Raw genomic sequence first — 57,671 nt, forward strand, 5'->3', positions numbered from 1 at the left:
TCCCCCCTAAAACCAAAGAACCCCAGGCCAGAAAACTTCCTGACCTGGGGTTTTGGAGCCGGAAACGGGACTCGAACCCGTAACCTACTGATTACAAATCAGTTGCGCTACCAATTGCGCCATCCCGGCAACTTTAAAGCGACCCTTTTTGGCGTTAGCCGTCGCTGGCTCGAAAGAATCAGAGTCAACCTGAGAATCGAACTCAGCTGTGCCGCTGACAGGCGATTGTACAGGTTGGCAAGCAGAAGTTAAAAACGACACCACAGGAAAACTGCAACGGCACTTCTTGAACACTTTCCTAAACGCTAAAAGCCCCGCTCAGATAGGCATATTCACCGCCTCAAAAACGAATTGAGATTCTAGGTCGCTGACGGAGTAGTGTGACTATCGCTAAATCACTGGGGCTATGTTTCTGCAACGTCTCCGCATCGCGTCTTTGCAGCATCACTGCAATACACCCCAGGCAGTATCGGGGAAAGGAAGTGTCGACATGTCATTCGCTGGTGACAGCAATTCCAACGCCGGAGAAAACTCCGCTGCGAAGAATGATCTCTACGACGCTGAAACCACTGTCTCTTACGACGACACTCCGCAGACCCAGTTTCCTGCCATCGAAGATCAGTCCACCTTCAAGCAGCGCATGATTGATTTCGTTTCCGGCCCAACGGCAACTGTTGACCTAGTGCACTCGACCACTACCCCACTGCCGCTGGCACCGATTGATTATTCCGACCCCAGCCAGGTCACGGCCGTACTCGATCTCGCTGCCCGCATCGGCGGACTGCTGCTGGCATGTGGCTCGGGCAACCGCGATACCGAGCTGCAAATTAAGGCCGTGACCTCAGCCTATGGCCTCACCCAGATCCAGGTCGACATCACGTTGACCTCCGTGACGGTCTACCACCTCATCGGTGCCCGCCGCACTCCTATTACGGCTATGCGCGTTGTCAGCGCACCGGTTCCTGACTTCGAGCGCCTGCGCCACACCGACCGCGTCATCCGCCGAATTCGTGCAGGCCACCTGAGCTTGGAGGAGGCTATTGAGGCTATCGACAAGGTCGAGCGTGAGCCCGCAAAATATCGTCTCCGCGTCATCTACGCTGGCTGGGCATTGCTGGCTTCATCTGTGACTGTGCTGCTCGGCTCGGGTTTCGAGGTCGCCCTCATCGCGGCTGCGGTCACACTGGCCATCGTCATCGTGATTGGTGAACTCGCCGCCCGCGAGTTGCCCACATTCTTCCAGAACGCAGTCGGCGGTCTCATCGCCACACTCTCCGCTGCTGTGCTCAATGCGGCGCAGGCGTATCTCCCCTTTGAAATGCAGCCATCCAGGCTAATTGCCTCGGGAATTATCGTGATGCTCGCCGGCCTAACCCTCGTGCAAGCACTGCAAGACGGCATCACCGGCGCACCTGTGACTGGCTCCGCGCGCTTCTTCGACACCATGTTGTTGACCGGCGGCATTGTCGCCGGCATCGCAATGGGCATCGAGTTTTCCGGAATGCTGGGCATTCCGCTTCCCGACGTCATCGCGGGCTCCGACCTCAACCTGGCACAGGCAACAGTGAGGGTGATAGCGGGAACTACCGCCTCAATCGCATTTGCGTTGGCCTCGAATGCTGGGTTCACCGCGTTGTCAGTGTCCGGCACGGTCGCCCTGCTGGGGTCGATGACCTACTACTACGTGTTGACTCCGCTGGGAGTTCATCCGGTGACTAGCGCAGGCGCGGCAGCAACGCTGATTGGTCTCATCGGTGGCCTGCTGGCACGACGTTGGTCCATCCCACCGCTGATTACGGCAGTAGCAGGCGTAACCCCACTGCTTCCGGGAATGACGATCTACCGCGGTATGCACGCACTGCTGCACGACCACCCGACCAAGGGGTTTACAGCGCTGGCCTCAGCGCTAGGCATTGCGACGGCACTAGCTGCGGGCATTGTCCTCGGTGAATGGATGGCGCGCAGGCTCCGTCGCCCTCGCGCACTGCGCGAAGACAGTGGCCTGACCCGCCCAATCCGGGCTGGTATGCGTCGCATCCGTCCAGTGAATCCGCGGAACAAGCCTCGACGCCCACGCAACTACCGCTTCAAGGGCGGTATGAACCCGCGCGTGGACTAGTCGCTGCGTGAACTAGTCGCTGCGTGAACTGGTCGCTTCCGGAACCAGGTTGTCCACACCGCGCGACCTATCATCAACGTGGTAGAATAAGGTTTTTGAACTGTAAGTAGCGCTTAAAGCTGAAACTGCGTCATCACAATCCCATTCCTTCTCCGCTGAACTCGGTTGAGCTCAGTGACGGGAGCATGTGGCGAGATGACTGGCAGAAGTAGGTATAACGGGCGCAATTAAAGCCATGCTTGCCAGGAGGATTCGTGCCACCGAAGGTCACAGACACTCGCACTGCTCAGAACGAGGCTCTTCACAAGGTCGAAGAAAAGACCGCTGCTGGCGCACGGCGAATTGTGGCTACCTTCGCCGAGGACTTCTACGATGCCGTCACTCTGATGTGCATGCTCGGAGTGGAGAAGGAAGGCCTGAGCTTCAAGAAGGTTCACGAGGAGTACGAGAAGGAAAACGCTCCGAAGACCGCAAAGCGCACACGCAAGTCCACCAAGAAGACTGCGAAGAAGTCGACCAAGAAGTCCGCAAAGAAGTCCACTCGTAAGACGGCGAAGAAGGCTGCAAAAAAAGCCGCCAAGAAGACGACGAAGAAGGCTGCTAAGAAGACCACCAAGAAGGCAGCTAACTAACGGGGTCACGCAGCATGGGTCTGAGCGGGAAAAAGGCGGTTGCCGCAGTAGCTGTCGTTGCGGCAGTGTCCATGACGGCTACCGCATGCCAGGCAAAGCCGGCAGCGGAGATCGTCGGCAAGCAATGGCAGATTACCGCGATTTTTGATGACCCAAACCTGCCCCACGGTGTGCCGGACGGAACTCAAGCACCGACTATTACGCTGGGGCAAACAACGTATACCTTCGCTGATTCCTGTGGCAACGGCTCTGGTTCGCTGCAGTGGAAGGGCGAGGCGGTCGAATTCGGCACCCCGGAGCAGACTCGCAGTTTGGACTGCTCAGACCAGGCGCAGACCTATTCGGAGCGCTTCCACAAGATTGTTGCGGGCGAATTCGTCTACACGCAGGACAACAATGGTCTGCGCATGCGAGAGATGAAAGACACCAAGCCAGGCGAGGATCGCCGTGGCTGGACTGCGACAACCTCGGGTTACACCGAGGGGCGCTGACGCCACTTCTGATCAACAGGCGCATCGGTGCCGGGGTGAGAAACCCGTGCGTAAGAACCGCGGTGGTAAATGAGCGGATTGATTTCTTCACGCTTGCCGATAGCCGCAATATCCGCCGTCACAATCCAGTGATCGCCGCCTTCGTAAACATCGACGACGGTGCAATCAATCCACACGGAGCAGCCGTGCAGTAATGGATTGCCCAACTCAGAGCGGGTCCACTTCCCCATCTTGAACTTTTCGCCATTACTGCGACCGAAGGCTGCCGAGATATCCTCCTGATCCTCAGCCAACACATTGACGGAAAAACGTCCAGCGTTCCGTATATGTGGCCAGGACCGCGAGGTCTTCATGACCGTAAACAGAACCATCGGTGGAGTGAGACTCAGGGAGGAAAAAGACTGGCAGGCGAAACCGTACGCCTCGCCTTCATCCTCGGTGGCAATAATGGTCACGCCAGTGGTGAACTCACTCATCGCGCCACGGATAGACATTTCATCCAATTCGACGGGGCCACCAAGTTCGACATGGTCGTCGCAGGTAGCTTCCGGACTATTGAGAGCCGCAGCTGATCGGTCGGTGCTCGAATTTGTTGAATCTGTCATGTAATAGACCTTAATCTGAATCCGAACACAGTAAAGACGAGGTGGGGTTTACCACCCCAGGAACCTCCGATAGCGCCACGATGTTGTTACCTCGTCAGCCCGCTACCCGGCTGACGGTGCCGACGGCGCTGCAGTTGTCGTCCCAACGACAAACTCAGTCTCAAGCAAGACACGAGGAGCGCGACCGCTGTCCTCGTGTGTGGCCTCAAGCTCCTCGGCCAGCGCGCGGCCGACGGCAATGCCCTTCTGCCTATTCGGCTGAATCACAGTGGTCAGATTGTGGAAAAGCGCGCGCTCAATTCCGTCAAAGCCGGTGATGGACAGGTCCTCCGGAACACGAATTCCGTTCTCCTTGGCATATTCCAAGACCGCAATTGCCTGAGTATCCGTGGTACAGACCACCGCCGTGAGATCCGGGTTGTCGGTCAGCAGCTGGCGAGCCGCATCGCGGTTGTTCTCGCGGTCATTGAGGTGACGCTCGATGATAGGCACATCCGCCTGCTGAATACCGACCTCGGCAAGTGCTTCCAGCGCACCTTCGACGCGGTTCTTCTGCACCTGGTGATGAGCTTCTGCCAGCCGCTTCTCCGTGACATATCCCGAGTTCGGGGTACGCGACAAGCGCACTGAAAGGATTCCCACCTTGCGATGTCCCAACTCAGTCAGGTGCCGCACCGCGGGCTTGATGGCCTCGCGGTCGTCGATGCCCACAAACGGTAGAGCCGCCGCATCCGCAGGCTGGTCGCACACGACCGTCGGCAAGCCGCGAGCGCGCACCGCAGCGAGGAACGGATCGTTGTCCGCGACGGAGTAGACCACAAAACCGTCGACCACCGCCTGCCGAATCAAATTGAGATCTACGTCCCCGCCCTCCTCGGAGGAAGCTGGAATGACCAACATGGAGTCGCCCATTTCGCCGAGCTCCTCTGCGAGGCCGGCGAGAAAATCCACCGATGCAGGGTCTTCAAAAGCGAACGGGAGGTGCTCGGTGAACAGCACGCCGATGGCGCCAACCCGGCGCATGCGCAGACCGCGAGCCATTGGGTCCGGCCCCGGATAGCCAAGCCGCTCCGCAGTTTCCAAGATGTGCTCCCGCAACTTCTCCGAGAGCTGGTCAGGACGGTTGTAAGCATTAGACACAGTCGTGCGCGAGACCCCAAGTTCTGCTGCGATGGAAGCCAAGGTGCCACGACGACGCCGACTTTGCACGGAATACCGACCCTTCTTGAAAAAACCAACAGCGACTGCCCGCTCAGATATCTTCGTCCAGCTACCTCAGGTAGAAAACCTCAGTTTTATGGAAAAGAACTGCAACGAGCATCACACACATCTAATCGCGGACAACTTTACCCAACGAATGTGCGCGACTGTCATTTCTGCCACTCCGGCAGAGGTCCGCCTTGTGACTGGGTCTCCGCAGCCCCTACTATGTTCTTTGAACTAAAGGACAACTGTTTTCAATAGCGGTTAATGCTCAGGAGCTGAATAAAGGAAATAATTCAGCCCGCAACAGGATTGGATACATATATGAAGGCACGCTTTTCCACGCGCATCGCGGCGCTAGTCGCCAGCGCCGGCCTCGTCGCAGGTCTCGGCGCATGCTCCAGCAATGATGACAGCGCTACATCCGCAGGCAAGTCCGAAGACACCATTAAGGTGGTCACCTCCACCAAGGTCTGGGCAGACGTCGCCGACGCAGTCACCGACGATGAGAAGGTCTCCATCGACCCGATTATCGCGTCCAACGACATCGATCCTCACTCCTACGAACCGGCCGCAGCCGACATGGCAAAGGTAGAGGACGCCGATATTCTCATCGCAGGTGGCGGGCATTACGACGCATGGCTGACCTCCTCCCTACGCGACGCAAAGGACAAGGTCATCATCTCTGCGCTGCCGCAGGAAGAGGGCCACGAGCACGACCACGACCACGAAGGCCACGACGACCACGAGGGCCACGACGACCACGAAGGCCACGAGCACGACCACGACCACGAGGGCCACGACGACCACGAAGGCCACGAAGGCCACGAGCACCACCACCATGACGGCGAAGCCAACGAGCACGTCTGGTACGACACCGATGCGGTTGAAGAAACTGCAGAGCAGCTCGCCGATGCTTTGACCAAGCTGGGCGCCAAGGCAGACGCCAAGGCTGTCGATAAGGAAACCAAGGACATCGAAGAGGCCAAGAGCAGGCTCAAAGCCGCTAAGGTTGCTCAGGTTCACCCGCTGGCCGATGACATCCTGAAGGACACGAAGGTCGAGGACATCACCCCGAAGGGCTACCGTCAGTCCACGCTGAATGAGTCCGAGCCGTCGGCAAGCGACGTCAATGAAATGCTGAAGCTGATTGAGTCCGGTGAACTGGACTACCTCATCGACGCACCGCAGACCCACGACCAGGTCTCGCAGCGCCTCGTCGAGGCAGCCAAGGCAAAGGGCGTTAAAATCGTCGATGTTTTTGAGTCGCCGAGCGCTGACCAGTCGTTCTTTGACCTCTACAAGCAAACCCTTTCCGATATGGAGTCCGCATAACTTTGCCCTCACTGACTTTTACTGACGCAGCCGTTGAGCCGCTGTGGTCCGGTCTCAATTTGAATATCGAGCCCGGCGAGTTCTTGGCCATCCTAGGCCCTAACGGCGTCGGCAAATCCACGCTGCTGACCACTGCCCTTGGCATGCGGCGGCTGACTCACGGTTCAGTAAAAGTCGACGGGAACCTGGGCTACATTCCGCAGCAGCGGATGTTCGAGCCCTCGCTGCCCATTCGGGTTCGCGACCTCGTCGAGTTGGCGGCCGGCAAGAACCGCTCCGCCACCGAAGAAATGCTGGAGTTTGTCGGCGCATCGGGTATTGCGGATCGTCGCGTCGGCACGCTCTCTGGCGGTCAGCAACAGCTTGTCCGTCAGGCGCAGGCGCTCGTTTCGGCGCCGGATTTTTTGCTTTGCGACGAGCCCCTGCTCTCCCTCGACCCTGCGGCACAACGAACCACGGTCGAGCGCCTGGACCGGCATCGCCGGGAAAATGACACGGCAGTCGTCTTTGTCACCCACGACATCAACCCCATCCTGGGTGTCTGTGACCGAGTGCTCTACCTGACACCGCATGGACATGCGGTCGGATCGGTCGAGGAAATTATCACCTCAGAGACGCTCTCGGAGCTATACCAAACCGAAATTGTGGTTGCCCGTGTCGAGGGAAAGTTGGTTATCGCCTAATGGGCCTAATTACTCAATACCTCTCCGACACCGCTGCCCTACTCCAGGTCGGATTCGTCCACAATGCCCTCATTGCAGCGGCACTGCTTGGGCTGATCTCCGGCATCATCTCGCCACTGATTGTCATGCGACAGATGAGCTTCACTGTCCACGGCACCAGCGAACTTGCCCTCATGGGCGCATCCGCGGCTCTACTACTTGGTGTCAGTGTCAGCAGCGGTGCCATTATCGGCTCGGTGCTCATCGCAATAGTCCTGGCGGCGCTGTCGCTTCGAGGGCGCCAAGATGCGGTTGTGGGCGTGGTCTTGAGCTTCGGGATGGGCCTATCGGTGCTGTTTATCCACCTCTACCCCGGCCGAACAAGTACTGCGTTTTCACTTCTCACCGGCCAAATTATCGGCCTGACTGACACTTCTTTATGGACGATGGCCATCGTCGCGGTCATTGTCGTCGGCGGCGTTGCCTGGAAATGGCGGCCGCTGCTATTCGCCTCCGCCGACCCCATCATGGCCGCCGCCAGTGGTGTCAACGTCAAGGCGCTATCGATCTACTTCGCAATTCTCACCGGCCTCGTCGCCGCCCAGGGCGTGCAAATCGTCGGCTCTCTGCTCGTCATCGCCCTGATCATCACCCCTGGTGCCGCGGCCGCATTCGTCACCGCCTCGCCTGTAAAAGCCATCATCCTGTCGACCATCTTCGCCGAGTTCGCGGCTGTCGGAGGCATCGTTCTCTCGCTCGCACCGGGCATCCCGGTCAGCGTTCTAGTGACAACAATCGCGTTTGTCATCTACCTGTTCTGCTATGCCATTGGAGCGGTGCAGTCACGCAAGGCAACGCGTGACGACGTTCAGGCTGCCAAGTGGAGCAAATAGACGCATACGCTTTTCGGAGTTCCATCACTTTTCGGAGCGGCTTTCAAACAAGAAAAACATCGGGCAGCCCCTCGAGTGACGATTACGGAGAAGGTGCGTCCACCTTCCCTCTCGTCACCGAGGGGCTGCCCGTATTTTTGCTGGATTCTCTAAAAGCAGACTCCAATACCCCCAGCTTTTTAAGACTGCGAGACTGCCGAAATGGGGTGACCCGGCAGACAGAAAAACTAACGCTGAGGATGTCATGGTCTGACAGCTCAGTGACCCAAAGCTAGCTGTACAAGCCACCGCTAGGTCCGTGCGTATCCCCAAACTACGGCCAATTACGCCCCTATTTCTAGGAGCATGATTTGCCCGCCCTCCCCTTCGAGAAACGACGGATAATTTTCTGTTGGAAGTGATAATAACGCCGTTATTTCTGCAGCGCACGCCGGAAATAGAATTATCTTTAAAGCGCTGAACTACTGGGGGTAGCCATAAGTACCGGCCGCAATTTAGAACCCAAAATACCCCACGTAAACGCCATTACTATAACGAATTGATAATGACACCTACGGGGGTATCAAATGCGCTACTGACTACTCTTTGCCCGGCGCTGGCGGGCAAACTCACTCAGGGTCACACCCGCAGCAACGGAAGCATTGAGCGACTCCACCCAGCCGGTCATCGGAATGGACATGATGGTGTCACAGGTATCGCGCACCAGGCGCGAAAGGCCCTTACCCTCGGAGCCGACGACCACGACCACCGGGGTGGTGCCGTCGTAAGTATCCAGAGTGTGGTCGCCACCAGCATCCAGTCCAACGATCTGGTAGCCAGCCTTCTGGAACTGCTTGAGCGAGCGGACCATGTTGGTTGCCCGAGCAACTGGCAGACGTGCAGCAGTACCAGCCGAGGTACGCCAGGCCACGCCCGTAATGGCGGCCGAGCGTCGCTCCGGAATCACCACACCGTGACCGCCGAAGGCCGCCACCGAGCGAATGACCGCACCCAGGTTACGAGGGTCGGTGATGTTATCCAGGCAGACGATAAGCCCCGGCTCACCGGTCTTGGCCACCGAATCAATCAGATCTTCGACAGACGAGTACTTGTACGACGGAATCTGCAGACCGATGCCCTGGTGCATGGTGTTGCCGGTCATGGTGTCCAGCTCGTGGCGGGGCACCTCGCGAATCGGAATACCACGGGAGTTAGCAATACGCACTGACTCCTGCAGGCGCTCGTCATTGTCGGTGCCCAGCGCCACGATCAGCGCTGCCGCTGGCACCTTCGCATGCAGGCACTCCACGACCGGGTTACGGCCGACTACCAGCTCAGTACCATCTCCCTTGCGCTCATGACGCCCAGAGTCACGGCGGCGCTTCTCATTCGCCCGCTTATGAGCTGCGTGATAAACGCGGTCCTCAGCCTTCGGGGTCGGCCCCTTGCCACGCAAGCCACGCTTTTGGCCACCGGAGCCGCCGACGTTCTTCTTGCTTGCCTTGCGCACTGCACCACGACGACCGTTGCCTGCCATAGCTACCTGCTTCCTGTTGTTAATAGTTTTCTCTAGCCTAAAGCCAGCTTTTCAGCCCTAGTCAGCGACAGACCATGCCGGGCCATCAGCGGTATCAGTTACCTCGATACCCGCTTCCTTCAGACGGTCGCGCACAGCATCAGCCGTAGCCCAGTCCTTCTCTGCACGAGCCCGAGTGCGCTCCTCCAACTGGTGCTCAACCAGCACACCGAGCGCATGCATTGCCGCGTCAGAACCGGAATCGGAGGTTGCCCACTGCTCATTCAGCGGATCGAATCCAAGGACTGCGGCCATCGCGCGGACAGCACCGGCAATCTCCTTGGCCTTGGTCTCGTCGCCGTCGGCAAGCGCCTGGTTGCCCCCACGAACAGCGTTGTGGATTTCCGCAAGCGCGCGTGGGACGGCGAGGTCGTCATCGAGCGCGGCTTCGAACGCCGGCGTCCACTCACCGATTTCGATATCGCCGAGCTTATCGACGGCACGGTGCATAAACGCCTCGATACGACGGTAGCCCACTGCCGCTTCCTGCAGAGCCTCCTCGGAGTACTCCAGCACGGAGCGGTAGTGCGCACTACCGAGGTAGTAACGCAGCTCAACCGGACGAACCATGGTCAGGATATGCGGCACGGACAACACGTTGCCGAGCGACTTCGACATCTTTTCGCCGGCCATTGTGACCCAGTGATTGTGCATCCAGTAGCGAGCAAAGCCGTCGCCGGCTGCGTGCGACTGCGCAATCTCGTTTTCATGGTGCGGGAACTGCAGGTCGAGACCACCACAGTGGATGTCGAACTCGGAGCCCAAGTAGTAGGTGGCCATGGCGGAGCACTCCAGGTGCCAGCCCGGACGGCCATTGCCCCACGGCGTCGGCCACGAAGGCTCGCCAGGCTTGGCAGCCTTCCACAGCGCGAAATCGTGCGCACCGCGCTTGCCCGGAGTGTTGGTCTCGCCCTGCTCCATCTCGTCGACGCGGTTGCCGGACAGACTGCCGTAGTCACTACCTTCAGCCTTGGACCAGGCATCCACGTCGAAATAGACGCTGCCATCGACAGCGTAGGCGAAGCCGTTATCCATCAGACGCTGCATGTACTCCACCATCTGAGTGACATGACCGGTAGCGCGCGGCTCAACGCTCGGTGGGAGGACACCGAGCTGGTTGTAAGCCCAGGTAAATTCACGCTCAAAGCGGGAGACCCACTCCCACCAAGGGCGGCCGTGCTCGGCGGCCTTGTTCAAGATCTTGTCATCGATATCGGTAACGTTGCGCACAAAGACGACGTCATACCCCTTGGCGATCAGCCAACGGCGCAAGATATCAAAGGCCACGCCGGAGCGAACATGGCCAATGTGCGGCTGAGCCTGCGGGGTCGCACCGCACAGGTAAATGGAGGCATGCCCCTCGCGGAGAGGCTCAAAATCCTTCAGTTGGCGGGTTGCGGTATCGAAGATTTGAAAAGTCACAGCCCCGAGCATAGCGGGGAAATAGATACGGGTGAAAAAGAGAAAACGGCTAGCGCACACGGGCAATGTGTGTGCGCTAGCCGTTAACCGGAAAAGTGCAGAAAATCCCTACTGAAAGGAACCGGGGAGGGGGGAACGACTTATGCGTCAGCGTCCAGGTCCACCGGCTTATCGTCGGCCTCATCCTTCTTCTCACCGGCGGCACCTTCCTGCGCCAGCGCGCGGTGACGCTCGATAGTGGCATCGACGCGGGCAAAAACTTCCTCGACCTTGGCCTCATCAACGCCGTCGGCAAGCGCGAGCTCACCGACGAGAACCTGGCGAGCCTTGCTCAACATACGCTTCTCACCGGCGGACAGACCGCGGTCCTGATCGCGGCGCCACAGGTCACGAACTACCTCAGCGACCTTGTTAATGTCGCCCGAACCCAGGCGCTCCTGGTTGGCCTTGTAGCGACGAGACCAGTTGCCGGCCTCTTCGACGTCGGTCTCACGCAGAACGGAGAAGACCTTCAGCAGCCCCTCTTCACCGACAACATCGCGGACACCGACCAGCTCGGCATTCTTGGCGGGCACCTGGATATTCAAATCACTCTGCAGAATCTGCAGTACGAGGTACTGAACGGTCTCACCGTTAAGCTCTCGTTCAATGATGTTTTCGATTTTCGCAGCTCCGTGGTGCGGATAAACTACGGTATCGCCAATGCTGAATTCCATGTAATGCACACGCCCTTTCCAACGGCCTTCCACCCTATCATGTCCCCCCATGATTTTACGGGTAGTATGAGAACATCTTAGGAAGACACTAAGGTGTTCTTTAAATACTGAAAATCCTATCGCCCATCCTCAAGCTACTGGAGGAAATCTAGTCATGGCCTTCAAGTCCGTACTTCGCCGCAGCGCCCTCATCACCGTCTCCGCAGCATCCGCAGTTGCGCTTGCTGCTTGTGGCGCCGGTCAGATTTCGCAGACCGCAAATCAGCACCCGGCTGTAGACGGTGCGATGAACGGCGGCGAAGATGCTGCCGGTAAGGGTGCTGAGAACACCAACTCGGCTCTTGGCTTCGTCAACATCCGCGACGCTCACATCCTGGTTGACCCGGAGGCTGGTACCGCTGGTCTGAAGTTCTCCGCCAGCAACCAGCAGCGCGCTACCGAGTCGGTCTACACGCTGAAGTCCGTCACCGTTGAAGGTATCGGCGAGGTTGAGCTGAAGAAGGTCGCTGAGACTCCTTCCTTCGCTAAGGCTGCCAAGGGTGACAAGTCCCTGCCGCGTGAGTGCCAGATCGTCGCTGGCCCGAAGTCCGTCATCGATCCGCTGGCCAAGACCGCAAAGGACAACACCGGCTGCATCGGTTACTACACCAATGAGCTGGACCCGAGCACCCTGGTTGGCGACAAGAGCAGCGCTGCTGGCCAGAACCGCGAGGCCACCTTCGAGTTCGCTGACCCGCAGGGCCAGACCAACACCTACGACCTTGACATCACCATCTCCGCTGACATTCTCGAAGCTGGCGCACCGAACCGCGGTGCTGACGGCATGCTTGAATCCAAGTAAGCGCGGCACAGTGGTGTTCCTGCGCTGTTCGCGCGCAGCGCACTTTTAGGTGCTGGTACAGCGCAGTCCTGCCCCGCAAATAACGCGAGGAGCTTCATCGAGCGGGCATGGGCGATTGGTCGCTTGATACGGGTCACGGCAGTACAGTCATCCTTGACACAAGTCATTGACACTGCCCTGGCCCGCTCTCGCGTATCTGGGGTGAATTTTCTCGCGACATTCACCTCATACCGCACAACACGCGTTGTGGCGTCTGTCGTGTCGCCTCTCTTGAAGCAAAGGTGGTTGCACCGTGGCCAAGACCAAAGACGAAGCCTACGAATGCTCAGCATGCGGCTGGCAGGTGTCGAAATGGGTCGGCCAATGTCCCAATTGCAAAGAGTGGGGCACGCTGGAGAAGGTGACTATTCGCTCCAGCAGTGGGAAGTCCATCTCCACGCTGGAGGACAAAATTGCTGCACGGGCAGCCAAGCAACGTCGCCGTAGCGCTGCCGCAACGGAGCCCGGCGCGCGGGGTGGTCGTCGAAAAGCATCTTCCACTTCCGTCGCGGCTGAAAGCCAGCGTCTAGTACAGCGCGCGCTTGACGACGAGGCGGAGGAACGTTTCCTCGCCGAGACATCCGCAACAGATCGAATCCCCACTTCATCTTCCGAGTTGACCGCGATTACGGGGATTTCCGCCAAGGCTGCGCACGCGGTGCGCACGGGCATCGGTGAGCTGGATCGAGTGCTCGGTTCCGGTATTGTGCCGGGTTCGTTGGTGCTCTTGGCGGGCGAGCCGGGGGTTGGTAAGTCGACGCTGCTACTTGAAGTGGCCTACCGCTGCGCGAACGGCGATTTGGGGCCGACTCTTTACGTCACCGGTGAGGAATCGGTCGGCCAGGTGCGGCTGCGTGCCGAGCGCACTGGTGCACTGTCGGACTCGCTGTACCTGTCGGCAGTGTCGAATATCGAGGATGTCATCGATCTGACGCTGGAGCTCTCCCCCGGTCTGCTCATTGTGGACTCCGTGCAGACGATGCGTGCCGACGTCGAAGGTGCTCGCGGTGGCGTTGCCCAGGCTCGCGCCGTAACCTCTGCCCTGGCAGCACTGGCGAAGGAAACCGGGACTGCAATCTTCCTGGTAGGGCACGTGACCAAGGACGGCAATGTGGCCGGCCCGCGTACGATGGAGCACCTGGTTGATGTGGTGCTCAACTTCGAGGGCGATAGGCATTCGGGGCTACGCTTCTTGCGCGGCCTGAAAAACCGCTTCGGCAGCACCGATGAGGTGGGCTGCTTCGAGCAGACCGCGGGCGGTATTGCGGAAGTTGAGGATCCCTCGGGGCTGTTTTTGCATCACCGAACGCCGACCTCGGGAACTGCAATTACCGTGGCCATGGATGGCCGCAGGCCGCTGCTGGCGGAGGTTCAGGGCCTGGTTATCAATACCGAGGCGCACAACCCGCGCCGCAATGTCTCCGGTCTCGACCCTCGGCGCGTGCCGATGGTCGCGGCCGTGCTGACTGAACACGGCAACTTCAAGCAGTTGGCTCGCATGGAGATGTACGTATCCACCGTCGGCGGTATGACGCTGTCGGAGCCTGCCGCGGACCTGGCGATTGCGCTGGCATTGGCCTCATCCATGACTAAGCGGACCTTCCAGGACAAAACCATTGCACTCGGCGAACTGGGGTTGGCCGGAGAAGTGCGCCGAGTGACCGATCTGGAGTGGCGACTTAAGGAAGCTCATCGAATGGGCTTCGACACGGCAATTGTGCCCAGAGGCGCAAAAGGCCCGGCAGGGATGCGACTGCTGGAAGCAGGCACCGTTGCCGAGGCCATTGAACTTGGGTTGGGAACTAAGCGCTAGCGCATGTTGAACGTGTAGGCGTCAGAGTTGTTGTCACCAATCACGCCGTAGAAGATGTACGACCCGGAGGGCGCTGGGACGCGGTCTTCTTCGGAGCACTTGTTCGGCGCCGAGGTCAGACGCGACCAAGTGGCGGCATAGTTGACTTCCTCGCCCGGTGCCAATACCAGTTCACCGTGGCCTTCGGAGTCATTGCAGTCCACATCCGACCAGACACGCTCGTATGTTGCCAGGTCGTAAACCTCGAAGCGCAACTGCTGCTCATCGAGGTTCACGCGGCATTCACCGCCGGTGGGATTGTGGACGGTGATTGCCAGAGTCGGCTGCTCATCGCCATAGTTCGGCTGATCCGAGGTGGCAGTCACCTGCAGATCTGCAAGGCTACAGTCCTTTTTGTTCGCAAGCGCCGCCTGAGCGTCATCCTTCGCGGAATCTTCGCCTTCCTTGTCGCCCTTCTTGGCGCCCTTGTCAGACTTATCGTTCTTCGAGTCCTTGTCAGGCTTAGGCGCGTAAGGTTCCTTGGGCTGTTCCGGAGGGGTCACCTCTTTCCCGTCATCCCTGGTGACATTCACCGGTTCAGAATCCTCGCTGTCCCGGTTTACCAGTGCGGAAATACCCCAGCCCAGGAGAACGAGGATGATAACGAGCAACACCGCCGCGGCGATACGCCGACGCCGGTAGATTTCTGGAGGCAGCTTATTGGTCACACATTTAGGTTAGCGGGTTCTCACTGACTCCATGGGTAACGACGGTCTCAGCGCGTCCGTCCTCCAAGCGGTACCGCATACCGACAACGCCCACCTCGCCGGTCGCCAACCGCGATGAAATCTCTGGCGAGCGATCAATAATGTGATTAACAATCTCGCGCACGTGGCGACGCTCAAATTCGTCGATTTCAGTCTCGCCATCCTTGCGAGCCGCCAACAGCGACGGGGTGACCTTCTCAATCAGCACACGCTGGAAACCACCCGGCAGTTCGCCACCGTCCAGTGCAGTCTTCGCCGCAGCCACTGCGCCGCAGGACTCGTGGCCGAGAACAATCACCAGCGAAACTCCCAGACCATCAACTGCGAATTCCAGCGAAGCCAGCACCGACAGGTCGGTGATCTCACCGGCAGTACGGATCACAAATACATCGCCCAGGCCCTGATCGAAGATAATCTCCACCGGAGCACGGGAATCCGAGCACGCCAGCACAACGGCCTTCGGCTTCTGCCCCTGCGTCAGCTGCTTACGACGAACCAAGTCCTGGCGAGGATGCGCAGTCTTGCTCTCGCAGAAGCGGAGGTTTCCGCGAACCATCGATTGCCATACACTCTCAGGAGTCCTCTCAGAATTGCTCATAGCTATATTGTGCAACGACTCCGCTGTTTATGGGAAAGCGAGAATGTAGATTGACCTCTGCAATTAACCAATCCGACGACTTCGACGTACACGTCGATGCCGCCTTACGTGATTGGTATCGCGCCAATATGCGGCCACTTCCCTGGCGCGAAGAAGGCACTTCACCATGGGCTGTGCTCGTCAGCGAAGTGATGAGTCAACAGACTCCCGTCGCCCGGGTAATCCCCTCGTGGCGCGCCTGGCTGGAAAAATGGCCCACCCCAGCCGATCTGGCAGTCGCTCCCAAAGATGAAGTCCTGCGCATGTGGGGAAAACTCGGCTATCCCCGACGTGCGCTCCGGCTGCGTGAATGCGCAGAAAGAATCGTCGAAAAGCACGACGGCGAAGTGCCGAGTGACGTGGACACACTGTTAGCTCTTCCGGGGGTAGGAGACTACACCGCTCGGGCGGTTGCGGCGTTTGCTTTTTGCGCGCGCACGCCGGTGGTGGACATCAACGTGCGCCGCGTACTTCGGCGACACCGCCAGGGCACGTACCTACCCGGCACCGCCAAACGCGCCGACATGGCGCTCGTCGAAGAGTTCCTACCACTCGACCCCACGACTGCGGCCGAAACCTCTGTCGCGCTCATGGAACTCGGCGCTACCGTCTGCCGAACCACACCCGAGTGCGAGGTCTGCCCCATCGCCACCAGTTGCGCCTGGATCGCCGCCGGTCGCCCCGAACCCGAAGACCACGAAATCGCCGCAGCTAAACGGCGTGTGCAGAAGTTCGAAGGCACCGACCGCCAAGTCCGGGGCTTGCTTCTCGACGTGCTTCGCGCCGCCGACTCCCCCGTCGAACAGGCCGCTCTCGATGCGGTCTGGGATGATGCGCATCAGCGTTCCCGCGCACTGTTCTCTCTGCTTAACGACGGACTTGCGGAGCAAACTCCCGATGGCCGCTTCCAGTTACCCCGTTAAAGCCGAGCCAATGCTCCAGTAAAGACCAGATTCGAACAAGTGCGTTGCCTAGAATTGGGAACATGAATGCCTCGCTCCATCGACCTCAGCGCCAACGCTGTCTCTTTGGGGCTAGTAAACGCAGAATTGCGCTGAGCATGGTGCTCGGAATTTCGCTGTTTGGCACTAGCGCAGGTGTGCTCGCTGGTTGCTCAGCGGTCGATGGACTAGGCGCAATTGACTTCGGCTCCTCGGATTCTGACTCTTCTGCGGTGAAGCGATTGCCTCCGGGGCAGGTAATTACGCAGACACCATTTCCGGTCAATGCGCCCGCACGGGCACAGCGGGTCGTGTTTTCCTCCACAGGTGCACGCGACCACCGCCAAACAGCGGTGTCTGGTACCGTATTGCAGCCCTATGCCCGCTGGTCGGAGAAGTCCCCACGGCCTCTGGCGGTGATTGCGCCGGGGACTCTCGGGATGGCTGATAACTGTGCCAGCTCGGTTGCGCTGCGCTACGAAGCACCTCCGACGCCTCCGGCACCTCAGCTGCTGGCACAGGGATGGAATGTTGCCATCGTGGATTACCAGGGGCTCGGCACGCCTGGAGTACATCCGTATCTCAACCGTGAGATTGCCGGGAATGACACGCTCGATATGGCACGAGCGACTATTGAAACTTTACAACTACCTGCAGATACTCCGATTGCGCTGTTCGGCTACTCGCAAGGCGGAGGTGCCACCGCTGCAGCCGCCGAGCTAGCCGATGAGTACGCCTCGGAGCTGAACATCCGCGCTGTTTACGCCGGGGCTATTCCGGCCGATCTCACCGACACTGCGCTGCATATTCGCGGCTCGGCGCTGGCGGGGCTCGTCGGATACTTCATGAACGGCTTGATTGCAGAGTACCCAGAGACCAAAGAACCACTCGAGCGCATGCTGAGCCCGCTGGGGCAGGACTTCCTGAAGCTCACAGCCGATGAATGCATTGGCGCGACTGTCGAACGTTGGCCTCGCAATGACACCAAAGCTTTTACGGCCAACGACTTGGGGATCGCGGAGAATCTGCGCTCACCGGAGCTATCCGCCGTCGTTCGACGCCACGTGGACGAACAGACTCTGGGCACAAAGACTCCCAGTATGCCCGTGTTCGTTACCCATAACGCATTGGATGATGTGTTACCCGTGACGTCGGCACGCGAACTTGTGCAGAAATGGCAAAAGGCCGGCGCCGACATCACCTACGTGGAGGTCGACACTGACCTCGGTGATGGTACGCACGGCCTTGCCTACGTGCTCACCCACGACGAGATGCTTGCGTGGGTGAATCAGAAAATGGGGTACTAGCGCACTAGCGCCCTAGCTGTACTGACGGTGGAATGCTCACCGCCAACCACCAGCCGCTAATTACTTCTTCTTCCAACGGCCGCGGAAGGTCAGCCCCTTGCCCAGTCGGACGGTGTAACCGCCACGGCTGTTAATGGTCACTGGACCGATACGCTTAGAACCAGAGACTCCCGAACCCGAGTAGTTCAGCCACGTGTCCTTGTCCAGGTTCTGCTTCTTGCGAAATTGAATCCCCATTTAGTTCTCTCCCTCGGAGTTATCAGATTCGGTCTCTGCCTCGGCAGTGTCCTGATCGGCAGTACCTTTGATGTCGCCAGATGCAAACGCTCAGGATACCGTCAGCACTGCCGAGAACGCCCGTCATCTTCCTCAGAACCGGCCAAGGCACTGCCCATCGGCATCAACGTTACCGGCCTTGCCCTTGTTGGTGAAGGTGAACTTCGCCTTGTCGACGTCCTTGGACTCGCCGTCCCTGCACCATAGATGCCTCAATCCGTTATTTGTGACCGCCCCCTAGTGAGCTCATGAAACCGGCCACCGCCACAGCGCGCCGAACAATGACGACAGGTAGTTAGTGCAAACCGCCCAGGGATGCGAATGGCTCCTCGGCCTGGATGTCGTGCAAGGGCACGCGCACCCAAGGCGAATCACTGTGTGCGAGCAGCTCGGTGAGCCGTTGCGATTGATCCTTCATCGCAGCGGTGACGTCGGGCTCACCATCACTCGCCCAAATCATTCGACCCCACCAGAAACTAGCGGCTACGTCAGCCCACGACACGAAGTAGCGCTGCAGCGCCGCCACGGCCTTGTCTGAAATCTGAAGGAACTCTTCTGGAGAAATCCAACCCAGCTCCGTTGCCGGGCCACCAACGTTATGGATTCGGATTATGTCCCATGCGCGCGTAGTGGTGGGCAGTGCCGGGGCCGCTGCTTTGGCAAAGCCCTCCGAGCGCAACATCCTTACGAGGTAGCGGAACTTACGTTCACCACGACGCGGATCCGCGCCTTGGGCAGTAAAGAAGTCTTTGATGAAATCGACCTTTTCCTCCACTTCCGCATCTAGCTCGCGCTCGGGGACGTCCTTCACGGCGTATGCGAGGGGTAAAACCAGGTCATCTTCCACGTGCTGGCCACCTTCGAGCAGAGCATCAATAACCTGATACGCTTCCTGTGCACCAGTGACCCCCCAGTTTTGCTCGAGAGATGTTTTGTAGTACTTGGCTGCCCTTGCGTTGATGGCCTCAACCCCTAGCGGGGTCGCAAACGCCTTATTGCTCTTGTACACCATTCCCCAAGAGTGGCGGCGCACCTCATCTTTGCTCGGCGCCGGTTCCGGCCATGGGAACTTTGTAAGGCGGTAGATCCAAGTATCATCAAACTTTGCTGGCGTGAACGTAGGGCTCATATCCTCACAAAGTACCGAGGTTTCGGGGTTGAGTCAGTGTTACTTCACACACCACCCCAACCCTGGGGTGATTTATGTCATAGCACTGAACCTCAGGCGCGGTTTTTATTGTGTTGCTAGTCTCGTGTGCATGACAGGATCCCAGATTACATTGACCGACCGGCCAGATCTCGGTGCCGCACTTGAACGTGCCGGTAATTCCGGGATTGTGCGCACTGCCGCCGTCGCTGTTGTAGAAGGCCTTGGTGTCGACGAGATTGTGCTCGAGGCCGCCGCTACAAAAACCAGTGGAGTAGATGGCGCAGCGTTCGTCACCAACCGAAGAATTCTCGTGACCGCCAACAAGAAAGATCCGTCTCAATTCGAGTTCCTTGAACTCGACAACCTCGCCAATGTAATTGTTCTGCCTTACAAGGGCGGCTGGGCCGTCGTGGCCCAGCTCTACAACACATATAAAGTGTGGAGCGGTTTCACAGAAAAGGCTGCGAAACGTGTGCAATTTGCCGCCCAGTGGGCTCTGACCGCAGGCCGAGAGGCACGAACTGAGGCCTCTCGTGCAGTGTCGTCGACAGAGCTTTTTGAGCGATGGAAAGAAAATAAGCACCGTCTCAATCGCAATAGTTTGGAAGAGTTTGTAGAGTCGATGCGCTCCCTGTATTCCGACATTGATTCACGGTGGTGGACTGAAAAATGATTCGACTTGCATACCCAGGTTCGCCCGACCGCTTAAATGGGGCAGAAGACACATCACACATCGAACAAAACCTGGCTATTGCGGAAAATGGCTATCGCCATTACATCAAGCATGGCTCGTTACTAGAAACTGGAGCGTCTCCAGCAAATACGACTGCCGCCTCAAGGTCGAACGCCAGCGCGGGCACGACAGGTGCCCAGACCCGCGGCGCATCGAAAGGCCTCAGCGTAAAGAAGCAGCTATTACTCCTCCCCTTAGTGATAGCGGGCATCGTGGTGCTAGCGATTGCCTACGTTGCAGCTAAAGACGCGCTCTTTAGTGACAAGTCAGACGAGTCCGCTGCTCCCGCACAGTCCGCCGCTGAAGCACCTGCCGATCCCGGCGCTTCCAACGGTGGCGCTACCGGTGCTACTGGTGGGGATACCGCTGGCGGCCTCACCCCTGCCGACCACGCACCCGAACCGATTGCTAGTTTCGTGCGGGCCTGCACAGACTATGAAGTGGTGTTTAGCTACTATGGTGCGGATAGCGCCCCTGCCCCACAGGCAATGGGTACCAACTGTTCCGTGGATACTACGAAGGCTCCCGCCGTTGGTTACGTAGTCTTCACCGATGACCCTGCCGCCACCGCCGCCGTTCGTGACGGCAAGCCCGTCTTGGATGCCGTTGAGATTCCGGCAGAATCAACGCGCGGTTCCACATTCAAGGCGCAGAGAGTGGAGTCCCTCATCACAGTTGCGGAAATCCTCCCAGAGGACCAGGGAATCGTTGAGTACATGATTAAGAATGATGACCCCGAAGTGGCAAAGAAAGCATTGGTCGACCTCGGCGTGGCCAAGTAGAACTACAACTCTCCGCGCTTTTAGGAAAGACCGCATATAGACACACTGCCGCCCCAGTTCCTCCCATAATGGAGTCGGAACTGGGGCGGCAGTGTTCGTTGGTACTGCTAGCGGCTAAACCTCTTAGAGCGGCTGGCCAGCACCCGCACCAGCCGGTGGCGGGTTGTGGCCGTCGTCATCGGAGTCCGAACCGGACTCTAGGTCGGTTCCAGCGGCGGTGGAACCGCCGTCACCCAGTACATCCGGGGTGATGATATCGGGCTCGCTGGTACCAGCGCTGCCGAGAACGTCCTTGCCTTCCTCGGAGTCATCCAGAGCACCGCCGTCGGCATCGACGTTACCGGCCTTGCCCTTATTGGTGAAGGTGAACTTCGCCTTGTCGACGTCCTTGGACTCGCCATCCCAGCCTTCGACATCGATGAAGACGGTCTCGCCGAGACCAACCTCACCGTAGAGAATCTTCTCGGAGAGCTGATCCTCAATCTCGCGCTGGATGGTGCGACGCAGCGGACGGGCGCCGAGCACCGGATCAAAGCCACGCTTGGCCAGCAGGTTCTTGGCGCGGTCGGAAATCTCCATGGTGATGCGCTTCTCGCCGAGCTGGTCGCTGACGCGGGTCAGCATCAGGTCGACCATCTGGACAATCTCGGCCTGGCTCAGCTGCTTGAAGACCACAATCTCGTCGATACGGTTCAGGAACTCCGGACGGAAGTGCTTCTTCAGCTCATCGTGAACTTTGTCCTTCATCCGCTCGTACTTACCGTCTTCATCGGCCTCACCGACACCCGAGAAGCCCATGCCGACGGCCTTGGAAATGTCGCTGGTACCGAGGTTCGAGGTGAAGATCAGGACCGTATTCTTGAAGTCCACCACTCGACCCTGCGAGTCGGTCAGACGACCGTCTTCCAGGACCTGCAGCAAGGTGTTGTAAATCTCCTTGTGGGCCTTCTCAATCTCGTCGAAAAGCACGACGGAGAACGGCTTGCGGCGCACCTTCTCGGTGAGCTGGCCACCTTCTTCGTAGCCAACGTATCCGGGAGGGGCACCGAAGAGACGCGAAGCGGTGAAGCGGTCGTGGAACTCACCCATATCAATCTGAATGAGTGCGTCTTCCTCACCAAAGAGGAACTCGGCAAGGGCCTTCGACAGCTCGGTCTTACCAACGCCGGACGGGCCGGCGAAGATGAACGAACCGGACGGACGCTTCGGGTCCTTCAGGCCAGCGCGGGTACGACGAATAGCGCGGGAGACAGCACTAACGGCCTCTTCCTGACCGATGATGCGCTTGTGCAGCTCGTCCTCCATACGCAGCAGACGCGAGGACTCTTCCTCGGTGAGCTTGAACACCGGAATGCCAGTCCAGGAAGCCAGGACCTCCGCAATCTGCTCCTCACCGATCTCAGCGATGGTGTCGGACTCGCCCGCACGCCACTTCTTCTCGCGCTCGCGGCGCTCTTCACCCAGCTTGCGCTCCTTATCGCGCAGACCAGCTGCCTTCTCGAAGTCCTGCTCGTCGATGGCGGCTTCCTTCTGGCGACGCACATCGGCAATCTTGGAGTCAATCTCCTGCAGGTCAGCCGGGGCAGTCATGCGCTTGATGCGCATACGAGCACCGGCCTCGTCAATAAGGTCAACAGCCTTATCCGGCAGGAAGCGGTCGTTGATGTAGCGATCCGAGAGAGTAGCGGCGGCAACCAGCGCCTTGTCCGAGATGGATACGCGGTGGTGAGCCTCGTACTTATCGCGGACACCACGCAGAATCTCGATAGTGAGATCCACGCTCGGCTCCGGCACGTTCACCGGCTGGAAACGACGCTCGAGAGCGGCGTCCTTCTCGATGTGCTTACGGTACTCATCCAAAGTGGTAGCACCGATGGTCTGCAGCTCACCGCGAGCCAGCTTCGGCTTCAGAATCGAGGCCGCGTCAATTGCGCCCTCTGCGGCACCGGCACCGACCAGCGTGTGAATCTCATCAATAAACAGGATGATGTCACCGCGCTGGTTAATCTCCTTGAGCACCTTCTTCAGACGCTCCTCGAAGTCACCTCGGTAACGGGAGCCCGCAACCAGCGAGCCCAGGTCGAGGGAGTAAAGCTGCTTATCCTTCAGCGTCTCCGGCACACGACCGTTGACGATGTCCAGCGCGAGCCCCTCCACAACGGCGGTCTTACCAACGCCCGGCTCACCAATCAGAACAGGGTTGTTCTTGGTACGACGAGAAAGGACCTGCATAATGCGCTCGATTTCCTTCTCGCGGCCAATGACCGGATCCAGCTTGCCCTCGCGCGCAGCCACGGTCAGGTTACGACCAAACTGATCGAGCACCAGCGAACCGGACTGGTGGTTACCCTCCTGCACACGAGCGCCGGAAGTAGCACCGACCGGACGCTGCTCCGGAGAACCATCGGACTCATCGCCCTGGAAACCGCTGAGCAGCTGAATAACCTGCTGACGTACGCGCGGCAGGTCAGCGCCGAGCTTAACCAGGACCTGAGCGGCAACACCTTCGCCCTCACGAATCAGGCCGAGCAGCAGGTGCTCAGTACCGATGTACTTGTGACCCAGCTGCAGAGCCTCGCGCAGAGAGTACTCCAGCACCTTCTTTGCACGCGGGGTAAACGGCACGTGACCGCTCGGCGGCTGGGAGCCACGACCAATAATGTCGACTACCTCCGAGCGCACAGCGTCCAGGGAAATACCCATGGACTCCAGCGCCTTGGCAGCCACACCGTCGCCTTCACTAATCAAGCCGAGCAGGATGTGCTCCGTGCCGATGTAATTGTGATTGAGCTCGCGTGCCTCATCCTGTGCTAGGACGACAACGCGACGTGCTCGGTCCGTAAACCTCTCGAACATCACTGCCCTTTCAAGTGTCTATTTTCGCCGTAATTCAATAAAGGTTGTTTCACCTAGCTTAAACGCGACGCGACGCAGATTAATCCCTATAGCCGTACGCCAGTAGCGAACAGTCTGGTCAGGAGAGGTATCACTGCTCCCACAACAGCAAAAGCTCCCGGTGGCAATGCCACCGGGAGGAAACGAATGTTGGAATGAATTACTCCTGCGCGTTAAGCCCTACGCCAAACAAGAAGGAGTACTCGCACGGGATATCAGTCAGTCTCCATAATCTCCCACTCGTATGGAGTCACTTCACCGCGCACCTCATGGTACGGAGAACTGAAGTACAGGGTGCCATTCTTATTCAGGACCACAATCCCGTGGAAGCTGTACTTCTTCCCTTCCTTCAGGCGGAATGGCGGACGCGAGGCATCCCAATTCCCGCCGCTCATTCCAGCGTCCCAGCTTCCAGATGCATCCTCAAGATCAAAGGTGACCAAATTGTGGGCGTTCTCCTTGCTACCCCACTTAGCTGTGGTCTGGCAGCGGAACATGTCCTGATTTACCGACCCACCACAGACTACGGTTTCTCCTTCTGTGGAATAGCTGACATAGTCACGGTTGATCTTGGGGTAGTTCGTAGCGGCATCGGCGACGGATGGATTGACAACAACAAGCGCAGCGGCGGCAGTGATTGCGGCGGCTACAACGGAAATCTTCTTAGTGAACATGACCTCAGATTAAAAACTCTCGGCCACAAAAGAAACGGGAGTTCTCCCCGGGGAGTTCTCCCCTGGCCAAACCATGCTGGCCTGCCCAAATCTAGATAGTGGTGCCATCAATCGCACCATGATTTACCCACCTTTGTCACAGGAACAATGCGGTCAGCCGGCAACGCAACTAGCGCAATGAGGCCAGAGCGCATGACCGCCTGTGACTCACCGAGAACGGAACTCATATCAATGGCTTTCAAACTATTCAGCTTCCGAAAAACCTTTCGCCCCACCCGCAACTCCCGGGTTACGCTGTCGCGTTCTGGCCTCGGATATTCCTATCGCATGGGGCCCGTTCGGTGGACGAAGAATGCCCGTGGCGGCCGAACCACCACTGTGAACACGCCAATTAAGGGATTGACTTATCGCAAGTACCGTCGTTAAGCGAGCAGTTTCAAGTCGTCTGCCGTGACCAATCGTGCTTCGATTGCAGCGACGACTACCAGCTGCAGGCGGCTCTTTTGATTAACCCGTTGCCACTCCTTGCTTGAGACCAGCCCTTTGCTCAAAGCGGATTCAAAAAGTGCGGTGCGGTAATGCTCGACTGCCTTTGCGGTCTTGCCTCCCAGCTTTCGGCCGGCCTCGGCATCGGTGCACGAAACCATAATGGTGTCGATTCGGCCGCGCAGATAGTCTTCCGCATATGCGGCGATCAGAGCACGCTGGCGCTCCGGCAGCTCCCCAACCGAGATAGTTTCTGTCCCGTCAGTTGGCAGCACGACCTTTGCATCGGCGTGCTCAATATCCTGTTTAATCTGAATTTCGTACTGGTCATCTTTGACGGAAAAGCGGATGAAATACTCCGGGTAGCTCAAATCAAAACGCTGTTGCGGAGCCAGTCGGAATGACCGCGACACCTCCGGAATGTGCACCATTGCAGTCACGTGCTCGCAGTTATTGAGCAAAAACCACATTCCGGATTCCGCGTACACATACATTGCTACGCGGTGCATGTAGCGATTATCTTCGCCCACCTTGAGATCGGCGTCACGCCCGATGGTTAATCCCTCACGCGGATTGGCAACAATCGCATCCCCACACAAATTATCAACCACAAGTGTTGGGAGCGATGTCACGTTGACCAGACCTTTCTCTCGCACCACCAGCCACCAACCGCGAATTAAGCACCTTGCCCAATGCTCCTGAGAAATCGCCCAACGGCGGCTGAAGTGACTGGCATTCAGGATAATTATCCGAAATATAACAAATAATCTCGGCGTTATCGCTTAATTCGTCGTGGTTTGCATTGCCCACGCCGCCACCGTGTCATAGGCAGCAGGACAAGGATCGCCTTCGGTCAAAACGACAAATACCGGACGGAGCACTTCGGGACTGGATGGCGCAGAGCTTTCCGCCGGCTGAACCAAGCAATAATTGATCGGCCGTGTTGCCTCGGAACCTTCGCTGTTCACGGCGTGAAAAGAACCGGACGTCTGTAGGACATCCAACCGGCGACCATCGGGCTCCATTCGCAGTTTCACAACTTCAGAGCCAGCCGGTTCAGCCACTGAACGGTTCTTGCTCACGGCATCCAGAATTTCACCACGCCATTTGTCATTTTCAGCCTCTGCAATCGGCTTCTTCTCATCAATACCGTGGCGAAATGGCAGCAAGAATTCATCCGCTGAAGCAAACTGCGTGGCGTGATATGCAGCACCGTTGAATGTTCCCATGCGCTGGATGCCCTGCCAGCTCTTCTCGCCGATGGGGACGTCGCTTAACGACGTAAGGGTCCACCGGTCGCCCACCGGAATCCGAGGCCCCTTCGCCAAATCGGGAGCGCGAAGTCGCATTGGTTCCGCGGAACCTCCGATAGCTACTGGCTGTGCCAAATGCTTGGCACTAAAGAGACCGCCATCTCCAATGCCACTACGTTCGGCAACAACAATGCCTCCACCAATAAGACCTAGACATGCCACTACGGAAAACGCTGCAAGAGCTTTCTTCCGGTTCTTCGGATTGCGAACCTCGACCGCACCACCATTTAGCGCAGCAATGAGATCGCTAATAAACGCATTACAGGATTCGTAGCGTTCATCGGCATCAATAGCCAACGCCTTGGCGAATACCGAATCGACTACCGCACCGAGGTTGGTAACCGGTCGCTTACCGCAATGCAATTGCCGCGCACTGGCCGCGTCAGTAGCTGGAAAGGCCTTATATCCCTGCAGCAGCTCGAATATCGTGCACGCAAACGCATACTCGTCACTAGCTGCACTAATGTAACCCTTAGTGAAGATTTCTGGCGCCATATAGGGCAATGAGCCGGCAACACGATTTGTCACGCCAACACTGTCGATTTCAGTGGCGGTTGATACACCGAAATCCACAAGCGTCGCACTTAACACAAGCCCCGACGAATCCCGCTCTACGACGATATTTGATGGTTTTACATCACCATGAATCACCGCTGGTTCGTGCTTTGCTAGCCGATCTAGCGCGGTAGCAATCTCCACACCAATCGACATGACTTCGCTCTTATCGAAATTGCGTGGCGGATACTCGGCCAGCTCAGTGCCCAACGAATTACCGCTGATAAGAGTCATGGTGAACCAGAGCAGATTCCCTGCTCGCCCGCCATCGAACACGGTCACTACGTTGGGAACGTGAACAGTAGCTGCGATAGAAACCTCGTTCTGGAACAGTGCCTCCATGCGCTTAGAAGCACTGGCCTCTTCCGGCAGTGGGACGATTTTCAGTGCTTCGTTTCGGCCCAGTTTGGGATTCCGTACTCGAAAAACCGTCCCCATATTGCCGGCACCGATGAGAGCTTCAACCTCGTAGCCCTCAAAAATATCGCCTACCTGGGGAAGATCAGTCATCGGTTCCGTTGCCCAGACCCATCGAGATTACCCACCATAATCTGGATCCCCGACTCAGAGCGGCAATCATAATTAGGCGAAACTTCTTGGCATTCCATCGTCAGTGGCTGACCGTCATACTCAATCTCGATTGTCGTCTGCTCTGGCAGTGTTCCTTGCTCTTGCCGCTGTTTACTGAGCGCCCGCACTACCTCGTAATATGCTTCACAGTCCATATCATCGCCCTGGTTTGACCAGGCACTCTGCAGCGTCGGGCACGCCGGATCAACGGTCGACGCTAAGACCTCTGGGTCTACGAACCGATCGTCGGCAGGCGGTGCGATAGTGGTCGAGGTTGGTTCCTGGTCGTCGCCCGCATAGTAGGACGGCGAGACTTCCACTTCGGTGCTTTCAGTAGTTTCAAACAGCCCGTCGGCGTTGTCCTGCTGGTTAGAGCGGAAATTTAGGATCCAGACCACCATTGCCAGGATGACAACAATCAGAATGGCGAGAACAAGCAGCAGGATTTTCCGATTTCGACCGCCAGAATCGGAATTTGCACCGCTGTCAATGTCATCGACGCCCGGGATTAGAGTGCGATCGTCGGTCATCAGTTATCTCCTTGGCTGACAGAAACCTTCATCATCGTCGTGCGAGCAGCCGAAATCTCTTCCTCATTCATCACACCAATTCGCACGTGTGATTCGATTGAGCGACCCGATGGAACGTGAGTACCTTCCACGGTAATCATGCCGTCTGCTGCTACAAAGAACTTAACCTGAATTGGCTGGCCCTTGGGCAACGGCGGGATTCCTGTCAGCATAGATTCCGAACCACTAATGATGTCATTGAGAGCGACATCTTCGGATGGAACGTCGCTGGCCTGCTGATACAGCGTCAAATCTACTTCCTCTTGGCCATCAACTACGGTCGAATACTCCCGGACCACCGGTTCAGACAGCGGAATCATGTCATTCTGGTTGACCAGATAGTCGATGTACGGGTTATTCAGGTGATCGACAACTCGAATGCCAATCGACTTTGGCAACACATTTGCCACCTTCTTCTCCGACAGCGCGGCTAGCTGCCCAGCATCAATTCCCGTCTCAGCCGCAATCTGCGCAATTGACTGCTGTTGTGCTGCAGGGCTGGACTCAGCATTGACCACGCCACCAAGCTTGCTAATCATCGCGGCAAGGGCAGCGCCCTTAGCAACGGCTAGATCAGGCTCAACCAACAGTGGCTTCTTACCCGTCAGACGCTCCACCAGTTTGGTTACGGCGGTCATTCGCGAAGATCCTCCCACCAGAATGACCTCATCAATTGTCAGTCCCGGCTCCTTTTCCTTTGCTGTCTCCATTACCCGGGTCAAAGGAATCTCCGTCTGCTCGAGCAGCGGCGCAGTGACACGCTCCAAGTCTTCGCGGGTAACGGCAATCTTGGCGCGGGAACCGGAGTCACTGGCAAGTCGCACAGTGGCGCTTTCCGCATTACTCAGCGCCTCTTTACAGTTCACCGTCTGCTCGTGCAGCTTAGCGACGAAGGTCTCATCGTTTTCCGCCTCCTCGTCACCAGTCTGCTCAATGAATTTATCCAGGATAAATTCACCAAGAGCCTTGTCCCAGTCGGCACCGCCCAGTCGAGCATCACCATCGGTGGCAATAACTCGGAAGGTGTTGTCAATCCCCTGCACAATCGTGGCATCGAATGTGCCGCCTCCGAGGTCATACACCAGCAGGGTCTTGTCCTTTAGAGGCTGCTTGGAGTCGTAGTAGAGGGCCGCAGCAACCGGTTCTGCTACCAGCTCCAACACATTGAAATTAGCAATCTGTCCTGCGTTGCGAGTTGCCTCGCGCTCCTTTGCACCAAAGTATGCCGGCACAGTAATAACTGCCGAAATTTCGTCGTCAGCTGCTTCGTCTGGAATCAACGAGCGCAAAATCAATGAGGAAATCTCCTCCGGGGTGTACGCCTTCCCGCTGAAATTCCATTTCTTATCGGTGCCGATGCTCCGCTTCACCAGCTCGATGACGTCATTGGGGCTGAAGAGCTTCTCTTCACGCGCCAGCTTTCCGACAACGGTATTGGCCTTCGACTCAAACCACACCACACTTGGCGTCGACAGATCTCCGTCGAGGTTTTCTTGAATGACAGGAACACCCAGTGAGTCCACGTAGGAAATTGCGCTATTGGATGTACCCAGATCGATGCCGTAAATACGCTCAGCCATGATATTTCTCCTTGTTCTGCAATCTGTTGATTGCTTGAATACTTCTGCCGTGTCAGTGCTCTAGTTGTGCTCTAGTTGCCACTCTGCCGGTACACCGTGACCGGCGCCTTGGCCACCACAATTGGGCTGGTAGAGCTAGTGAAGGTGTAGTAGTGCGAGATTCGCCGTGAGGGCGCTAGCGTGCGGTGCAGCGCGGGATTATCCGAATCCGCGAATTTGGTGCGACGATGAATTGAAGAATCAAAGGCATCGCCCACTTTCGCCTCTGTAATTGCCACTCCCATGGACTGAAGCGCATCTGCAATCGAATCCTGCAGGAAATCCAGTGTCGAATACAGATCACTACCATCAGTCTCGGTGGTTTCTTCGAGCCGCGAAAGATCAGCGCAGATTCCGTCATGGATAGCCGCCAACTTTTCCGCCAGCGGCATTAACTGGGCGTACCAACGACGATCAGTCAGCGTTTCTAACTCTTCACTTTGAGAGCGCAGTACTGCGTTCATTGTGTCCAGCCGAGTTTGAATCAAATCCAACTGCTTTACGACGTTCTCGGCCACAACACCTGCGGTACTTTCGACATCCATTTCTGAGAGCTCTTCCACTGTCACGGGAGGAACGTCTTCCTGGTTTGGTGTTCCTTCCGCGGCATCCTCAACACCACCAAAATCGACACCGCCAGAATCGGCACCGTCAGAATCAGCACTGCCAGAATCGGCGCTCTCAACCTTGGACCACGCAGCTTCGTTGGTGTCTAGTTTTGGGTCTCCGGAATACTCGACCGGCTCCTGACCTGTGGTATCACCGTTGTCGACCGTGCCCCGGGGGCCGAAGGACTCATCAAAATTCGGCAGCGGGGCGAAATTATGCGCTCCACCGAAGTCAACCTCCGGATACTTAGGATCTCGTTCCTGATACTCATCAGCACGACCGTCTGAATGTTTAGCCGACCTTTTATTTTCATCCTTTTTGTTATTAAAGAACCCCATTTTTATACTCCTTACCCTTGGCGAATAGATAGACAAGCGTTATGCCAACCATGATTACTATTAACGACATCTCCCAATCGAAATATGTGAAGAAGATTTCTCCAATTACCGCTGCAAAGAATACATATACAAAGCCGAACACACCTATCCACCTTTTAGCTGTCCGCGCTCTGACCAATTTATGCAAAATCACAAGAAATAGACCTAAGGTCAGTGCCGACCCAGCATTATGCACAAGGGCATAGTCATTGGGATAATATTTCAAGTCGTTAATTAGAGACCAGATAATGGATACAGCGGTCAAAGGTATTAGTAAAACCATCAAACGTCTTGTAATTAAATCTTTTTCATTCTCTTGTGCTTGTTGACCCCATGATCCTTTTTCTAGAGGTGATTTCTCGAGCGCATCCGTTCGATTGACGTTTTGAAGTACATGATTCTCAACTGTCGAATCGGAATTAGAACAGTAGGCTCCCTCAGCAATTTGCAATTCTTTACGAAGTCTCGTTGAGTCCAACGACGATTCGTCGTTAAGCAGACCGAAAGTATGTCGAGTCACTAAATCCGCTGGATTATCGACTGCTTGCAACCTTCGAATAAGACCGGTCCGGGTTTCGGCTTCTGGTGAACCGGTGCGAAAATTTGCGCCGATAGATTTCGTTGCACTCTTCAGCATGTCGCTATCGATGGGGTTGCCGTCGATAGCGCCTTCGGACTGCTCGCGAAAGCCGCTCGCAATGACATCTGCAATCGACCGGATGTCAGTATTTGCACTACTGGCCTCTTCAAAGGCAGCCCAGACTCTTTTCTCTGCGTTGTTCGTCGGACCAGTCTCAATTTCCTGGCTATCTTCAACGTCGACGTATTCACGGAGCTCCATGCGGTTAGACGTTGGAACCAATATCCGATCAAAGAACTCTTCAAGCCCGTGCTCGGTAATCGCTTTTCCGCTGCCCTTTGCATACGGCTTCAAGAACCCCTCTTTAACTGCCTTCATCTGCACATCAGTGAAAAAGTACTGAGGACGCTGTACTCGTTTGAGAACAAGTCGAAAGGAAACACCAAACTTCTTTCGCACCGCGTCAACAAAATCTTCGGTGTGCAGCTCATCGATGATGTCCAGTGCACGCTGGGACTGCCCACCGAAGAACAACAAGTCTCGAATTAGACGTACACGCGCTTCCCAAAACTGGGACGAAGAAGCGTCTCCGCCCAGGGGAATGTCGGCAATCAGCTGAGCTAACTTGGCGCCCGTTGGCACCGCGCCTGGTGAAAATAGATTTTCAGCTAGGTTGTCTCGAACTGCGGGATTCAGACTCACATCTGCTCCTGAATCTCACTGATGCGAACACGTTGTTCTGGGGACAGGCCTGTCATGAATCTTCTGGCAGGATCTACTGCGATAAGCCATCCGGGACCTACATGCTCCGGCAACAGTCGAATCATTGCCCGAGCAGGACGCCCCGAATCAAGCGCGGAGACAGTCGTCAGAGTCTCTCCGTTGACGTTGGCGTCGTCTCGCTCTTCCAGCTCATAGGCAGTGCCGTACGTAGAAAGCGCCTGCTTCATCTCTTCAAACGCCGCGGCAGTGTTGTAGTCGAATGCGGCGCGAGCGTAGATGTATTCCACTAGGACTACGAGAGTGAAGAGGACTAATGCTTCGAGCGAAATCAGGACGCTTTTAGCCATAAGCGATGCCGCAATGACTCCCATCACCGTGATAATGAGGCCAGGAATCCAACTAGTCTGATTTCGCAAGAACCACATCGCAAACCCCATGGCGAATGGAATCAACATAGCAGTATCTGGATATGGGCCACTATTGATAGATTCCAAAACTCCGCCAATTATGAATCCGGCGATAATGAGTACGACTCGCAACATCCAGGGTGCCCACCAGACAAAAAATGGCGGAATGATACGACCTTCTTGATCTACACCAACACGGTTCGGAATAATTCCTTGATCCTCCAAATCACCGCGCCAACCTTTAGTGCGATCTGGAACATCCTTCACAATTTCTGTGGTTTTTGAAAAGTAGCTTTTGGCTATCTCTTTCATCTGTTGAAAGTCCATTAAACAGTACTTTCCCTCGATCTTTTGTCCAACGATTAACTCGCCGAACCTGACAGGATTTAGTTAAACCTGTCTGGATAGGGAAAATCACCGGGAGAACTCCCGTACCTTTCTTGCAGCTTCCGCTATAGCGTCGTCAAGCAGATGAAGAAAAACTTATTCGGTGCTTAACTCGGAGGTTTTCAACGCCCATGTCATCCCATTTTCATTCAAAGCACGTTCTAGCTGTGGCAGCTGCCGCCACTCCCCTGACTCTGCTTGGCTGCTCAGGCATGCCCGCTAACAACGCTGCCCCGGAGTCCCCCTCAGTGGTGACAGTTACAGAAACGTACCCTGCTTCTGATGCACAATCCGAAACCCCTAGCTCGACTGAGAGTTCGACCGAGTCGGAGGAGCCAGAGCAGGAATATGCCAACAGTTCGCAGGATAAGAATTCTCCAAACAGCGAACTTTCGGACTCGGACGATGACTCTGGTGCAGTAACGCTGAACAGCTCGATGGAGCTGACCAAAATTGGCGGCATGGAGCCTGGCAGTGCCAAGCGCCAAAACGTCAAGATTGACGCAACTGCTCACCAGAAAGAATTGGGTGGCTTCGACACTGCTCGGATCACATTTCCCTTCGAGGAGTCCAATAGCCTGTTGACCTATCCCCTGGTTGATGGCGAAGCAAACGTCAGGTTGATGTGGAATTTCAGCCAGACCGGAGGAACTGAAACCTGTGAAAACAAGGTGGATGTCTACGATGCCGAAGGCAAACCGACTGCAAGTGCCAGCGCAGGTGTGACTGGACAACATACTCCTTGCCAAATCGTTCGCCGGTTTGGAGAGAAGGCTTACGCAACTTTTACAGAACCCGGTGAATACATCGTTGCTGTGACAGCTCAGCAACCGGGATTCGAACCAATCACAATCGCACAGAAGGTGAAGGTAGTCGGTTAAAAATGAGCGCTCACGAACCCATCGATCCGTGGAACAACGATCAGCCAACCTCCAAAGTGGACACGCCAAATAGAACTTCTGGTACCAAGCCAGGAAAGAATAAATCGCTGACATTGCCACTCATCGTCGGCGCGGTCGCAGTGGTTGTTGCCGGCGCGGCAGGTTTTGCCATGGGCGGCAAGAATTCTGAGTCCGAACTCGCAAGCGCGAATGAAGAGATTTACTCATTGCAACAACAGCTAGAGGAGCAGGAAAGCGAGCTGCAAACACAGATTGATGAGCTGAAGGACAAAAACTCGGAAACTCATCGCGAGAGCCTCAAGTCTGACCAAGCCGCCGCAGCAGCCTACAACTACAAACGGGCGCTCGACTGGCTGAACGTCTGCGACGCGCGCGACTACATGCCTGCAGAGACGGGGGCCGAACCGACTAGTTGGGGATCCCTAGGCATTGGCTGCTTTTACGATTTCGAAGAGTCAGGCGGAGAAATAGTCATTCTAGTTGGTGGACAAACTAACGAAAACAACAGTGGTGAACGCCGCAATGGCGATAAAACTGGTTATCTAGAATCACTCCAAATTAACCGCGTGCAGCTCAATGTATGGGTATCTGACTCTGGACCATGGGCCGACGCAGAGGAAAAGGCCACAGATATTGCCGAAAAGGTAAGCAATGCCGCTGAGCTCAACAAGAAACAGGACACTGAAGAACAATAAATAGCGTCCCTGCCATAAACGCCCATGAACCCCAGCTCACTACTGAGCTGGGGTTCATGGGTTACGTGGGGCCGATAATTCACAAAATCTACGGCACCGATTCAAAGACTAATTGTTCACACGGTCATCGTCATCAACGTCATCGCGATCATCGTCCAGCTCCTCAGTCGACGTCACCGTAGTGGTCTGGACTGGAGTCGTATCGGAGTCATCTTTATCGCCACACGCTGCGAGACCGAAAGTGGCACCGGTTGCGACTGCACCAACTACGGCTACTCGAGCTGCCGAGTTTCTCAGGAATGCACGGTTCTTGAGATTGGAATTCATCGATTCTCCTATGTCGTATCGGATAGGTTCGCCCTTCGCCACCGAGTCGAGGGCGCAGCTGGATTAGAACACGTTTCAGGAGCCCTCCCCAAAGGAATCAGCTCCAAACCAGAACCTTCCCCGGCTAAGGTCAGCACCCATTGAGCTGCGAAAGAGAACTGATACTTGACCATCTTCACTGGTCACCGCGCATATCTTCACAAATATTCGTTTCTGATAAAAAAATTTTGCAAAAGCTACACAAAAGTGACCTAGGACACTTATTCTTACTGTAAAAGAAACTAAATCGGCGGTCCTACCGATGAGGTTTCGCCTGATTAGGCCTCTCCGAAGACCACAGGACATGAACCACGGAAGATGAGTGACTATGACATCTGATCCACAGACCTCGATTCTCAATAAGGTGCGCAAAGCTTCGCGAGCTACCTCGGACCTCGTTCTCGGACTCGCACCGGTGACGCAGGCTGGTGTCCTCGGCTCGATGGGACCCGGCGCTGCTGGCAAGGCATTAAATTCCATCTACCGCTGGGACTTCCTGCCAGCTGGTCTCCTCGGCATTGCAGCCGGCCGCGATCCGCACCACACCGCAATTATTGATGACGGCGGCTCGCTGACCTACGAGGAGCTGCATGAGCGCTCCACTGCCCTGGCGCGAGCACTCCGCCACGGCGATATTCAGCAGCGCGACCGCATCGGTGTGCTGGCTCGCAACCACCGCGGTTTCATTATGGCTCTGTGCGCCCACGGTCGCCTCGGCACCGACCTGGTGCTGCTCAACACCGGCGCCTCTGCCGAGCAGACTCTGGCCGTGATTCGTGAGCAGAAGATTGACTTCCTGTTTATTGATGAGGAATTCACTCACATGTTGCCGGAGGGCTTCGATGAGTGCCCGGTCGCAGTGTCGTGGTTCGAAAACTACGGTGACACCTCCTGCGTTCGCGAGGGCTGGACCTCCATGCAGGAGATGCTGAAGACGGCACCTCCAGCAAAGTGGCCAACCGCCGAGCTGCCAAGCCGCCCGCGCCGTGGTCGCGTTATTATTCTGACTTCCGGAACCACCGGCACTCCAAAGGGAGCCAAGCGTCCGGAGCCACGCAGCTGGATGCCGGCATCGTCCATCATGAGCCGCATTCCGCTGCGCCAGCGTCGCCCGGCTTACCTTGCGGCTCCGCTGTTCCACACTTGGGGCTTCGCAACTGCACAGCTGTGCATCGCACTGCGTTCCACCATGATCATGCGCCGCAAGTTCGATCCAGCCGACAGCCTCCGCATTATCGAGCAGCACTCTCCGCACACCATCTTCCTGGTGCCGACCATGCTGCAGCGCATGATTGAGATTCTCCCCGACAACTACGACATCGGCGCGACATCGCTGAAAGTCATCGCATCCTGTGGTTCGGCTATCCCCGAGGGAATTGTCACCAAGACCCTCGAGCGCTTCGGACCGGTTCTCTACAACCAGTACGGCTCCACCGAGGTCAGCTGGGCAACCATTGCTACCCCGGATGAGCTCAAGGCAAATCCAACCACGGCAGGTCGCGCACCGCTGGGCACTCGTGTCCAGATTCTCGACGAAGACGGCAACCGCGTTGCCGACGGCGAGACCGGTCGAATCTTCGTGGGCAACAACATGTTGTACGAGGGCTACACCCGCCCCGGCGCGGACAAGCAGGTCATTGACGGCATGGTCTGTACCGGTGACTTGGGTCGAATGGAAAATGGTCTGCTCTACATCTCCGGTCGCGAGGACGACATGATTGTCTCCGGTGGCGAGAACGTCTTCCCACGTCAGACCGAAGATGCACTCAGCCAGCTCGAGGGTATCCGCGAGTGTGCAGTCGCAGGTGTTCCGGATGAGCGCTTCGGTCAGGCTCTGGTCGCCTGGGTTGTCCGCGACGATTCCCCTGAGGGCCGTGCCCTGACCAATGAGCAGATTCGCACATACGTCAAGCAGCACCTCAGCCGCTTCGCTGTTCCGCGCGAGACCGTGTTCCTCGATGAACTGCCACGCAACGCAGTCGGCAAGGTGGTTCCTCGCCACCTGCCGAAGCCGTGGGAGAATGCCGCCGAGGAGAAGGCGGCTTAGGGCGCAGAGACCGTCGTAAAGCAAAAAGCGCCGACCACAGTGCAAAACTGCACTTTCGTGGTCGGCGCTGTTCTGTCAAAAGTTGCAGCTAGCCAGCCTGCAGGACACCGTAGTCGATGACATCGTCCTGGAAGATGTTCTCATCATCGGCGTTGTAGACGTTGATTTCGCTCGGCGTCAGCACATATTCAATGCCGCCGTTCTTGGCGATGATTTCGTTTGTAGAGTAACTAACCACACTGTACGGATCTGGGTTCTCCGAAATATCACCGAAGTGGCCGACATAGTAGCGCTGCTGGCGATTACTGGAGTTCTCGCAGATTACGATCCATCCCTCGGTTGTCTCAGCAAGAATTCGCGCGTAATACCCACTCGAACAGCGCGCACTATTGTCAATCCAACCACGCTCGTCAAAGTCAGTGCCGTACGTATTACGGCTCATGTCAAAGCCCGAACGCTTTGATGAAGACTTCTGTCGTGTCGTAGAGGGCGCCGCCGGCTCCGGCTCGCTCGTCGCGGTCTCAGTGTAAGTTTGAGTCTCCGTATACGTCTCCGTCGGAGCAGGGGCCGCAGTGCTTGACGACGAATCCCCCGCCGCAACCGTATCGGGCGACTGCGGTGACTGATCTGCGTCCTCGGAATCCGAACCCGTGACCATGATGCCAATCACCAGCGCCAACCCCAAAATGAGAACACTAACGACGCCAATTGCGGCATAGAGAACCGTATTTGACTTTGAACCACTCTGCGGTACTGCGGGCTGAGCAGGCTGCTGCTGGGTGGAAGACCCGAGCTGGGTGTCGGAATTAAAAGGATTGAACTCGGTTGTTTCATTGAGGTCGTTCGAAGAACTCGACCACATGTCCTCGAAATCCTTAGGGCTTCCAAAGTAATCATCGAAGCCATTGCCACCATTCGGCCCATGCGAGTCCTGTGGGTTAGCCATTGAATTCGTCCTTATCCGAAAGATTTCTTATCCAGGTCTAAGCATATCGTCGTTTTAGGTGTTTACCGCAATTTTGTAGTGCTGTACATAGTTACGATCGGATATCTGTCCCAACATCAACTCAGGTTCTAGCCCGAACAAAGACCAGCGAGTTTTCACTGACCACGCGAGAGACTCCGGAGTCCTGGTCCTGTGATAAGTGACTTGCGACCCATCAGTATGAATATGGATACGGGTGTAGCCGCCGGGATAACCGAGCGATGATCCGCGCTCACAGAAGTCCGTCGCCCCAACATCCGCAACTCCCCGACGGTTGCGGTGCGTGTGACCTGCAAATACCGCCTTTGCCCCTGGAGTTGCAGCTAGAATTTTCTGAAGTGCTGCCGCTTGAGTTCGTTCGAGCATAAAGGACGGACCTCCGAGGTGCGATTGCACGGCATCATCGGTAATCGGATGGTGTGCAAACAAAATTGTCGGCCGTTCCGGATCTTGAGCGAGCTCTGCACGAACGGCACGCATCTGCCGCTCATTAATACGGCCACCGGCATAGCCGAATTCAGCGGTATCCAGCCCAATGAGACGGACCTCCCCGACTTGAGTCACCCAATGCTGCTGCGTGGGGACAAGCAGACCACTGAAGTAATCGGGAATATAGGTTTTCCCCTTTCGAATGTCCCGTCCACGTCGGCCATTGATATTTGGCAGCCCAGGAGGATGGATATCATGATTGCCTCGAGTGACAAACCACTGTTTGCCCATTTCACCGAACTGATTCATCACTCGGAGGAATTCATCGTATTCCTCCGGACGGTTACTATCCGTGCAGTCACCGTTGACGACAATGGTGTCAATGCCGTCTTCCTTCACTGTCTTGAGCAGGCTCTCCAACTGCATCGAAGGGAATGGTTGCTCGCCAGGCTCCGAAGAGAGACCGAAATTACCGAAACGAATACCGTCGTGATTCGGCTTGCCAATATGTGTGTCATTAGTCAGGGCGATAGTGGCCAGCAATTTACCGCTCAGCGTCGGCAGTGTTTTGAAAACGCCGAGGTGCTCAGGAGCCGTCTTGCTCATTGTTACTGCAAGGGTGGGCTCCGCCTTGGCATCGTCTGACCAGCATTCAAACTGATATTCACGATCGGGCTCCAGTCCTTCAATCACCACATGGTGATACCCGGACTCCGAGAAACCCTCATGCACCGTTTTAAGCTCTCCACCGCCCACTGGTGCCATAAGCACCCGTTGTCCGGCTGCAACCGTTGGCCTAGCCAAGCCGTAGGCCGTCTTCACACCCGGCGCGTAGGTAGCCCACGTGAAAGCCACCGACGTATCAGTTACCGTAACGACCTCGAGATCACTGGCCTGTACCGCCATTGACTTAGTGTCGTCCTCGGATAGCCCCAAACCTGCAGTTACCAGCCCAAGGCCGTAGGCTCCCGAGGTCTTGGCCAAAGCCATTGAACTAGCAGCGAGGGTCGCGACTGAAAGGTATGCGCGGCGCGAAATGCTCATAACCGCTAAGAGTAAGACGAAAAAGTTAAAGACAAATGAACAACCGAATCCTTGGCAATTATGGGGTTAGTGGCGTGTGATTTTCACATATTGGATGCATTTTTGGCCCTCATGCTGCCCAAGCGGTTGATCTCCGGCTAGGCTCATCATATGTCCCTCAATAATATTCTCGAGCGAGTACGGCTCATCGATGCACCAGCCTCGGAAGAAATCCAAGAGATTCACCAAACTGGCACTATCGACGACCAAGAGGGCCAAATACTCGCACAGCTGGAGCAGCTTGACGCCGTCACCCAGGTTCAACCAGACCGCGAAAGCTGGGCACGCCTCATCGCACTCTTTGCCGCCCGGGCTGACGCCCACGCTAAGCGCGGCGAAGTCGAAGAGGCACAGGAAGCTTTCCGACGAGCCGCTATTTATGGCCTTCTCATCGGGGACGCTCAGCTACGAGAGCAGTCGCTTCAAGCTGCTGAGAATGCCGCCTCTATTGTCGACTCGGCCTCTGTCGCCAAGGGAGCCACAGACCTAGAAGCCGACGAAGCGGCCCCAAAACACGCAGTTCCTGACCATAGTGAGCAGCGCACTTGGGCTACTGCTGCTGAGCTCACCGAGCTCGAACCTGAAGAATTCGGCCACTCAATGAATGAGCTTGCAGGCCTTGATGACCCCACTGCCACGCAGCTAATTAAAGACTGCTACGACACCCTGTCAGCGCAGCTCACTCAGGCGACAAAGGAAAACGACGCCGATCGGCAGATTCAAATTGCAGACCGCGTCATTGCCGGTGCGAACTCATCTGTTCACCCCACACCAGAGCTACTCTCAAACTGTGTCTTCACCAAGTCGGTCGCACTGGCTCAGCGTGGCTTTTCGCCACAGCTAGAGTCCGCCGTGGACGAGGCTATTAACGTCTTCAGCACTTCCGATCACGACACCGCCGGAGAGACCCTCATGCTTTGCTACCGGGCACTTATTCCGATCCCCGAGGCGTCTGCGCAACGATTCCGTTTACTTTCGGCAGCATCAGGCCACTATGAGGAAGCGCAAAACACACCACAATCATTGACCTGCCAGATTGAACTGGGCATGGAACATCAGCGCACGAACAACTTCGCTGATGCGTTTACATTTTTCCAAAATGCCGCACAGCAGTCATACAACGCACAGGTTCCTGCGACCTTCACACGAGCTAGTTTTCTCGTCGGAGATTCTTGGGGCAGAGCTATCCAAGAGAGGAAAGTCGAGCCCAACAAAGGCGCATTTAATGCCGCCCGTGCCTACATAAGTGCTATCAGTACTTTCCCGGAAGAACAGTACACCACCAACGCGGACAAACAGATTCTCGCTCTTGCGAACCTGCGGTTAGCCGTGCTCCTGCACTCTAAGCGGGACTTGGCGCAACATCTCCAAACCACTGCCCGCACCTATGCACTGAAGGCACATTCAATCTTCGAGTCTCTCGGAGAAAATGAACGCGCCCAACAGTGCCTCCAATACCAGTAATGGTCGAGTGGTGCTGAGCGAAAACTCAGCACCACTCGAGAACTCAGCACAACTACGGGGTGAAGCCGTAGTTGAACAGAACCCAACTAATTGGGTCCATGCAACGGTACGGGGCAATCCCCGTTTCCTGAATATGTGAGCCCTTTGGTGGTGCACCAAGTGCCGATGTCGCAAAGTACCGACACCGGTGCAGATTCCGCCCAAAGTAGTTATTAAATGAGTTGACCAGAGTTTTTGCGTCCAATTTAATCAACAAACTCTCGACCTCGTAATGCAGGAGCTGAGAGTCGTGATCGTCATAGTTAAAACCGTTGTCCCGTCGGTAAGCGGAGCCATAGTTGCCCATAATCTGCGCCCACTCACTGTTTTCAACTGATTCAAGGCTCTGCAAAGTATCGAATTTGGACAGTGCAATCCCAAAGCGAGAGTGGTTGTCCACGTTGAGAACGCGTGTAAGATTCTGCAACACCTTGCTCGGGTCACCGCCGAGTGCAGATTCCGAAATAAAGCCCTTGAGGTAGTTCTTAATCTGCGGAACCTTTAGCGGGTCAAAGAGGAAAAGGATTTCATCGGCATAATTGAAGAAATCCAGGCGCGAAGTGTCCTCTGGCAGATTTTCCAAATCTTCGCCCGCGACATCACGAATAACAATAAAGAAGTTGCGATTCTCATTCGTGCTGCGGTCGAAATGAACCCCAAGATGATAAATTAGCGGGTCATGCTGATAGGCATCAGAACTGCTATACGACGGGGTCGGTGGCATAAGGCCACGTTCTTCAAATAGCGGAGTTTCGTAATTGGTTTCGTAGCGCTCCTGCGTAGTTTCATCCGCAGGTTCGACTACAAATCCAAATTCTTCGCCCATCTGTTGCAGGAGTTTCACCAGCACGCCGATGTAAAGGGACTTCCCCGATGCTCGAGCACCGGCGAGTGCAATACAGACAGTCGCTGCGTTTTGCCATCCTCGGGGAAGATCGCGGTCAACGTACTCACTGCGCTCGGCGTTTGGGTCTGACAATGGTTTAAAAGTCCAAGGACAGCGCGTGACAGCGCTAGTCAGAAGCGTTGGATTGTTGTTCATCTTTCACTACCTCCAATTCCCTGGAAACTGACTGTCATTGGGGAAGGGAGTTTCCGAATCACCAGGAAACTCATTGCCGGCGAACGGCGCGTCCGGAAAACTTGGACGGCTCTCCCCCTGCTGAGATGGCTGTGGATCGAAGCCACCAAAACTGGGCACATCGATATTAGGACCAGATGAGAATCCCCTACCCGGGACATCAGGAGTGGGATTGTTATCCAATCCTGGAACTGGGAAAGCCGGTGGTTCGATGTCACCGAAGTCAGTTGTGCCGCGCAGCTTTCGCCGACTGTGCGCCGTCGGTAGAGTCCCCTGAACAACAGTTGCGATTGCTTCGCTCACAATCTTCAGCGGATGCTGCATACCAGAAGCGCTGTCAGCAGCAGTCACCGGAGCAGACAGTCGACTTTCAAAAGTGGAACCGATGTTGACGATGGCACTGTTGTTGCCTTCTACTGGAATATCCACAGGGTTATCTCCCAGTACCAGTGCAACGGCATTGGACTCCGCTAATTCGACTACAGCAGGCGCGACGTCGGAGATGACGAAAGTCAGGTGGCTCATACCGTCACCGGAGTACTCGGCCCCGCCGACGTACCGATGGCCTTGCTTCACAATCTCAACGACGCGGGATTCGAGCTTTTCTAAGCTTACGCGCTCAGTTCCATCGTGCCCCCAACACAATTCCACGCTATCTAGAGATGAGCACGCGGCGACGGAGCCGGTGATTACGTTAACTGCCTGCGGAATCAATCCAATAAGAGCCGGCGTGGCCATAGCCGCACCGCAATCGAGGAAGACCCTAACACCCATACCATCAGGCAAATACGAGTTAGAGGCATCAATCATCGGACGAAGATTAGAACGAACGATACCACCCAACCCGGCCACGCTCTGTCCAACCGAAGTATTGGCAGTGGAAACTTCTAACCATCCGTCATTCCGGGTGAGAGTGGCAATACGAAGTGGTGAATTGTCACTCAACGTCGCTGGCGGGAATTCGATAATCTCCTCCGCACTCGAACCACGACGGCCACTGCTAATCTGCACCGTGGCGGAGACTGCATTGGAGAAGTCCGTACCACTACCGGGCTGAATGCTAACGCTAATCTCTCCGTTACATTCTAACAGCTTAAAAGCCGAACCCGACATGCGGTTATAGCGACCTTCGCCCTCTAAATTGAGCTCAGCGGGAACGTTCGAACCGGCGGTGACTACCCGGACCTCGAGCATGCCCTCCATACGGAGCCGAGTGGTCGTGCCTGGGACTAATTGGCGAAAAGACATTAGTACTCCTTCAATTCTAATTTTCAGTACTGACGGGAAACGTCGTTGGCACGACGTGTTAGAGGACTGATTCCCGGGATTTCCAGCTTTGCAATGTACTTGTTCTTTAGTTCAATCCGCGAAACGCTCTTGTCACGCTGTGCAGCAGGTAGAGATAGTGCGAGGTCGTCAAACAAACTTTCTTCCATAAAGTCGATTCGCCACCATGGCAAGTACAACGACTTTGCTAGCTTCCGATTATTGAGCGACTGGTACGCATCCTCGATAGCCCAGCAGGCTAACGACACAAACGCACCGTAGAGAAGTGGATCACTCTCGATGGGTCCAAAGAAGATTCCAGAAAGCTTGGACAGTCGAACCTCGGAGTACAAGTTCTTAGGAAATAGCGGACTGCATTGATGTTCTTCTTTAATCCAGGAGCTTATTTCTGCGGGTGTTGCTCCCGCTAATACAGCCAATTCTTGATCAGTAAAAGGCGTGACCGTATGGTCTGAACGCTCGGTTTCACACTCTTGTTCCACAGCGCCCTGACCCCACGCCGACCGCGTCCCAAAGTCCACGGTCTTCTTGCCCGTAATTTCCGCTGCCGTCCTACCTGGGCGGCGCCCCGGACTGTGGGAGCTCGAACTGACCGGCGCGAAGTCCGACTCAGGTTGCGCAAATTCAGCCTGCTTAACATTAATGCTGCCGTTTTGTGACACCGAACCGCTAGGTGTTTCCCACGTGGTCGGTATCTTTTCAGGCGCGGGCGGTGCAGCCGCGGACTGCGCGGCCTCGGGCACATTTCGCCACATTCCAAGCGCAAGCACATCTTTGCCCTCTGCAGAGAGCAATGACTTCGCATCACGAATGGCAGGGGTGAAAATGGAAATATTCTCCTGCCAACCGGGGCCTTCGCTATCCAGGACAGTCTCAATTGAGTTCAGCCCAAAAGCGATAGCTCGTGACTCATGAGCACCCAGCGCAGGGGCCGTCGTCACGCCAAAATCAGAATTTTCAGGACCGATACTGGTGGAAAAATCGCTGCCAAAACTCGGTTCTGTGAAGGAAGGATCAGAGAAACCACCGGTGAACGGATCCTGGCCCTTCGGCTGCGAATTGCTGTCTGCCACCTTTCCCAGTGCCCATGCTGAGACCAAGAGCGCATCCACCAAGTCAACCGCACGGTGATTCCTATTCTCAGCTGCGCTCAGAACTGTTGAGCTCAGCGAGAGTGAAAACTCATCCAACCCCAACCACTTAGAGACGTTAGGGTCGAGTGCCTTGGCATTGACGACGTGCTGGTAGAGGCGATCATCCTCGCTGACCAACTGCTGTAGGATTTTTTCAATCTTGGCACCGGAGCGAGGCAGCGCCCGAACTTGATAGCAGTCCTCGAACACGAGATCCAGGAAGTCTGATCCACGGATAGCTTGCTCAATCTCTTGCTCTGAAAGCAGCCCGAGTGTTTCCCACTTCATCAGCTGCCTGTGAAGTTCCGGAAAGCGACGCGAGCATAAATGGCTCGGACCGAATTCCGTCAGCAGCTTGTCAAAAACACTCTCATTCAGATTTGCTGGCAACGGGCCAGCCGCAATCTGCTGACGGATAGGCTCTCGTAGATAACGAAGCATTCCGTCATCCATGACAGCTTCCGACACAAGATGCCAGGAAGGATGTCCCTGCTCGTTAGTCTCGACCGCATTACGGCTTTTTGCACTGGCCGAATCGGCATCAAAACACTGGTATTCAAAGAGGACTTCCCAGGCTGAGACAGGAATCTTGGTTCCGTTCAAGATGTGAACAGCACCCTCGCCGTCAATGTTTTGGACATTGGGTTCTGTATCCGTACGAATACAGATGACATCGTGGTTCGCCGCAGCTGCGTCATAATCCTCAAGAGGAACACAGACAACTTGATATCCGGCCTCCACCGCTCGGGAAAGGTTACGGGCACGCTCAAAAGTCGACCAGTTCATAGCTGAGAGAGAGGCTGGTGACGCGCTCAGGAACAGAGCTGAAAGCCAGAACTTCGCTTCCTGGTTGGGGCATGCGATTGCCACTACCCGCTGTTGTGTAGAGAGCTTCAATACATGATTGACAGCGCTCAATACTGCACGGTGCACGGCGGCGCGATCGACTGGCGAGCCATCGTCAAAAATCCAATTCCACACATTTTCCGGAATGGCGCAAGGGCCCTTGTGGAGCTGGCCGTCCAACGCGGGGATTGAGTTTACTTCCTGCGGCCCAAAAGGCGTCAGCAGGCCGTCCGAATCAAGGAAGTCGGTTGCTCGCTGTCCGCCGAACCCACCGCGCAGAACATATGCCTGGGTGAAAACATTTCCACGGCGTCCCGTCGCATCTTCACCGACCGGCGTTGAGTAGATAAATACCCTGTCCTCGGGGTGCCCTGACTGCTGCCAAGGAGCGTCCAAGACCGCGGTACGCCGATCCATTGCCGCAATTTCATCTCGGTTTGGATACTTTGGAATCTCGATCGGTGAATCAATGACGGTCGGGACGACCTCAACCAACGCCTTGGACTCAGCGTCGTTGAGACCCGCCTGCTGACCGATTCCCCAACCGGATCGACGATTGTTTTGGAAAGAGGCGAAAGTCAAAAAACCCTGCGCCATTATTTCTTGTGCCATCGTTTCTTGCTCTTCCCTCATCACCCAGCGACGAATTGGTTGAAGGTATCCAGCAAGATGCGCCGCGGCATGTGCTCATCTTGGGCCTCGTCCTGAATGAACAGGCGCAGTCGACCGCCAGTTGTGGGGTCGAATTCCTGGTCGCGAAATCCCACAAAGAAGCAGTTCTCAGCAGCGCGTGCTTCGGCTTCACTACCCGGCAAACGCTCTGGGGAAAGAATTGCCCCTGGCTCCGACACCAACTGGCCATCCAGATTCCTGACCGTCGAAATCTGAAGTTTTGCAGCTCCCATGTCATTGGCATCCGTCTCTGCCAGCGGTAGACGGGCGGGGTGATAGACACCGACGAAGCTCGGAGGATTCAGGTCCTCTCCGTCTTCCTTCCAAATGAAGACCTTGAATCCAATCCCCTGAATGATTTCCATGCTGTAGAAGTACTTTGCAAGCCCCGGGTAATCCAGCTGAAGAGGCGTAGATGCAGTCTCTCGGCCGGCAAATGTGCTCAGTGGTGTCAGAAAGACCGTCTCCCCGTCTGGGTTTAGGTTCAGTCGGACCCCACCATCTCGGATATAGCGGCCGCGATCGAGCTCAGCGCGTGTCTCGCGGTACGAATCACCACCGGTACCTCGTGGAGCAACTTCCACCCGAACAATGTCCGCACCCTGTGGCCACACAAAGTTAATAATCTGCTGGGACGTGCGTTCGACGATAGTCGCCTCCGCAACTTCGCCTACCTGCTGCAATACTACGGACTTGCCCACGACGGCCTCGTCGTTAAGCACTGTAATCGGCGTAATGTGCAGCTCGGTCCACCCCGATGGCCACGATGCAGTTTCAGTCCTGGAAATGCCGTCCTGTGTCCACGGATCCTCGATTGCCTTGTGCCCTTCGGCGATGGCGGGATCGTAATCCAGGGCGGACTCCGGGACCGTGGTGATGGTCAGATCGGTGCTCGGTGCCTTCGGAGTGAAGTAAATGCGTACGTTTCCAGCCGGTGGCGAGTACCACGAGAGGATAACCTTGTCGCCACGACCGCTGCTGTCATCGAGAAACGCATCGATTTCCGGCGCCTGCAGTACAGCCTTGACTTCGACGGTCTTGACCACAACTTTGCCCGCGACTTCGCTCTGACGGAACTTCACAAACGGCTTGAATGCATAACGCATCGTCTGACCGGTTGAATTGGTCTCATGTTTGAAGCTGTGGTTACTCACACCCGCCGGAAGACGAAACTCCGGCGAATCGACCCTGTCGCCTGACTTCTCCGGCGAAGCGAAAACCTGCACCTGGTCATACTGCTCGACGAAGTTCCAGTTGCCTTCGACGATGCCGTCAGAGCACTGCACCTCAACGCCTTCAACCGGGAAAACCACCAGGTCCTCACCGATGAAGTACGGTTGCGAGTCCAGAATGTCGTTCAGATCTTCACCCGTATACGCCCACACTTGGTAGTGGCGAACGGCGACACCAGGATTTGCCTGCTCGACATACTCTTTGCCCTCGGTGACAATGATTTGCTGACCGAGATCAGGCGAGCATTCCACTACCCGATCCGAGGCCACGACACGGAAGACCGTGAAGATGTCATCCTTCGTAGGAAGAGTGCCCGGTGACCATGTAATTTCGACAGTCGAGGCCTCTTCTTCCTGGAAAATACGTGCCTTCACCCGTCCTTGCGGCTTCAGGGATTCCTCATCGTAGGCGAATTCCGCGAAGTCCTCCGCGTAAAGGTCGACGAAGTCGTTTTCGTCGACACGTGCACGCCTACCCTTTTCGCGCAACTCCTTGGCCTGTTTAGCCAGGTCGGACAGGCGCCTCTTCTTCGGCTGTTCCTCTTCCTCGTCCGCTGAATCGTCTTGCCCGGCATCGGCGGTGGCATCGTCAGACAGGTGCGGGTTTTCTGCCATCATCGACGGCACGGTGCTTTCCGACGGCACCTTCACCGAGCCCCCCTCCGATGCCTCAGTGGTAGCAGCGCTTGCGCCAGCATCCATTGGCATCGCTGCAGTGATCGAAGCCCACTCGTCTAGGCCCCCAGTTTCCCCACCGGCTGAAGCGGTATCTTCTACAGCCCATTCGGCCGCCGCTTCGCTAGTAGTTGCAGCCTCCTCGGGCACAGCGCTGCCCTGGAAGCGCTGCCACAGCTCCTCGGCGTACTGCTTCTTAGGTCCGGGTAGCTTGCGGCGGATTGCCTCAACCGTCGGATTGTCCATTGATGCAATTGCAAGCAAAATGTTTTCGGGAATCTCCGAAAGCTGCTTGTCAAAACTATGGTCGACCATTTATCTAAATGCCTCTTCCATTAATTATTGAATCGCTTGCAGCGAATCGAGATTGGTCAACCGCCCGTATTGAATCAGAGTCAACGTCCGCGAGAAGCCGGCGCCGCCGCTTTCTCCGGATCCCGTCCCAACGGTGGGTGAAGATGTGCCCTCCTGACTATCAACCACCCGAGAAATCTCTGGGTCAATGTCGGTGGCTCCACTGTTCGCAGCCGAGAAGTTCACAGAACCATCGGCAAATGATGCGAGAAGCTCCTGCCCCTCGTTGTTCTTGCCAAAGGTCGCGAGAATATTCGCGGTCTCGATAGTGCGGGCACCCGACTCTTCCCAAATCTCCATACGGGAAGTCAGTTCCTTTGTATTGGCATCATCCTGATTACTAGCCAGGCAATCGCTCCAGGCTGCGCTCGCATCGACACGACGTGGTAAATCCGGGCTCTCAGCGACGTAAACCAGCTTGTCCAGCTGCGAACCTGAACCATAGCCCGGCATACCGGAGTAGTCATCAATCCCATACCGCGTCGAAACTGTGGCGCTCATCGCCGTGTTTGCGTCGTCGATGAGTCTGTTCAGCGACAGCTCTGCCCATCCAATTGGGTATAGCTTATTGCGCAGCGTCTGCATCGAAGTTTTCATTGCCATGTCGCTTGCCTCTGCGCGGCCGATGACCGTTGCTCGGGGCAAGCCACCTTCGGGAATCGACACTGGCGCGGTCTGATTCACCTGCATGCCAAATGGGAAGTTAATCGCGCGACCGAGCACTCGGCTCCATGCCTGGTGCTGAGCATACGCATTGGTCGTGCGCTCGACTGCGGCAATCGCTCGCGCCAGGTTCCGGGACACAATTTCCTCTTGCTTCCGCAACAGCTGACGTTGCTGATTGCGCTCGTACAATCCGCGGCGCGCACGTGCGTAAAGCAGCCACTCGGTCACCAACGCAATGATTGTCGAAACGATAACCGCGGTAAGGCCCCACGGCCAGCTCAGCTCAGCAAGGTTGCCGTGAATCTTCCAATCCGGATTAATTCCGCCGAGCACCAGGTAAATCATCATAATGACGAAGAACAGCCAACCCCAGGTAATCGACCGCATCGCACGCAGCAAACGCTTATCGACGCCATCGTCACCCGCTCCCAGCTCGCGAAGTTTACGCTGAATATCGTCAAATTCTTGACGGAATCGGGCGACATCTTCATTAGCCTTGTAAATGAACCCCATGAGCTCGTTGCCAACTGCCCAACCGAAGCTGCGGGAATTGTTGCGCTTCCAGACCCGGAAGTCTTCCTTCTTCTGAGTGAGACTGCGATCGGTTGACTGCTTGGCAGCCCGATCGATGTGACGCTGGTAAATCTCGGCGCTGAACGGATCGAATGGCGCGACCGTAGTGTTCGGCAAATTCTTGCCGAACTGCGCATTCAGTACAGAATGCGCACCATCAAAGGATTCGCTGGAGTCAACAACGGAGAACCGTGTGTTCGACAGCACCGTCGGGTTCAGGTCGCTCCACCCCACCGGCGCAAAGTTCTTTGAGTTCTTACGCTGCTCAGCATCTACCAAGGTCAGAGCGCATTCCTGGTAGGTCCTCCACATAGCTGCAAGCTGATCTGGCGGCCCCACACGGAACTCGTTCGTGTTCTGGTTGGCAATCTGCTCACGCAGCTTGGCACTGACATCGTGCATCTGCTCAACAGTGAAGTTGCGCTGCTTACCAGAGTGATTACCGCAAACTACCTCAATCTGCGATTCCTGCCCGTACAGCAAATTCTGCATACCGCTGGCGAATGCCGATTGGCCAGAGGACTTCATTGCGTTACCCCAGTCAGATGGGGAACCGATTACTGCACGGAAGAAGAAGCTCAAAAATGCTTTAAAGGTCTGCCACGCGCTGACCTGGACAGACTCCAGTTTTGCGGCTGGCTCGTAGTCTTCGAAAAGCGACTTTCGGGACACATCACTGAAACGCTTAGTGATACCGGAAACGACCTCATCGGAATCAACGGCCACGGTTACCGGTGTGCCGCGTGACGACGTCGGCTGCGGAATCGAATCACGTACGTTAAGTGCACCCTCGCGGACGAGTGATTCAATCTCGGTGGCATCGATACGGCGGTGGTACACACGGACAAGTCGAGTGCTGCTACCCGATTCGGTGTCTAGGCGACCTGCGTTGAGGTCACCTAGAACCGGTACCTCGTTCATTCCCTCCCACAGGCCGGTCAAACCTGCAATCGCTGGTGCAGCATAGCGTGCCAATTCTGCCGGGCCATCACTGCGATACTTGGCAGTCTGCGGAGCGGATGGCGTATCGGAGTCCTCTGCTGCCAGAACCAACCGAGGCCAACCCACGATTGGCTCAATCGGCCGATTGATCAGCGGCAGACGCGACAGAATCAGGTGAAGTCGCTTCGTATCGACCTTCGATGAGTGGATTATGTCTGCCCAGCGATTAATTCCCGTTTCGCTGAGGTACGACCCCTCGTCTTCGATGTCATCGAGCGCGACGAGCAATACCTGCTTGCAGTCTCGTACGACAGCCGCGATGGACCGTGGTTCTTCGACAAGCCCCTCTGCCGCACTGTGCTCGTAGACCTCGACACTGTCGCCTTCCCTGTCGGGGTTAACCCACAACAATTCCGGAATGAGACCGAGTGCTGTGAAGTCAATCAGCGCCGAGCGAATGGCATTAGCACCAGAGCCACTACCGAGGAGAATTACCTTGTTTTCCATCATCAGAATGGACCTCCAAACGGATTATCACCGGAATTATCCTGTTCACCCCAGTTAAACGTAGGCTCGCTGGTCTCCGGACCGTCGAAACTGCCCCCGAACGGCTCATTCGGCTCACTCGGCTGGCTAGGTTTAGCTGGCTGGCTTGGCTGCACCGGCTGCGTTGGCGTAACCGGAGTTTCTGGTGATCCAGTCGCCCCTGGCATAGTCGGGGCTCCGCCGAACGACGGGATTGTCGGAACCTCGGGAGTGCTGTCAAACGATTGCGTTGGTACAGCACTGCCCGGAACCTTCTTTGGTTCATACTGGATAGCTTCATCCAGACGACGAATCAGGTCATCACACATTTCGTAGACATCCTCAGCGATGTCCCGGAACAACGGCATGCTGGATGCCACGTTGCGGTCAGTAACTCGAGCAAATGGTCGTCCCTCTGGCATCGAACCTGGTAGCGCACCCATTGGGTTCTTCTCAATGAAGTTCAAGCTCAGCTGTTGCCACTGCTTCAGGTAGTTTTCCGCGTTCTGTTTACGCTCTTCCTTGGTCCCACCGTATGGTGACTGGCCGTGAACCCGATCTTGGCCGTCCTTTAGCCACTCGTGCAACACACGCACACCGGAAATAGCGATGCCGCCAGTCGTCGGACCTTGGTCGCCGTCGTCGTAAAGCCCACGGAGGAGCATGTACGGCTGCAGCGAATCGCCAATCTGACCGCCCATCGGGATTTCCTGCACATTGGCATAGGCCACGAAGATAGACTCCAAAACCGCTGGGAGCCAATCGTAGTCGGCCTTGAACTTAGTACGCGGAGTTAGCATGTGCTTAACAAACGGAAGCCATGTGTTTTTCTTGTCCGAGTAGATGTATGCGAGACCGTCAGGCTCGTTTGCGCCGCGGATGTAAATCTTTCCGGTGATCTGTCCGATAAACCAGCCACCGATCATTGCCCGACGCTCCTCGCGGGACATGGGCAATGCAGCTGCTAGTGGGCGGGCACGACGCAGTGTCCAGAATTCGTCGAGTTGCCCGCGCAGACTATTAATCTGCTTACCAATCGCTGGAAACAGCGAGCTGAACACAATCGGCGAGTAGTTCGGGTACGCGCCGAAAACAGTAAAGGACTGCAGATGATCAGCAGTGTTGAGCGACTTTTCGAACTCCCCCTGAGACGTCTGGCTAATGCTCGATGACGACGTGAGTGTACCCAACAGGGCATCCTTGGCTTCCAGTCCGTTGAACGGAATTTCCGAGAACTTGAAGTTGTAGACCTCGTTGGAGTTGCCGTAGACGCGTCCCAGCATTTCCTTGCTGATTGACGCCAGCGGCAGAGCCAGCGTCAGGCACTCATAAAATGCCGTGCGCAGGCGCGACAGACGCTCGTTGTACACGGTGTCATTCGGGGCCAGTTCACGACTGAGGTAGTGACGCAGGCCCATGCTGATGAACTGCTCAAACGGCTCACCCGGGCGTGCCAGCCACTGACGGGAGCGCTCCAGCAAGTCTGTCGGGCGCAGTTTCACTTCGAATGCGCCTGGGCGCGGGTCACGCTTTTCGACGCGCCCCAGTGGGTCATCGAGCAGGTCGCGAGCGACCCAACCCGCACGGTTACCAATGAAGTCCGAGCGCTCGGGAAGCCTTGCAGCCAAGGTATCCTCCGGAGCCTTGTGACCACCGGTGGTTTCCCACATGCCGAGGATGATTTCGCGAATAGCTGCCTGAGTTGCCTGCTGCAGGTTGAGCTGCTGGCCGTCAGTATCCGACATGGTTTTGGTCAGGTGTGCCTCGTAGTCGCGTGGGAACTCCTCGACCTTGGTAATTAGCTTGACATTCTTCGATTCGAAGAAGCGGTCAGCAACCAACTCGTCACCGTCTGAAGGCCAAAGTGTGGGCTCATCGGTGGTGACGTCGGCAAGCTTGGTGGACGTCGGCTTGTCCTTGGCCTTGGCTTCGAGATCCTGGTGCACATTTTCCAGCTGACGGGACAGCGGCATCAGGAAGTTGTTGCGGAAGTCCTCTAACACAGGGGCAAGACGTGCAGCGACGCACATCCAGAAGTGCTGCTGAAGCAGCGGCTCGAAACTCTGAATAATCTGGTCGGAAATCTGGACCGAGTTATTCACACTACCGCGACCGTTCAGCGGTGCCAGGAGCTGCTCCAGCTGTGGGGTCGGAGCAACCGGGTTGTGCGAGTTAGCAGCTTGTCCAAGCTGTCGCAGTGCGTTAATCAAACCGTCCTTGAGCAGGAGGTTGACGTTCTTAATCAGAGCTTCTGCATAGGCCAAACCGTATTTGGACAGATCCTTTTCCAGAGTGCGCAGGAGGTTGTCCGCAAATGGGTTGGAGAACTCAAAGACGGCCACCGAGGCAGCGCGATCAATCGTGTGATGAACCTCGCCCGCAGACTGCGCGAGACGCTGACGAACCAGGGATGCCCACTCCGCAGACTTCATACCGTCCGCAGCCGGAATTCGGGAGTGCAGCAGGCCCTTCGCCTGCTGTGTCACATTGCGGGTGGGTACACCAAATAGTTGTGGAATCCACTGCTGGACTGCCCCGCTGTTCGGCGCCGACGGCAGCCAGCATTCATGGAAGAACTGTGCCTGCTGCTCGTGGACGCGGCGTTCGAGCTGCTCCGATGCGGTGGCGGGGTCACTCTTGTCAAAGTGTCCCTCCAGAAGGTGGTCAAACACCGTGCGAGAAAGACGCTGCGCTGAGTATTCAGCGAAACGGTCGCGGCCCATGCTGAGCTCTGCAAAGCCCATGGAACCCCACGGAATGAGCTCCCACTTAGTCTCATCGCTAGAACCCCAACCCAGCAGAGAACGGTCGCCCGCCTCCACACCGGTATTACCCAGGTCATACTGGACGAAGCTGTTTGAGGCTGCATCCGAGGTCATCAAAGCTGCCAGCGATCGTGCCAGACCACGGTAAATATCCCCCGGGCTGCCATCACCGAACAGGGACTTCTGCGCACCCGCGCGGGCACCAATCGGGAACAGACGGTTGAAAGTAGCGGTATCCGAGTGGCCGGAAATTCCCATCGCCTGCAGCAACCGCTGGTCGTGCTCAACCGCAGTGCCAGCCTGCGCTGCAAAGGCCTCGCCAAACATTGCAAGCGCATTGCCGCGAGTACCGGTCATCTTGTCCGCGTTAACAGCTTCAAAGACCTCCGGGGTGAACATAAACACGGCAGTCTTGCCGGATTGCACACCGTCGATGCTGCTCAGGAGGCGGCAGACATCGAATGCCATCGAAGCGCCGGTGCCACCGGCCATGGAGCTAATCACGAAAACAAGTGGAGTTTCCTTCGTAGCGTCCTGGTACTGACCGGTAACCTTCGTGTTCAACTCGTTGAGTTCAGAGTTGGTCTCAACCTTGTTTAAGGTCTGCACGGCAGCCTCAAGGCCATCGCGCACTTCCTTGAAGGAATTAATGGCGAGCATACGGCCAATGGCACGGTACTGACCAGCACCATCGGAAATCGGTGTATTGCGAGTACGTGGGTTGCGGTCGGCCCACGTAGCGACCTCTCCCAAGGCACCAGCTTGACCGAGCTTGCGAGACAGGCCTGTGTCGAACTCGTTATAGTGCTGGCGATTACCAACCGAGATGTAGCTGCCGCCGCTCTGCTTGACATTTGGCACGTCGTACTTCTCCGCCTCCAGCGGAGAGTCGATGGAAACAAACTGCCACGCTGCCGGCAGTCGGTCGATTTCTGGGTCGACTCGGCGGAGGTATGCCTTCAGCTGGTCAATCATGTAGGCCTGCGTCTTGGCGCCAGATCCGCCACAGCCGACGATCAGAAACTTCTTCATGAGAATGAGCCTTTCAGTTCTATCTGTATTAGTCGTGATTGCGACGTCTAGCGGTTAAATCCGCCATTATTGTCCTGCTGATCGGTTCCCCAACCGGAGTCAGACCAGCCACCACCGGCGTTCTGGTCCCAGCCACCGGACGCGGAGTTATTCCCCGAATCACCTACTGCGCCCCACGCCTGTGTGGACGTGTCGTCGCTGTTATCGGAAACCTGTCCATCGGCCTGTCCCCAACCAAACCCGGTATCGGATCCGTTGCTGGCTCCGTTTGCAGGCATACCCCAACCGGAATCCTGCTGGCTCGGAGTCTCAGGTGCAGGGGTCTGGCCCCAACCGCCGTTATTTTGTTCCGGGGCGGCGGACGCTCCAGGGGCCGTCGCAAAGCCAGACGCGGCAGCCCCCGGCGCACCGCCAGTGCTTGACGACGGCGCCCCTTGCTCGCCAACCTGTTGCGCGAGCTTGGTAATACGGCTCGCGCCCTTGCTCTGGATTTCTTCGACCACGGTGGCGAGATGCTCGGGCGACATGCTCTCATCACACAGCAGAATGATGGCCTGATCTGCCGGGTTATTCTGATCCACATATGCGAACCAGCGGTTGTGGACGGCCAGTGGCAGGGAGGCTCGGCGGCCGACCTGTTTGCCGTCATCGCTGACACTTGCTTCAGCATCGACAACTGCCTGCACCGGTGCCAGCGGGTTCCATCCGGTACGTACCTTGATTGGCAGACCTGCGGCATCAAGGGATTTGCCCGTCGACTTAGTGCGCACAGCGTTGATGAAATCATTCTGGTAATCAACGTCAAACTCGCGTCCGGTGTCCTGTCGCAGCAACTGCGAGTCGCGCGCAGACACTGGAATACGCAGTACGTGAAGACCCGGATTTGTCGGAATCTTACCGGTCAGGAAGCGAATCAGGTAGAGCAGACCAATGGGGATAAGCAGGCCGAGTAGCAGCACAATAACGAGCGTGGCACCGAAAACGACCTTGTTAACCGGCGCGTTGACAGAACCGTTAACAGTAACCTGCGCTGGGGATCCTTCCTTGCCGTCGGCATCCTTGAACGCGACCGGCACGAGTGCTCCATTAATTGGGGCATCGACTGCCTTGTCGACCTTCGTGGTGACCAGAATCTTTCCTGTTTCACCCTTGCCGAGCTTCAGCGGGCTCGCGGAATCATGATTTGCCGAGTAGTTAATCTGGGTGCCGTTGGTGTCGATTGCGCCGGGCTCAATCCACACCTCGCCCGGCCCCGTGACAGGAATCTCAAAGCTGCCTTCGGTGCCCTTCATATTCAAGATCGCGGAGCCCGGAATGTTTGGTGCATTGGCCGGCACGATGGAAATTGGCTTTTCATAGACGATTGGCTTTAGCTGCGTACCAGACCCATCACCAGAGGGCTTAGTAGCAATCATGGCGTTAAGACGCAGCGTGCCCCGCACGGCATCGTCGATATCCTGAAGTGGGATCTCAACTCGGCCGGTGTGGATGTCGTGGTTACCCAACGGAACCGTTGTACCGTCTTCACCAACGATTTCAGCGGTCAAATCCGCGGTGCCTTCAAGGCCGTGCTGCTGGCCTTCCTTGTTCAACAAGCTGACGGCCAGCGGCTGATCGGACTTCAGCGATAGTGCCGAGCTATCATCGCTGCCATCAACTGCGATGGAAAGGCCAGGTTCAATCGTCATTTTGACGTGGTACTTGCCTTCCGACGACTCTTGTGGCTTGTACCCAAAGTTCCACTGTCCAGCCCACTCGTCAGCACCCTTGGCTAAATCGATGTCATAGCCACCCGGGACGTTGACGTTTTCGACAACGTTGACTTCGTTGCCCGCGACTGTCTGGGCGCCGGACTTGAGTTCAACCTCTTTCCCATCGGGGCCCGTGAGAACTGGAGTCAGCTTGTCAGCTCCCTCGACTGCAGAATCTGGCTGCGCGCTGATGCGAACATTGTCAATCGAATTGTCGAGCGTAAAATCCTGCTTTTCGGTCAAACTGCGCTCAGCTTCAACAGATCCACCGTTGGGAACCATTTGACGGAAGGCTGCCAAAAGTTCACCGGGGTTGTTGGCGAACAAGTGCTGACCACTCGGGGCGCTGTTCGAGCAATCCCCCTCAGAAATGCGGCGCAAGTCAGGGGTGTCCGTTGCGGACTTCTCCGGCGCCAAGCCGACTGTGAAAATCAACGTATCAGCTGCACGGAGACGTCCAACTGCGCCTTCTGGTCGGCAGACATCCTGCATTACAGCCTCTGCGCCACCGGCTTCACGTGTAGGGAAACCATCGCTGAAAAACAGGATCGCCTTACAGTCTGATGTGCCATCGCTCACCGCTTCGGCGGCGCCATCCAAACCCTTGGCGTAGTCGGTGTATTCGCCGTCCGTGCGGTCCTTAAACGCTTCGATATCACGGTCTACGTTCGTGCCGTTTCCTTCAATCGCAAGCTTCTGCCAACCACCGTGAGGCAGATAGTCGTCAGCAAAGCCACCGAGTTTGATATTAATTGCGGCCTTGTTGTCATCGGCGTAACGAGCCATCTCACGCGCAAAGTTCATCGCTGCATCGACACGTTTTCCTTCAGCGTCAGTCGCCTGAGGGTTAGACCCCTTACCAACAAGCGATCCAGTCTCGTCGATTACAAGCAAAATGTCAGCGCTTTTCGAACCCTGGATACACGCGGCCAGACGCTGAGCTGCGTTCTGATTCGTGTCCGGGTTCTCCTGGGCATTGGCAAAGGTACCGAGGCTCGAGGACACAATGGCCGTAGATGCCAGAACGCCAGTGGCCAGGACCTTTTTATAAAAAGTTTTAGACATCAACGAGTTCCTATTTTGCAAAGACCAGGGCAATTTCAATTGCCGTTACGACAATGGCGATAAGACCGACACACGCTGCTGCTCTGTAGAGCAACACCTGCGTGGAGTTTTCGATATACGGTCCGCTCGCGCGCCGCTTGTTGTCCTCTACGACATGAAGACCCAGGAAAATAAAGGTCAGGATGCCACCAATCACCCAGCCGGCGAAGGCCATCGCTGTAAACGTCGTGCTGGTGAAAGAGCTTGCCGACGAAGCGGTGAAGTAGGCGACAATGCCGAGAATCAGGCCAACGGCTGCGCATCCGATCGCGGTGGCCACCCAGTGCCAGGGGCCAGTGCCGAATTTCAGCGGACCGGTGCTAGCGCCAGCACCTGTATCCACTTGACCAGCATTAGCCGA

Annotated in this window: 47 protein-coding genes and 1 tRNA gene (1 of these 48 running past the window's edge); 17 read left to right on the plus strand and 31 right to left on the minus strand. The window is 56.4% G+C overall.

The features are described 5' to 3' along the window. Nucleotides 1–53: 53 nt before the first annotated feature. Nucleotides 54–129 (minus strand) — tRNA-Thr (locus CORAM0001_RS03310). Between the two features lie 361 nt (nt 130–490). Between CORAM0001_RS03310 and thrE the strand changes: the two genes are divergently transcribed. The 3 genes from thrE to CORAM0001_RS03325 all read left to right on the plus strand — a co-directional run bounded on the left by thrE (nt 491) and on the right by CORAM0001_RS03325 (nt 3,242). Continuing rightward, nucleotides 491–2,119 carry a threonine/serine exporter ThrE gene (gene thrE / locus CORAM0001_RS03315; protein ID WP_005510108.1) on the plus strand — a complete coding sequence of 543 codons (1,629 nt, stop codon included), beginning with the start codon at nt 491–493 and terminating at the stop codon, nt 2,117–2,119. A 254-nt stretch (nt 2,120–2,373) separates the two neighbouring features. Further along, the gene (locus CORAM0001_RS03320) at nt 2,374–2,751 is read left to right on the plus strand and encodes a hypothetical protein (protein WP_005510239.1); all 378 of its coding nucleotides are present in this window, start codon (nt 2,374–2,376) and stop codon (nt 2,749–2,751) included. A gap of 14 nt (nt 2,752–2,765) precedes the next feature. Next, on the plus strand, nt 2,766–3,242 hold the full coding sequence (locus tag CORAM0001_RS03325; protein ID WP_005510263.1) for an META domain-containing protein: 477 nt from the start codon (nt 2,766–2,768) through the stop codon (nt 3,240–3,242). On the opposite strand, the gene CORAM0001_RS03330 is transcribed toward CORAM0001_RS03325, so the two are convergent. Next, on the minus strand, nt 3,224–3,847 hold the full coding sequence (locus tag CORAM0001_RS03330) for a flavin reductase family protein (protein ID WP_005510090.1): 624 nt from the start codon (nt 3,845–3,847) through the stop codon (nt 3,224–3,226). The genes CORAM0001_RS03325 and CORAM0001_RS03330 overlap by 19 nt on opposite strands. A 102-nt stretch (nt 3,848–3,949) precedes the next feature. Further along, nucleotides 3,950–5,056, minus strand: a complete 1,107-nt coding sequence (locus tag CORAM0001_RS03335) for a LacI family DNA-binding transcriptional regulator (protein WP_005510120.1) — start codon at nt 5,054–5,056, stop codon at nt 3,950–3,952. 318 nt (nt 5,057–5,374) lie between these two features. On the opposite strand from CORAM0001_RS03335, the gene CORAM0001_RS03340 reads away from it, so the two are divergent. Genes CORAM0001_RS03340 through CORAM0001_RS03350 form a run of 3 tightly spaced genes read left to right on the plus strand, consistent with a single transcriptional unit; the run spans nt 5,375 to nt 7,940 of the window. Next, the gene (locus tag CORAM0001_RS03340) at nt 5,375–6,385 is read left to right on the plus strand and encodes a metal ABC transporter solute-binding protein, Zn/Mn family (RefSeq protein WP_005510192.1); all 1,011 of its coding nucleotides are present in this window, start codon (nt 5,375–5,377) and stop codon (nt 6,383–6,385) included. Nucleotides 6,386–6,387: 2 nt separating this feature from the next. After that, nucleotides 6,388–7,068: a metal ABC transporter ATP-binding protein gene (locus tag CORAM0001_RS03345; RefSeq protein ID WP_005510128.1), complete on the plus strand. Its 681-nt coding sequence runs from the start codon at nt 6,388–6,390 to the stop codon at nt 7,066–7,068. Then, nucleotides 7,068–7,940, plus strand: a complete 873-nt coding sequence (locus CORAM0001_RS03350; protein WP_005510206.1) for a metal ABC transporter permease — start codon at nt 7,068–7,070, stop codon at nt 7,938–7,940. Before CORAM0001_RS03345 ends, CORAM0001_RS03350 begins: the two co-directional genes overlap by 1 nt. Before the next feature lie 571 nt (nt 7,941–8,511). On the opposite strand, the gene rlmB is transcribed toward CORAM0001_RS03350, so the two are convergent. The 3 genes from rlmB to CORAM0001_RS03365 form a co-directional block, all read right to left on the minus strand. Continuing rightward, the gene (gene rlmB / locus CORAM0001_RS03355) at nt 8,512–9,456 is read right to left on the minus strand and encodes a 23S rRNA (guanosine(2251)-2'-O)-methyltransferase RlmB (protein WP_005510182.1); all 945 of its coding nucleotides are present in this window, start codon (nt 9,454–9,456) and stop codon (nt 8,512–8,514) included. A gap of 57 nt (nt 9,457–9,513) precedes the next feature. Continuing rightward, complete coding sequence (cysS, locus tag CORAM0001_RS03360; protein ID WP_040361096.1) at nt 9,514–10,917, minus strand: cysteine--tRNA ligase; 1,404 nt, start codon at nt 10,915–10,917, stop codon at nt 9,514–9,516. Nucleotides 10,918–11,057: 140 nt separating this feature from the next. Then, complete coding sequence (locus CORAM0001_RS03365) at nt 11,058–11,633, minus strand: CarD family transcriptional regulator (RefSeq protein WP_005510159.1); 576 nt, start codon at nt 11,631–11,633, stop codon at nt 11,058–11,060. Between the two features lie 154 nt (nt 11,634–11,787). On the opposite strand from CORAM0001_RS03365, the gene CORAM0001_RS03370 reads away from it, so the two are divergent. Both CORAM0001_RS03370 and radA read left to right on the plus strand, forming a co-directional pair. After that, on the plus strand, nt 11,788–12,474 hold the full coding sequence (locus CORAM0001_RS03370; RefSeq protein WP_005510087.1) for a hypothetical protein: 687 nt from the start codon (nt 11,788–11,790) through the stop codon (nt 12,472–12,474). Nucleotides 12,475–12,766: 292 nt separating this feature from the next. Continuing rightward, nucleotides 12,767–14,326, plus strand: coding sequence for a DNA repair protein RadA (radA, locus tag CORAM0001_RS03375; protein ID WP_005510208.1), 1,560 nt, complete (start codon nt 12,767–12,769; stop codon nt 14,324–14,326). Here radA and CORAM0001_RS03380 read toward each other — a convergent pair. Both CORAM0001_RS03380 and CORAM0001_RS03385 read right to left on the minus strand, forming a co-directional pair. Next, a complete protein-coding gene (locus CORAM0001_RS03380) occupies nt 14,323–15,033 on the minus strand; it encodes a hypothetical protein (protein WP_005510193.1) in 711 nt (236 codons plus the stop codon). The two genes, radA and CORAM0001_RS03380, sit on opposite strands and share 4 nt — an antisense overlap. A 4-nt stretch (nt 15,034–15,037) precedes the next feature. After that, nucleotides 15,038–15,670 carry a carbonic anhydrase gene (locus CORAM0001_RS03385; RefSeq protein ID WP_040361053.1) on the minus strand — a complete coding sequence of 211 codons (633 nt, stop codon included), beginning with the start codon at nt 15,668–15,670 and terminating at the stop codon, nt 15,038–15,040. Nucleotides 15,671–15,699: 29 nt separating this feature from the next. Here CORAM0001_RS03385 and CORAM0001_RS03390 point away from each other — a divergent pair, with 29 nt between their 5' ends. Together CORAM0001_RS03390 and CORAM0001_RS03395 are read left to right on the plus strand one after the other, a co-directional pair. Then, the gene (locus CORAM0001_RS03390; RefSeq protein WP_050773587.1) at nt 15,700–16,632 is read left to right on the plus strand and encodes an HhH-GPD family protein; all 933 of its coding nucleotides are present in this window, start codon (nt 15,700–15,702) and stop codon (nt 16,630–16,632) included. Between the two features lie 137 nt (nt 16,633–16,769). Then, complete coding sequence (locus CORAM0001_RS03395; RefSeq protein ID WP_005510233.1) at nt 16,770–17,957, plus strand: lipase family protein; 1,188 nt, start codon at nt 16,770–16,772, stop codon at nt 17,955–17,957. A gap of 60 nt (nt 17,958–18,017) precedes the next feature. Here the strand turns inward: CORAM0001_RS03395 and CORAM0001_RS11320 are convergent, their stop codons facing one another. The 3 genes from CORAM0001_RS11320 to CORAM0001_RS03400 form a co-directional block, all read right to left on the minus strand. Continuing rightward, nucleotides 18,018–18,194, minus strand: a complete 177-nt coding sequence (locus tag CORAM0001_RS11320) for a hypothetical protein (RefSeq protein ID WP_005510144.1) — start codon at nt 18,192–18,194, stop codon at nt 18,018–18,020. A 132-nt stretch (nt 18,195–18,326) separates the two neighbouring features. Then, nucleotides 18,327–18,449, minus strand: coding sequence for a hypothetical protein (locus CORAM0001_RS11590; protein WP_005510086.1), 123 nt, complete (start codon nt 18,447–18,449; stop codon nt 18,327–18,329). A gap of 79 nt (nt 18,450–18,528) precedes the next feature. Further along, the gene (locus tag CORAM0001_RS03400; RefSeq protein WP_005510175.1) at nt 18,529–19,362 is read right to left on the minus strand and encodes a DUF1266 domain-containing protein; all 834 of its coding nucleotides are present in this window, start codon (nt 19,360–19,362) and stop codon (nt 18,529–18,531) included. Between the two features lie 130 nt (nt 19,363–19,492). On the opposite strand from CORAM0001_RS03400, the gene CORAM0001_RS03405 reads away from it, so the two are divergent. Both CORAM0001_RS03405 and CORAM0001_RS03410 read left to right on the plus strand, forming a co-directional pair. Next, entirely contained in the window at nt 19,493–20,056 is a 564-nt protein-coding gene (locus CORAM0001_RS03405; protein ID WP_040361056.1) for a hypothetical protein, read from the plus strand. Nucleotides 20,057–20,313: 257 nt separating this feature from the next. Next, the gene (locus tag CORAM0001_RS03410; protein ID WP_244261981.1) at nt 20,314–20,898 is read left to right on the plus strand and encodes a hypothetical protein; all 585 of its coding nucleotides are present in this window, start codon (nt 20,314–20,316) and stop codon (nt 20,896–20,898) included. 123 nt (nt 20,899–21,021) lie between these two features. Here CORAM0001_RS03410 and CORAM0001_RS03415 read toward each other — a convergent pair whose 3' ends face one another. Next, the gene (locus CORAM0001_RS03415) at nt 21,022–23,754 is read right to left on the minus strand and encodes an ATP-dependent Clp protease ATP-binding subunit (protein WP_005510185.1); all 2,733 of its coding nucleotides are present in this window, start codon (nt 23,752–23,754) and stop codon (nt 21,022–21,024) included. A gap of 254 nt (nt 23,755–24,008) precedes the next feature. After that, on the minus strand, nt 24,009–24,467 hold the full coding sequence (locus CORAM0001_RS03420; RefSeq protein ID WP_005510262.1) for a hypothetical protein: 459 nt from the start codon (nt 24,465–24,467) through the stop codon (nt 24,009–24,011). A 231-nt stretch (nt 24,468–24,698) separates the two neighbouring features. Here CORAM0001_RS03420 and CORAM0001_RS11660 point away from each other — a divergent pair, with 231 nt between their 5' ends. Beyond that, a complete protein-coding gene (locus CORAM0001_RS11660) occupies nt 24,699–24,893 on the plus strand; it encodes a DUF4236 domain-containing protein (protein WP_016421461.1) in 195 nt (64 codons plus the stop codon). Here the strand turns inward: CORAM0001_RS11660 and CORAM0001_RS03425 are convergent. The 7 genes from CORAM0001_RS03425 to CORAM0001_RS03455 all read right to left on the minus strand — a co-directional run bounded on the left by CORAM0001_RS03425 (nt 24,890) and on the right by CORAM0001_RS03455 (nt 32,542). Next, a complete protein-coding gene (locus CORAM0001_RS03425; protein ID WP_244261982.1) occupies nt 24,890–25,585 on the minus strand; it encodes a hypothetical protein in 696 nt (231 codons plus the stop codon). The genes CORAM0001_RS11660 and CORAM0001_RS03425 overlap by 4 nt on opposite strands. 150 nt (nt 25,586–25,735) lie before the next feature. Further along, on the minus strand, nt 25,736–27,331 hold the full coding sequence (locus CORAM0001_RS03430; protein WP_005510186.1) for a serine/threonine-protein kinase: 1,596 nt from the start codon (nt 27,329–27,331) through the stop codon (nt 25,736–25,738). Further along, the gene (locus CORAM0001_RS03435) at nt 27,328–27,921 is read right to left on the minus strand and encodes a hypothetical protein (protein WP_005510190.1); all 594 of its coding nucleotides are present in this window, start codon (nt 27,919–27,921) and stop codon (nt 27,328–27,330) included. The genes CORAM0001_RS03430 and CORAM0001_RS03435 overlap by 4 nt, the downstream gene beginning before the upstream one ends. Beyond that, on the minus strand, nt 27,921–29,540 hold the full coding sequence (locus tag CORAM0001_RS03440) for an Hsp70 family protein (RefSeq protein WP_005510228.1): 1,620 nt from the start codon (nt 29,538–29,540) through the stop codon (nt 27,921–27,923). The genes CORAM0001_RS03435 and CORAM0001_RS03440 overlap by 1 nt, the downstream gene beginning before the upstream one ends. Nucleotides 29,541–29,611: 71 nt before the next feature. Further along, nucleotides 29,612–30,526: a hypothetical protein gene (locus tag CORAM0001_RS03445; protein ID WP_005510132.1), complete on the minus strand. Its 915-nt coding sequence runs from the start codon at nt 30,524–30,526 to the stop codon at nt 29,612–29,614. Further along, nucleotides 30,513–31,847, minus strand: coding sequence for an acyltransferase family protein (locus tag CORAM0001_RS03450; protein ID WP_005510215.1), 1,335 nt, complete (start codon nt 31,845–31,847; stop codon nt 30,513–30,515). The genes CORAM0001_RS03445 and CORAM0001_RS03450 overlap by 14 nt, the downstream gene beginning before the upstream one ends. After that, nucleotides 31,844–32,542, minus strand: coding sequence for a hypothetical protein (locus tag CORAM0001_RS03455; RefSeq protein WP_244261983.1), 699 nt, complete (start codon nt 32,540–32,542; stop codon nt 31,844–31,846). The genes CORAM0001_RS03450 and CORAM0001_RS03455 overlap by 4 nt, the downstream gene beginning before the upstream one ends. 251 nt (nt 32,543–32,793) lie before the next feature. Between CORAM0001_RS03455 and CORAM0001_RS03460 the strand changes: the two genes are divergently transcribed. Together CORAM0001_RS03460 and CORAM0001_RS03465 are read left to right on the plus strand one after the other, a co-directional pair. Next, the gene (locus CORAM0001_RS03460; RefSeq protein WP_081451093.1) at nt 32,794–33,543 is read left to right on the plus strand and encodes a hypothetical protein; all 750 of its coding nucleotides are present in this window, start codon (nt 32,794–32,796) and stop codon (nt 33,541–33,543) included. Between the two features lie 2 nt (nt 33,544–33,545). Continuing rightward, nucleotides 33,546–34,259, plus strand: coding sequence for a hypothetical protein (locus tag CORAM0001_RS03465; protein WP_005510205.1), 714 nt, complete (start codon nt 33,546–33,548; stop codon nt 34,257–34,259). A 108-nt stretch (nt 34,260–34,367) separates the two neighbouring features. Here the strand turns inward: CORAM0001_RS03465 and CORAM0001_RS03470 are convergent, their stop codons facing one another. Further along, a complete protein-coding gene (locus CORAM0001_RS03470) occupies nt 34,368–34,586 on the minus strand; it encodes a hypothetical protein (protein ID WP_005510102.1) in 219 nt (72 codons plus the stop codon). A 367-nt stretch (nt 34,587–34,953) separates the two neighbouring features. Between CORAM0001_RS03470 and CORAM0001_RS03475 the strand changes: the two genes are divergently transcribed. Then, nucleotides 34,954–36,672: an AMP-binding protein gene (locus CORAM0001_RS03475; RefSeq protein WP_040361059.1), complete on the plus strand. Its 1,719-nt coding sequence runs from the start codon at nt 34,954–34,956 to the stop codon at nt 36,670–36,672. Between the two features lie 88 nt (nt 36,673–36,760). On the opposite strand, the gene CORAM0001_RS03480 is transcribed toward CORAM0001_RS03475, so the two are convergent. Then, the gene (locus tag CORAM0001_RS03480; RefSeq protein WP_005510238.1) at nt 36,761–37,618 is read right to left on the minus strand and encodes a flagellar basal body-associated FliL family protein; all 858 of its coding nucleotides are present in this window, start codon (nt 37,616–37,618) and stop codon (nt 36,761–36,763) included. A 54-nt stretch (nt 37,619–37,672) separates the two neighbouring features. Further along, nucleotides 37,673–39,130, minus strand: a complete 1,458-nt coding sequence (locus tag CORAM0001_RS03485) for a purple acid phosphatase family protein (protein WP_005510212.1) — start codon at nt 39,128–39,130, stop codon at nt 37,673–37,675. A gap of 150 nt (nt 39,131–39,280) precedes the next feature. Here CORAM0001_RS03485 and CORAM0001_RS03490 point away from each other — a divergent pair, with 150 nt between their 5' ends. Beyond that, a complete protein-coding gene (locus CORAM0001_RS03490) occupies nt 39,281–40,633 on the plus strand; it encodes a hypothetical protein (protein WP_005510126.1) in 1,353 nt (450 codons plus the stop codon). Between the two features lie 52 nt (nt 40,634–40,685). Here the strand turns inward: CORAM0001_RS03490 and CORAM0001_RS03495 are convergent, their stop codons facing one another. The 8 genes from CORAM0001_RS03495 to CORAM0001_RS10880 form a co-directional block, all read right to left on the minus strand. Continuing rightward, entirely contained in the window at nt 40,686–41,651 is a 966-nt protein-coding gene (locus tag CORAM0001_RS03495; protein WP_157752524.1) for a TRAFAC clade GTPase domain-containing protein, read from the minus strand. A 69-nt stretch (nt 41,652–41,720) separates the two neighbouring features. Next, a complete protein-coding gene (locus CORAM0001_RS03500; RefSeq protein ID WP_005510245.1) occupies nt 41,721–43,001 on the minus strand; it encodes a hypothetical protein in 1,281 nt (426 codons plus the stop codon). Nucleotides 43,002–43,024: 23 nt separating this feature from the next. After that, entirely contained in the window at nt 43,025–45,631 is a 2,607-nt protein-coding gene (locus CORAM0001_RS03505; protein WP_005510129.1) for a GAP1-N2 domain-containing protein, read from the minus strand. Between the two features lie 20 nt (nt 45,632–45,651). Then, the gene (locus tag CORAM0001_RS03510; RefSeq protein ID WP_005510200.1) at nt 45,652–47,913 is read right to left on the minus strand and encodes a SaeA-related protein; all 2,262 of its coding nucleotides are present in this window, start codon (nt 47,911–47,913) and stop codon (nt 45,652–45,654) included. Nucleotides 47,914–47,937: 24 nt separating this feature from the next. Then, the gene (locus tag CORAM0001_RS03515; RefSeq protein WP_005510104.1) at nt 47,938–50,643 is read right to left on the minus strand and encodes a hypothetical protein; all 2,706 of its coding nucleotides are present in this window, start codon (nt 50,641–50,643) and stop codon (nt 47,938–47,940) included. Then, on the minus strand, nt 50,643–54,455 hold the full coding sequence (locus tag CORAM0001_RS03520; protein ID WP_005510111.1) for a tubulin-like doman-containing protein: 3,813 nt from the start codon (nt 54,453–54,455) through the stop codon (nt 50,643–50,645). The genes CORAM0001_RS03515 and CORAM0001_RS03520 overlap by 1 nt, the downstream gene beginning before the upstream one ends. Nucleotides 54,456–54,502: 47 nt before the next feature. Continuing rightward, nucleotides 54,503–57,271, minus strand: a complete 2,769-nt coding sequence (locus tag CORAM0001_RS03525) for a vWA domain-containing protein (RefSeq protein WP_005510256.1) — start codon at nt 57,269–57,271, stop codon at nt 54,503–54,505. A gap of 10 nt (nt 57,272–57,281) precedes the next feature. Further along, nucleotides 57,282–57,671, minus strand: the 3' portion of a protein-coding gene (locus tag CORAM0001_RS10880; protein ID WP_005510165.1) for a hypothetical protein. 318 nt of this gene lie beyond the right edge of the window; 390 of the gene's 708 nt are visible here — the last part of the coding sequence; its start codon lies beyond the right edge, outside the window; the stop codon is at nt 57,282–57,284.

The sequence above is a fragment of the Corynebacterium amycolatum SK46 genome, assembly GCF_000173655.1.
GTDB lineage: Bacteria > Actinomycetota > Actinomycetes > Mycobacteriales > Mycobacteriaceae > Corynebacterium > Corynebacterium amycolatum_A.

Bases quoted from the DNA above. Each gene is read 5' to 3' on its own strand.
- thrE (WP_005510108.1), top strand. From the start codon at position 491: ATGTCATTCGCTGGTGACAGCAATTCCAACGCCGGAGAAAACTCCGCT.
- CORAM0001_RS03325 (WP_005510263.1), top strand. From the start codon at position 2,766: ATGGGTCTGAGCGGGAAAAAGGCGGTTGCCGCAGTAGCTGTCGTTGCG.
- CORAM0001_RS03330 (WP_005510090.1), bottom strand. From the start codon at position 3,847: ATGACAGATTCAACAAATTCGAGCACCGACCGATCAGCTGCGGCTCTC.
- CORAM0001_RS03340 (WP_005510192.1), top strand. From the start codon at position 5,375: ATGAAGGCACGCTTTTCCACGCGCATCGCGGCGCTAGTCGCCAGCGCC.
- CORAM0001_RS03350 (WP_005510206.1), top strand. From the start codon at position 7,068: ATGGGCCTAATTACTCAATACCTCTCCGACACCGCTGCCCTACTCCAG.
- rlmB (WP_005510182.1), bottom strand. From the start codon at position 9,456: ATGGCAGGCAACGGTCGTCGTGGTGCAGTGCGCAAGGCAAGCAAGAAG.
- CORAM0001_RS03365 (WP_005510159.1), bottom strand. From the start codon at position 11,633: ATGGAATTCAGCATTGGCGATACCGTAGTTTATCCGCACCACGGAGCT.
- CORAM0001_RS03370 (WP_005510087.1), top strand. From the start codon at position 11,788: ATGGCCTTCAAGTCCGTACTTCGCCGCAGCGCCCTCATCACCGTCTCC.
- CORAM0001_RS03385 (WP_040361053.1), bottom strand. From the start codon at position 15,670: ATGAGCAATTCTGAGAGGACTCCTGAGAGTGTATGGCAATCGATGGTT.
- CORAM0001_RS03390 (WP_050773587.1), top strand. From the start codon at position 15,700: ATGGGAAAGCGAGAATGTAGATTGACCTCTGCAATTAACCAATCCGAC.
- CORAM0001_RS03395 (WP_005510233.1), top strand. From the start codon at position 16,770: ATGGTGCTCGGAATTTCGCTGTTTGGCACTAGCGCAGGTGTGCTCGCT.
- CORAM0001_RS11320 (WP_005510144.1), bottom strand. From the start codon at position 18,194: ATGGGGATTCAATTTCGCAAGAAGCAGAACCTGGACAAGGACACGTGG.
- CORAM0001_RS03400 (WP_005510175.1), bottom strand. From the start codon at position 19,362: ATGAGCCCTACGTTCACGCCAGCAAAGTTTGATGATACTTGGATCTAC.
- CORAM0001_RS03405 (WP_040361056.1), top strand. From the start codon at position 19,493: ATGACAGGATCCCAGATTACATTGACCGACCGGCCAGATCTCGGTGCC.
- CORAM0001_RS03415 (WP_005510185.1), bottom strand. From the start codon at position 23,754: ATGTTCGAGAGGTTTACGGACCGAGCACGTCGCGTTGTCGTCCTAGCA.
- CORAM0001_RS03420 (WP_005510262.1), bottom strand. From the start codon at position 24,467: ATGTTCACTAAGAAGATTTCCGTTGTAGCCGCCGCAATCACTGCCGCC.
- CORAM0001_RS11660 (WP_016421461.1), top strand. From the start codon at position 24,699: ATGGCTTTCAAACTATTCAGCTTCCGAAAAACCTTTCGCCCCACCCGC.
- CORAM0001_RS03430 (WP_005510186.1), bottom strand. From the start codon at position 27,331: ATGACTGATCTTCCCCAGGTAGGCGATATTTTTGAGGGCTACGAGGTT.
- CORAM0001_RS03435 (WP_005510190.1), bottom strand. From the start codon at position 27,921: ATGACCGACGATCGCACTCTAATCCCGGGCGTCGATGACATTGACAGC.
- CORAM0001_RS03440 (WP_005510228.1), bottom strand. From the start codon at position 29,540: ATGGCTGAGCGTATTTACGGCATCGATCTGGGTACATCCAATAGCGCA.
- CORAM0001_RS03445 (WP_005510132.1), bottom strand. From the start codon at position 30,526: ATGGGGTTCTTTAATAACAAAAAGGATGAAAATAAAAGGTCGGCTAAA.
- CORAM0001_RS03460 (WP_081451093.1), top strand. From the start codon at position 32,794: ATGTCATCCCATTTTCATTCAAAGCACGTTCTAGCTGTGGCAGCTGCC.
- CORAM0001_RS03465 (WP_005510205.1), top strand. From the start codon at position 33,546: ATGAGCGCTCACGAACCCATCGATCCGTGGAACAACGATCAGCCAACC.
- CORAM0001_RS03470 (WP_005510102.1), bottom strand. From the start codon at position 34,586: ATGAATTCCAATCTCAAGAACCGTGCATTCCTGAGAAACTCGGCAGCT.
- CORAM0001_RS03475 (WP_040361059.1), top strand. From the start codon at position 34,954: ATGACATCTGATCCACAGACCTCGATTCTCAATAAGGTGCGCAAAGCT.
- CORAM0001_RS03480 (WP_005510238.1), bottom strand. From the start codon at position 37,618: ATGGCTAACCCACAGGACTCGCATGGGCCGAATGGTGGCAATGGCTTC.
- CORAM0001_RS03485 (WP_005510212.1), bottom strand. From the start codon at position 39,130: ATGAGCATTTCGCGCCGCGCATACCTTTCAGTCGCGACCCTCGCTGCT.
- CORAM0001_RS03490 (WP_005510126.1), top strand. From the start codon at position 39,281: ATGTCCCTCAATAATATTCTCGAGCGAGTACGGCTCATCGATGCACCA.
- CORAM0001_RS03500 (WP_005510245.1), bottom strand. From the start codon at position 43,001: ATGTCTTTTCGCCAATTAGTCCCAGGCACGACCACTCGGCTCCGTATG.
- CORAM0001_RS03505 (WP_005510129.1), bottom strand. From the start codon at position 45,631: ATGGCACAAGAAATAATGGCGCAGGGTTTTTTGACTTTCGCCTCTTTC.
- CORAM0001_RS03510 (WP_005510200.1), bottom strand. From the start codon at position 47,913: ATGGTCGACCATAGTTTTGACAAGCAGCTTTCGGAGATTCCCGAAAAC.
- CORAM0001_RS03515 (WP_005510104.1), bottom strand. From the start codon at position 50,643: ATGATGGAAAACAAGGTAATTCTCCTCGGTAGTGGCTCTGGTGCTAAT.
- CORAM0001_RS03520 (WP_005510111.1), bottom strand. From the start codon at position 54,455: ATGAAGAAGTTTCTGATCGTCGGCTGTGGCGGATCTGGCGCCAAGACG.
- CORAM0001_RS03525 (WP_005510256.1), bottom strand. From the start codon at position 57,271: ATGTCTAAAACTTTTTATAAAAAGGTCCTGGCCACTGGCGTTCTGGCA.